The 56,566-nt window shown below is 62.6% G+C and carries 53 protein-coding genes and 1 pseudogene (1 of these 54 cut by a window edge); 31 read left to right on the top strand and 23 right to left on the bottom strand.

Translation table 11 applies throughout. From position 1 onward, the window contains the following. Positions 1-2,018, bottom strand: partial view of a hypothetical protein gene (locus ACLD1X_RS21990; RefSeq protein ID WP_429371245.1) — the 5' portion only. The gene continues 652 nt to the left of window position 1, outside the view; only the first 2,018 of its 2,670 coding nucleotides appear in the window; the start codon lies at positions 2,016-2,018; its stop codon lies off the left edge, out of view. 217 nt (positions 2,019-2,235) lie between these two features. Continuing rightward, complete coding sequence (locus ACLD1X_RS21985) at positions 2,236-3,051, bottom strand: cupin domain-containing protein (protein ID WP_429371243.1); 816 nt, start codon at positions 3,049-3,051, stop codon at positions 2,236-2,238. Between the two features lie 134 nt (positions 3,052-3,185). Here ACLD1X_RS21985 and ACLD1X_RS21980 point away from each other — a divergent pair, with 134 nt between their 5' ends. Together ACLD1X_RS21980 and grxC are read left to right on the top strand one after the other, a co-directional pair. Then, on the top strand, positions 3,186-3,704 hold the full coding sequence (locus ACLD1X_RS21980) for a carboxymuconolactone decarboxylase family protein (protein ID WP_429371241.1): 519 nt from the start codon (positions 3,186-3,188) through the stop codon (positions 3,702-3,704). 26 nt (positions 3,705-3,730) lie between these two features. Further along, positions 3,731-3,982 (top strand): glutaredoxin 3, encoded by a 252-nt coding sequence (gene grxC / locus ACLD1X_RS21975; RefSeq protein WP_429371239.1) that lies wholly within the window; start codon positions 3,731-3,733, stop codon positions 3,980-3,982. 5 nt (positions 3,983-3,987) lie between these two features. On the opposite strand, the gene ACLD1X_RS21970 is transcribed toward grxC, so the two are convergent. Next, positions 3,988-5,076, bottom strand: coding sequence for a polyamine ABC transporter substrate-binding protein (locus tag ACLD1X_RS21970; RefSeq protein ID WP_429371237.1), 1,089 nt, complete (start codon positions 5,074-5,076; stop codon positions 3,988-3,990). A 54-nt stretch (positions 5,077-5,130) separates the two neighbouring features. Beyond that, the gene (locus tag ACLD1X_RS21965) at positions 5,131-6,432 is read right to left on the bottom strand and encodes an NAD(P)/FAD-dependent oxidoreductase (RefSeq protein WP_429371235.1); all 1,302 of its coding nucleotides are present in this window, start codon (positions 6,430-6,432) and stop codon (positions 5,131-5,133) included. 163 nt (positions 6,433-6,595) lie between these two features. Here ACLD1X_RS21965 and ACLD1X_RS21960 point away from each other — a divergent pair, with 163 nt between their 5' ends. Beyond that, entirely contained in the window at positions 6,596-7,483 is an 888-nt protein-coding gene (locus ACLD1X_RS21960; protein WP_429371233.1) for a LysR substrate-binding domain-containing protein, read from the top strand. 97 nt (positions 7,484-7,580) lie between these two features. Here the strand turns inward: ACLD1X_RS21960 and ACLD1X_RS21955 are convergent, their stop codons facing one another. The 3 genes from ACLD1X_RS21955 to ACLD1X_RS21945 are packed head-to-tail and all read right to left on the bottom strand — an operon-like array spanning position 7,581 to position 10,554. Beyond that, positions 7,581-9,089 carry a tripartite tricarboxylate transporter permease gene (locus tag ACLD1X_RS21955; protein WP_429371231.1) on the bottom strand — a complete coding sequence of 503 codons (1,509 nt, stop codon included), beginning with the start codon at positions 9,087-9,089 and terminating at the stop codon, positions 7,581-7,583. Between the two features lie 15 nt (positions 9,090-9,104). Beyond that, a complete protein-coding gene (locus tag ACLD1X_RS21950) occupies positions 9,105-9,587 on the bottom strand; it encodes a tripartite tricarboxylate transporter TctB family protein (protein ID WP_429371229.1) in 483 nt (160 codons plus the stop codon). Between the two features lies 1 nt (position 9,588). Beyond that, positions 9,589-10,554 (bottom strand): Bug family tripartite tricarboxylate transporter substrate binding protein, encoded by a 966-nt coding sequence (locus ACLD1X_RS21945; protein WP_429371227.1) that lies wholly within the window; start codon positions 10,552-10,554, stop codon positions 9,589-9,591. Positions 10,555-10,654: 100 nt separating this feature from the next. Between ACLD1X_RS21945 and ACLD1X_RS21940 the strand changes: the two genes are divergently transcribed. The 5 genes from ACLD1X_RS21940 (at position 10,655) to ACLD1X_RS21920 (ending at position 15,865) form a co-directional block, all read left to right on the top strand. Next, positions 10,655-10,918, top strand: coding sequence for a hypothetical protein (locus ACLD1X_RS21940; protein ID WP_429371225.1), 264 nt, complete (start codon positions 10,655-10,657; stop codon positions 10,916-10,918). A 13-nt stretch (positions 10,919-10,931) separates the two neighbouring features. After that, complete coding sequence (locus ACLD1X_RS21935; RefSeq protein ID WP_429371223.1) at positions 10,932-11,189, top strand: DUF2790 domain-containing protein; 258 nt, start codon at positions 10,932-10,934, stop codon at positions 11,187-11,189. An 84-nt stretch (positions 11,190-11,273) separates the two neighbouring features. After that, the gene (locus ACLD1X_RS21930) at positions 11,274-11,945 is read left to right on the top strand and encodes a heavy metal response regulator transcription factor (RefSeq protein WP_429371221.1); all 672 of its coding nucleotides are present in this window, start codon (positions 11,274-11,276) and stop codon (positions 11,943-11,945) included. After that, on the top strand, positions 11,942-13,372 hold the full coding sequence (locus ACLD1X_RS21925) for a heavy metal sensor histidine kinase (protein ID WP_429371219.1): 1,431 nt from the start codon (positions 11,942-11,944) through the stop codon (positions 13,370-13,372). Before ACLD1X_RS21930 ends, ACLD1X_RS21925 begins: the two co-directional genes overlap by 4 nt. Before the next feature lie 108 nt (positions 13,373-13,480). Next, positions 13,481-15,865, top strand: coding sequence for a DUF3772 domain-containing protein (locus tag ACLD1X_RS21920; protein ID WP_429371217.1), 2,385 nt, complete (start codon positions 13,481-13,483; stop codon positions 15,863-15,865). A 119-nt stretch (positions 15,866-15,984) separates the two neighbouring features. On the opposite strand, the gene ACLD1X_RS21915 is transcribed toward ACLD1X_RS21920, so the two are convergent. Together ACLD1X_RS21915 and ACLD1X_RS21910 are read right to left on the bottom strand one after the other, a co-directional pair. Beyond that, positions 15,985-17,475: an aldehyde dehydrogenase family protein gene (locus tag ACLD1X_RS21915; protein ID WP_429371215.1), complete on the bottom strand. Its 1,491-nt coding sequence runs from the start codon at positions 17,473-17,475 to the stop codon at positions 15,985-15,987. A gap of 48 nt (positions 17,476-17,523) precedes the next feature. Next, positions 17,524-17,913, bottom strand: coding sequence for a c-type cytochrome (locus tag ACLD1X_RS21910; RefSeq protein WP_429371213.1), 390 nt, complete (start codon positions 17,911-17,913; stop codon positions 17,524-17,526). Between the two features lie 281 nt (positions 17,914-18,194). Here ACLD1X_RS21910 and ACLD1X_RS21905 point away from each other — a divergent pair, with 281 nt between their 5' ends. The 6 genes and pseudogenes from ACLD1X_RS21905 to ACLD1X_RS21880 all read left to right on the top strand — a co-directional run bounded on the left by ACLD1X_RS21905 (position 18,195) and on the right by ACLD1X_RS21880 (position 25,681). Next, positions 18,195-19,517 carry a hypothetical protein gene (locus ACLD1X_RS21905; RefSeq protein WP_429371211.1) on the top strand — a complete coding sequence of 441 codons (1,323 nt, stop codon included), beginning with the start codon at positions 18,195-18,197 and terminating at the stop codon, positions 19,515-19,517. Positions 19,518-19,571: 54 nt separating this feature from the next. Continuing rightward, positions 19,572-20,840: pseudogene (locus ACLD1X_RS21900) on the top strand (HAMP domain-containing protein); the annotation flags it as partial. A gap of 93 nt (positions 20,841-20,933) precedes the next feature. Continuing rightward, positions 20,934-21,698 (top strand): methyl-accepting chemotaxis protein, encoded by a 765-nt coding sequence (locus tag ACLD1X_RS21895; protein WP_429371358.1) that lies wholly within the window; start codon positions 20,934-20,936, stop codon positions 21,696-21,698. 370 nt (positions 21,699-22,068) lie between these two features. Continuing rightward, on the top strand, positions 22,069-23,382 hold the full coding sequence (locus tag ACLD1X_RS21890; protein WP_429371209.1) for an amino acid permease: 1,314 nt from the start codon (positions 22,069-22,071) through the stop codon (positions 23,380-23,382). Beyond that, positions 23,375-24,655, top strand: coding sequence for an aspartate aminotransferase family protein (locus tag ACLD1X_RS21885; protein WP_429371207.1), 1,281 nt, complete (start codon positions 23,375-23,377; stop codon positions 24,653-24,655). Before ACLD1X_RS21890 ends, ACLD1X_RS21885 begins: the two co-directional genes overlap by 8 nt. 9 nt (positions 24,656-24,664) lie before the next feature. Next, the gene (locus ACLD1X_RS21880) at positions 24,665-25,681 is read left to right on the top strand and encodes a phosphotransferase enzyme family protein (protein ID WP_429371205.1); all 1,017 of its coding nucleotides are present in this window, start codon (positions 24,665-24,667) and stop codon (positions 25,679-25,681) included. Between the two features lie 317 nt (positions 25,682-25,998). On the opposite strand, the gene ACLD1X_RS21875 is transcribed toward ACLD1X_RS21880, so the two are convergent. Next, on the bottom strand, positions 25,999-26,301 hold the full coding sequence (locus tag ACLD1X_RS21875; protein ID WP_429371203.1) for a DUF6124 family protein: 303 nt from the start codon (positions 26,299-26,301) through the stop codon (positions 25,999-26,001). A gap of 854 nt (positions 26,302-27,155) precedes the next feature. Further along, positions 27,156-27,668 (bottom strand): 4-hydroxyphenylacetate 3-monooxygenase, reductase component, encoded by a 513-nt coding sequence (hpaC, locus tag ACLD1X_RS21870; RefSeq protein WP_008023304.1) that lies wholly within the window; start codon positions 27,666-27,668, stop codon positions 27,156-27,158. A 259-nt stretch (positions 27,669-27,927) separates the two neighbouring features. Here hpaC and ACLD1X_RS21865 point away from each other — a divergent pair, with 259 nt between their 5' ends. Further along, a complete protein-coding gene (locus ACLD1X_RS21865; protein WP_413427132.1) occupies positions 27,928-28,557 on the top strand; it encodes a response regulator transcription factor in 630 nt (209 codons plus the stop codon). Between the two features lie 138 nt (positions 28,558-28,695). Here ACLD1X_RS21865 and feaR read toward each other — a convergent pair whose 3' ends face one another. The 9 genes from feaR to ACLD1X_RS21820 form a co-directional block, all read right to left on the bottom strand. Continuing rightward, positions 28,696-29,616 (bottom strand): transcriptional regulator FeaR, encoded by a 921-nt coding sequence (feaR, locus tag ACLD1X_RS21860; RefSeq protein ID WP_429371200.1) that lies wholly within the window; start codon positions 29,614-29,616, stop codon positions 28,696-28,698. A 152-nt stretch (positions 29,617-29,768) separates the two neighbouring features. Then, complete coding sequence (locus ACLD1X_RS21855; RefSeq protein WP_429371198.1) at positions 29,769-30,719, bottom strand: PDR/VanB family oxidoreductase; 951 nt, start codon at positions 30,717-30,719, stop codon at positions 29,769-29,771. Between the two features lie 173 nt (positions 30,720-30,892). Next, a complete protein-coding gene (locus tag ACLD1X_RS21850; protein ID WP_429371196.1) occupies positions 30,893-31,633 on the bottom strand; it encodes an SDR family NAD(P)-dependent oxidoreductase in 741 nt (246 codons plus the stop codon). 10 nt (positions 31,634-31,643) lie between these two features. After that, positions 31,644-32,144 carry an aromatic-ring-hydroxylating dioxygenase subunit beta gene (locus tag ACLD1X_RS21845; RefSeq protein ID WP_429371194.1) on the bottom strand — a complete coding sequence of 167 codons (501 nt, stop codon included), beginning with the start codon at positions 32,142-32,144 and terminating at the stop codon, positions 31,644-31,646. Beyond that, the gene (locus tag ACLD1X_RS21840) at positions 32,141-33,424 is read right to left on the bottom strand and encodes an aromatic ring-hydroxylating oxygenase subunit alpha (protein ID WP_429371192.1); all 1,284 of its coding nucleotides are present in this window, start codon (positions 33,422-33,424) and stop codon (positions 32,141-32,143) included. The genes ACLD1X_RS21845 and ACLD1X_RS21840 overlap by 4 nt, the downstream gene beginning before the upstream one ends. Before the next feature lie 50 nt (positions 33,425-33,474). Beyond that, entirely contained in the window at positions 33,475-34,596 is a 1,122-nt protein-coding gene (locus ACLD1X_RS21835) for an amidase (RefSeq protein ID WP_429371190.1), read from the bottom strand. Further along, positions 34,593-35,078, bottom strand: a complete 486-nt coding sequence (locus ACLD1X_RS21830) for a nuclear transport factor 2 family protein (protein WP_429371188.1) — start codon at positions 35,076-35,078, stop codon at positions 34,593-34,595. Before ACLD1X_RS21830 ends, ACLD1X_RS21835 begins: the two co-directional genes overlap by 4 nt. A 3-nt stretch (positions 35,079-35,081) precedes the next feature. Beyond that, complete coding sequence (locus ACLD1X_RS21825; protein ID WP_413705119.1) at positions 35,082-35,453, bottom strand: hypothetical protein; 372 nt, start codon at positions 35,451-35,453, stop codon at positions 35,082-35,084. A 31-nt stretch (positions 35,454-35,484) separates the two neighbouring features. Then, positions 35,485-36,648, bottom strand: coding sequence for an acyl-CoA dehydrogenase family protein (locus ACLD1X_RS21820; protein ID WP_429371185.1), 1,164 nt, complete (start codon positions 36,646-36,648; stop codon positions 35,485-35,487). A gap of 339 nt (positions 36,649-36,987) precedes the next feature. Here ACLD1X_RS21820 and ACLD1X_RS21815 point away from each other — a divergent pair, with 339 nt between their 5' ends. The 8 genes from ACLD1X_RS21815 (at position 36,988) to ACLD1X_RS21780 (ending at position 43,417) form a co-directional block, all read left to right on the top strand. Beyond that, positions 36,988-38,460: a PAS domain-containing sensor histidine kinase gene (locus ACLD1X_RS21815; protein ID WP_429371183.1), complete on the top strand. Its 1,473-nt coding sequence runs from the start codon at positions 36,988-36,990 to the stop codon at positions 38,458-38,460. Between the two features lie 208 nt (positions 38,461-38,668). Continuing rightward, positions 38,669-39,817, top strand: coding sequence for an amine dehydrogenase large subunit (locus ACLD1X_RS21810; protein ID WP_429371181.1), 1,149 nt, complete (start codon positions 38,669-38,671; stop codon positions 39,815-39,817). A gap of 11 nt (positions 39,818-39,828) precedes the next feature. Beyond that, entirely contained in the window at positions 39,829-40,368 is a 540-nt protein-coding gene (locus tag ACLD1X_RS21805) for a MauE/DoxX family redox-associated membrane protein (protein ID WP_429371179.1), read from the top strand. Between the two features lie 5 nt (positions 40,369-40,373). After that, complete coding sequence (mauD, locus tag ACLD1X_RS21800; RefSeq protein WP_429371177.1) at positions 40,374-41,000, top strand: methylamine dehydrogenase accessory protein MauD; 627 nt, start codon at positions 40,374-40,376, stop codon at positions 40,998-41,000. A gap of 18 nt (positions 41,001-41,018) precedes the next feature. Beyond that, a complete protein-coding gene (locus ACLD1X_RS21795) occupies positions 41,019-41,540 on the top strand; it encodes a methylamine dehydrogenase light chain (RefSeq protein WP_413427615.1) in 522 nt (173 codons plus the stop codon). 223 nt (positions 41,541-41,763) lie between these two features. Beyond that, a complete protein-coding gene (locus ACLD1X_RS21790; RefSeq protein WP_429371175.1) occupies positions 41,764-42,285 on the top strand; it encodes a cytochrome C in 522 nt (173 codons plus the stop codon). Between the two features lie 118 nt (positions 42,286-42,403). Next, on the top strand, positions 42,404-42,622 hold the full coding sequence (locus ACLD1X_RS21785) for a DUF4287 domain-containing protein (RefSeq protein WP_429371173.1): 219 nt from the start codon (positions 42,404-42,406) through the stop codon (positions 42,620-42,622). A 123-nt stretch (positions 42,623-42,745) separates the two neighbouring features. Beyond that, a complete protein-coding gene (locus tag ACLD1X_RS21780) occupies positions 42,746-43,417 on the top strand; it encodes a class I SAM-dependent methyltransferase (protein WP_429371171.1) in 672 nt (223 codons plus the stop codon). A gap of 574 nt (positions 43,418-43,991) precedes the next feature. On the opposite strand, the gene metE is transcribed toward ACLD1X_RS21780, so the two are convergent. The 3 genes from metE to ACLD1X_RS21765 form a co-directional block, all read right to left on the bottom strand. Further along, the gene (metE, locus tag ACLD1X_RS21775) at positions 43,992-46,280 is read right to left on the bottom strand and encodes a 5-methyltetrahydropteroyltriglutamate--homocysteine S-methyltransferase (RefSeq protein ID WP_429371356.1); all 2,289 of its coding nucleotides are present in this window, start codon (positions 46,278-46,280) and stop codon (positions 43,992-43,994) included. Between the two features lie 141 nt (positions 46,281-46,421). Then, the gene (locus ACLD1X_RS21770; protein ID WP_429371169.1) at positions 46,422-46,793 is read right to left on the bottom strand and encodes a nuclear transport factor 2 family protein; all 372 of its coding nucleotides are present in this window, start codon (positions 46,791-46,793) and stop codon (positions 46,422-46,424) included. 162 nt (positions 46,794-46,955) lie between these two features. Next, positions 46,956-49,184, bottom strand: a complete 2,229-nt coding sequence (locus ACLD1X_RS21765) for a TonB-dependent hemoglobin/transferrin/lactoferrin family receptor (RefSeq protein ID WP_429371167.1) — start codon at positions 49,182-49,184, stop codon at positions 46,956-46,958. Between the two features lie 244 nt (positions 49,185-49,428). Between ACLD1X_RS21765 and ACLD1X_RS21760 the strand changes: the two genes are divergently transcribed. The 8 genes from ACLD1X_RS21760 to ACLD1X_RS21725 all read left to right on the top strand — a co-directional run bounded on the left by ACLD1X_RS21760 (position 49,429) and on the right by ACLD1X_RS21725 (position 56,283). Continuing rightward, the gene (locus tag ACLD1X_RS21760) at positions 49,429-50,136 is read left to right on the top strand and encodes an energy transducer TonB (protein ID WP_429371165.1); all 708 of its coding nucleotides are present in this window, start codon (positions 49,429-49,431) and stop codon (positions 50,134-50,136) included. Between the two features lie 17 nt (positions 50,137-50,153). Beyond that, on the top strand, positions 50,154-51,224 hold the full coding sequence (locus ACLD1X_RS21755) for a hemin-degrading factor (protein WP_429371163.1): 1,071 nt from the start codon (positions 50,154-50,156) through the stop codon (positions 51,222-51,224). Between the two features lie 12 nt (positions 51,225-51,236). Next, positions 51,237-52,121 (top strand): heme/hemin ABC transporter substrate-binding protein, encoded by an 885-nt coding sequence (locus ACLD1X_RS21750; RefSeq protein WP_429371161.1) that lies wholly within the window; start codon positions 51,237-51,239, stop codon positions 52,119-52,121. 50 nt (positions 52,122-52,171) lie between these two features. After that, entirely contained in the window at positions 52,172-53,155 is a 984-nt protein-coding gene (locus tag ACLD1X_RS21745; RefSeq protein ID WP_429371354.1) for a FecCD family ABC transporter permease, read from the top strand. Further along, positions 53,155-53,922 carry a heme ABC transporter ATP-binding protein gene (locus ACLD1X_RS21740; RefSeq protein ID WP_429371157.1) on the top strand — a complete coding sequence of 256 codons (768 nt, stop codon included), beginning with the start codon at positions 53,155-53,157 and terminating at the stop codon, positions 53,920-53,922. Before ACLD1X_RS21745 ends, ACLD1X_RS21740 begins: the two co-directional genes overlap by 1 nt. Positions 53,923-53,974: 52 nt before the next feature. After that, complete coding sequence (locus tag ACLD1X_RS21735; RefSeq protein WP_429371155.1) at positions 53,975-54,862, top strand: ChaN family lipoprotein; 888 nt, start codon at positions 53,975-53,977, stop codon at positions 54,860-54,862. A gap of 304 nt (positions 54,863-55,166) precedes the next feature. Beyond that, complete coding sequence (locus ACLD1X_RS21730; protein WP_429371153.1) at positions 55,167-55,772, top strand: SCO family protein; 606 nt, start codon at positions 55,167-55,169, stop codon at positions 55,770-55,772. Position 55,773: 1 nt separating this feature from the next. After that, positions 55,774-56,283: a copper chaperone PCu(A)C gene (locus tag ACLD1X_RS21725; RefSeq protein WP_429371151.1), complete on the top strand. Its 510-nt coding sequence runs from the start codon at positions 55,774-55,776 to the stop codon at positions 56,281-56,283. Positions 56,284-56,566 lie beyond the last annotated feature (283 nt).

Raw genomic sequence — 56,566 nt, 5'->3', positions numbered from 1 at the left:
TTTGGGCACTCAGTATTAAACCTTGTGGCTAACCCAATCGGATGAAAGTGATACGCACTCCCCCATGAAGGCAACCCCACTTTCTCCGCGACATCCCTCCACCATCCCATCTGCGCAATCCGCTGCTTTTCCGCCAGCCAGTGCAGATGCGGTGTCGAGCCGCTATGGCCGAGCAATTCATCCAGTGCGTCCCAGACCTTGGGCTGGTGAAACCACTCGCTTTCCTTGTACAGGATCATCTGCGAAATCGACTGCGCATGAGCCGGACGCTCAAGGGCCGCTTGCAATTCGGTGGCCGTCATCTTGCCGTCGCGGTTGCGATCGATGATTTCGTACAAGCGGCTTTTCATCGGGCCCTTGTCGTCTTTTTCGGCGATGGGACGATAGCGCTCGCGTTGCGCGTCGCTGAAACCGTCGATGGCGCTGAGAAAGGAGGCCAGCAAATGTTTGGGTCTGCTGTAGTCGATGATGACGCCATAGCCTTCCCAGGCCCACGGACTGACCCAAGGCGTTACGCCTGTCTCTTCACACACCCAGCCATCGAGCAGATTGCTGTCGGCGTCGTGGAGCAAGTTTTCCAGGCGATACCAGGTGCGGGCTTTGCGCGTCGGGGTCGCGGGCACCTGGATTTTTCGGTCTGCCGGCAGATCATCGAGCAACTTCTTCGGGACCAGCAAGTCGGCGGCACTGAGTGGACTGGAAGGACTCGACATCTGCAATTGCGCAGCGGTGGTATTGCCTTCAGGCGGCACCACGGGTGTGCCCTTGGCGAGCTTCAGCCAGGTTTTTTCTTTTTCCGGCAGGCGTTGGGCCCAAGCGCGACTGGCGTCGAGGAACACCTCGATGTCATCGCCCGTGAAGGTTTCCAGGTGCAGCTTCTCTACCGGTTGATTCGTGTCACCCTCTTGATACAGGCCGAGATGGCCGATCAAGTCTCCCGCCTTGATCGCCACGGGCTGCTCCAGCACCACGACCTGATCTTTCGCTAGCGGCTCAATGGCGCCGTCCAGCGAATCAAAACTCACATACTGGTTGATGCGTTCAAGCTTGCGAAACTCGCCCTCGCCACTGACCGTGACCTCCGAATCAACCGCTAAATTGAAAATGACGTTATCCGCAGCAATCACCGGTTCGGCCCGGACATTGACGGTCTTCTTCGACGAACTGATGCGGGTCTGTTTGAGGTCCGGGTTTTGGAGCACCTGGATAGAGAGATAACCCTTGATCGAACCATCGGGGTTGAGCAGTTTGGCCGGTCCCAGGCTGCTCTCCAACTGGCGAAATTGCCCGGTGCCGCTGATGGTCACTTCGGCGCCTCGCGGCAGAAAATCGATTTCCCGGCCATGCCACCGGTTATACACCTTCAGACCACGCTGCTCAGGCTGCCCGGGGAGAGGGTCGTTCGCTGTCTGCTTGACAATAAAGGTCGCACGCTCGGGCCAGAATGTCGGGCGGGCGGTGGTCGAGTCCTGCCGATACTTCGCCCAATCCTGCAAATGCATGTACAGGCTGTAAAAGGTCAGGCTGGGTGGGATGTCCGTGCTGCCTTCGATCTTTGGCGGTTGGAGGCAATGGCGGACCAACACGAAGTTGCGCGAGAAAGGTTTCTCGACCGTTTGTTCATCGGTGAAGTAAGCGGTTTTCGGCGAATCCGTATCGATGCGATAGGCCACCACTTCGCCGTCGGCCAGGCAGTGCACGCTGGATTGATCAAGGGTGCCAGCAGTGCCGCTGTCGAAGTGCACGCCGCCGTGCCACAGGCCGTTGCGTCCGAGTGGATAGTAGCCAGCCACCGCTTTGGCCAGGTGGGTCAGTTGATCCAGCGGATTGCCTTTGGCCTTGAAGGGATGGCACCAGTTTTTCACCGGTTGCAGCGTGGCAGTCTCGGACACCGGAGGCGGGGGTGGGGGGAAGAGGCTGGCCTTGGCCAGCGGCGAGATCGGGAGGCTCGGCCGCTCAAATTGCGGGGGCTTGCGGTTGTCTTGAAATCCAAAAAAACGGGAAAGCAAACTGACCATGTTGAGTGTTGCTCCTTGTCTGGCATGAGCTGACATACGAGGAGGCTTCATTTCCACCCTCGTTCAAGCGCTCGACAGCTTTCTGGAAGCTGATAAGGGTTGAAATAGGATGGTTCCGAAATGCGCGTAGGACGCGTCCGGATGTTGGGCTATCGGATCTGCAGGATCTGTAGGAGCCTTTGTGGCAGCGCGCACCCACAAAAGGGACAGGCGGCGGTCAACTGCCCTTCCATTCCCTGGGGCTCAATCCCGTCTTGCGCCGAAACGCCCGGGCCAGCGCCGAGGGGCTCTCATAACCAACCTCCTCGGCAATCAGCGCAATCGGTCGGCCCTCGCGCAGGCGTTTCTGCGCCAGGCTGATGCGCCAGCTCACCAGGTAATCCACCGGCGTCTGCCCGACCACCCGGCGAAAGTGTTCGGCAAAACTGGCCCGCGACATGTTGGCGGCGACCGAGAGTTCGGCCACGCTCCAGGCCTTGGCCGGGGTTTGATGCATCAGGCTCAGGGGGCGCGCCAGGCGCGCATCGGCGAGGCCGGCCATCATGCCCGGTTGCTGGCCACCGGTACTCAGGATGTGCCGCAGCAACAGGATCACCAGCAGTTCAAACAAGCGATCCATTACCGCTTCACGCCCGCATGTACCGTCAAACGCCTCGTTGAACAGCCACTCCAGGGTCCCGGCCAGCGCCGGGATTTCATTGAGCTTGAGCACCAGGTAATCCGGCAGTGCCGCCGCCAGGGCATTGCCCGCGCCGCCGTCAAAATCCAGGGTTGCGCAGACCAATTGCGTGCCGGACGCTTCTGAGGCGAGCAGGCGATGCCGATAGGGCCGGGGGAAAAAGATCAGGGTCGGCTCGCTCAGTTGCAGGTCCGGTTGATCCCCCAGCCTGAGCCGCAACTCACCCGCCTGAAGCAGGTGCAAATGACCGCCGGCCTGTTGGCCGTCGAAGGCGGCGGTACCGCAAAACGTGCCGCTATGGAACGTGCCGGCATTGACGCCAAAGTGTGTGAGCAACGTGGACAAGCGATCCATGACAAGACTCCCGAGGGCAGTTCTGGACGATCTGTCGCATATCCTCGACGATTTGCACCCAACACGCCAGGTGTTCTCCCTAACATCCGCTCCGTACCCGGCGCATTCCGCGCTTCACACCACGGAGTATCACCATGACCCGCATTGCCCCGATCAACCTGGAACACGCCACCGACGCCACCCGCCCGCTGCTGGAAGGCGTGCAGAAGAAAATCGGCTTTTTGCCCAACGTCTTCAAGGTATTGGCCCACGCCCCGGCGGTGCTGGCCTCGTACCTGCAAAACTCGGCCGCACTGGGCAAGACGTCCCTGAGCGCCACGGAAAAAGAAGCGGTGTTCCTTGCCACCTCCCAGGTCAACGGCTGCGATTACTGCCTGGCGGCCCACACGCTGTTCGCCGGCAAGGCCGGGCTCTCGGGCCAGGACATCCTCAGCGCACGTCAGGGTGAGCTTAACGCCTATGCCACCCTCGCCCGTCAGGTCACCGAAAGCCGTGGGCACCTGACGGTCGAGCAGATTGCCGCCGCCCGTGCCGCCGGCATCGACGACGGCAAGATCATTGAAGTGATCGCCCACGTGGCTTCGCAAACACTGACCAACTACCTGAACAACGCTGCGCTGACCGACATCGACTTCCCGGCCATCGACGCCTGAACGACTTGAATGACGGAGTACCCAACATGAACACCGTGACCCTGTACACCACCGACACCTGCCCGTACTGCCGCAACGCCAAGGCCTTGCTCGCCAGCAAAGGCGCGGTAATGGAAGAGATCAACATCCAGCGCGAGCCCGGAAAGTTCGAAGAAATGCTCAGCCGCAGCAACCGCCGCAGCGTGCCGCAGATTTTCATCGGCGACACGCATATCGGCGGCTTCGACGACCTGGCCAGGCTGGACCGTCAGGGTGGGCTGATGTCGATGCTGGCCTGAACAGGTCAGGTATTGGTTTTCAGCTTGGTCCACAAGCGCGTGCTCAGGCGTGCGATGGCCGCGGGCAAGTCCTCGACGGTGAACAGCTTGTCCATCACGGTTTTCGGCGGATAAATCGCCAGGTCCTGCTTCACCGCCGGGTCGACATAGGCATCCGCCGCGCTGTTGGGGTTGGCGTAATGGATGCTGTTGCTGATGTTGGCGATCACCTTCGGCTGCAGCAGGTAGTTCATGTAGGCGTAGCCGTTGTGCTCATGGGGCGCGCTCTTGGGCATGACCACCATGTCGAGCCACAGCGTGGAACCTTCGTCCGGGATCGAGTAGGCAATATCGATCCCGTTTTTGGCTTCCCTGGCGCTGGCGGCGGCCTGCACGATGTCGCCGTTGAAACCGATCACCGCGCAGACGTTGCCGTTGGCCAGGTCGCTGATGTACTTGGACGCATGGAAATACTGCACGTAAGGCCGGATTTTCAGCAGGGCCTGCTCGGCTTTCTTGTAGTCGGCCGGCTCATGGCTGTGGGGCGGCAAACCCAGGTAATTGAGGGTGATCGGCAGGATCTGCGTCGGGTTGTCGATGATCGCCACCCCACACTCGCTGAGTTTCCTGATGTTGTTCTCGTCGAAGAACAGGCTCCAGGAATGGGTGACGTCGGTGTTGCCGAAGATCGCCTTGATCTTCTCGACGTTGTAACCGATACCCGCCGTGCCCCACATGTAGGGGAAGCCGTACTGGTTACCCGGATCGTTGACCTCGAGTTTCTTCATCAGCGCCGGGTCAAGGTTCTTCCAGTCGGGCAGCTGGCTCTTGTCGAGTTTCTGGATGGCCCCGGCCTTGATCAGGCGCGACAGGAAGTGGTTCGACGGGCTGACCACGTCATAACCGGTGTTGCCGGTCATCAGCTTCGATTCCAGCACTTCGTTGCTGTCGTGGATGTCGTAGGTCGCCTTGATCCCGGTTGCCTGGGTGAAACTGGGCAAGGTGTCGTCGGCGATGTAACCGTTCCAGTTGGAAATGTTGACGGTTTCGTCGGCATAGGACGCGGCGGAAAAGGTCGAGATCAGGGCCACAAGGGAAAGCGTATTGACGCGCATGTTGAATCACCTTCGATGGGAAGTGCTTTTGTTCTTGTCGTGAAACGGGTGTGTTCAGATTTCGCTTCTGGCCCGGACCGCTTCCACACGCATACGCAGCATGGCACCGATATCGAGCAACGGCTTGGGCGGCAGCCAGCCGGGCTGCGCCCGTTGGATGACCGAGTGCAGCAGCGGCGATTCGCGACCCGAGGCCCACTCCGCCAGCAAGCGGCCCCACAGCGTGCCCCGCGCCACGCCGGAGCCATTGCACCCGGCCACGGCGAAAACGCCCTCCTCGACCTTGGCGAAATACGCTTGCCCGGAGCGCGAAGCGCTGAGGTGACCAGTCCAGGTGTATTCGATGTCCTGCTCGCCGAGCATCGGGAACCGCCGCTGCAACCCCAGCACATGGTGCTGGCGACGGGTCGACAATTCGCCCGGGGACAGATCCCGGGAGCGGTATTCCGCGGTATTGCGGATCATCACCCGGCGATCCGGCGTCAGGCGCACCGTGGCGCCCAACGGGCGGGTTGACAGCACGCCCCAGGACGCAGGCGCCCCCATGGCCTGAAACTCTTGATCGCTGAGCGGCCGCGTGAGGCTGGCGCTGAGCTCCATGGCAAAGGTGCCGCTGTCATCGATACCCGCACGAGGCACAAAGGCGTTTAGGCACACCAGTACTTGCCTGGCCTCGACGCAGCCGTTTTGGCTGCGGGCGCGAATCCGGCCGTCGCCCAGGCGCTCAAGGCCGGTGATATCGGTGTTTTCACAAACCGTCACGGTCTGCGGCAAGGCCTCGAGCAAGCCCTTCACGTACTTCGCCGGTTGCAGCAGCGCATTGCCGTTACCGCACCAGATCGCGGCGCGGTAATGCCGGCTGCCGAGTTTCTCGATCAATGCCTGGCCCTGCAGAAAATGCGCGTTGGCGCCAACGGCACGCAGGGTCTGCAGCTTGGCCTCGACGTGGGTCAGCTTGTGTGGATCGCTGACGGCGAAGAAATAGCCCGATTCCCTGAAGTCGCACTCGATACCGTGGCGGGTGATCTGCTTGCGGACTTCGTCGGCGGCGGCGCGGCCGATGGCCGTATCCACCTGATACCCGGCGAACCCGGCGCTACCCACCAGCTCGCCAGCAGCGGGATGCTCGTGGGCCACCACGAAACCGGAGTTGCGCGCCGAAGCCCCCTGCGCAGCCCGCTGGCGATCAACCACCACAATGCGGGCCTTGGGGTGCATTTGCGCGAGCGCGTGCGCCGCACTGAGGCCGGTGATGCCGCCACCGATAACCAGCCAGTCGGCGTGTTGCGTGCCTTTGAGCGGATCGCGCAGCGGAGAACTCCCCGCTTGTGCAATCCAGCCACAGATATTTTCCATGCGTCACCTCTGGTTCTTGTTCTGCCGGCCGCCTCGTTCCAAAACAACATTGCATGCAGGATTCGCATCAGTGGTTTTCGAGAACGGCGGCAATGACTAGAATCTAAAGGCTCAAAACACGGACAACCAACGTTATTAAATCATCGAGGCATTCTGAAAACGCATGGATAAAATTCGCCACGTGCCCTCGTTGCAGGGCTTGCAGGCCTTGGTCGAGGTTGCCGGGTCAGGCAGCTTCACCCAGGCGGCGCAAAAGCTCTGCCTGACCCAAAGCGCCGTGAGCCGACAGATCCAGCAGTTGGAGAGCCACTTCGGTGTGCCGCTGTTTGTCAGGAGCAGCCGCAGCATTCAACTGACCGCGGAGGGCGAGCAGGTACTGGCCAGCGCCCGCAGCATCCTCGAGCAACTGCGGACCCTCGAAGAGCGGCTCGCGCCAAAGGAACGCCCGTTCCGCATCCGCATGCACGTGTCGTTGGCGGTGCGCTGGCTACTGCCCAAGCTGAGCGATTTCTACCGGCATCACCCGGACGTGTCCCTGGCAATCGAGACCGTGGCCACCGAAGTGGTTGAGCCGGCCAGTGACAGTGACGCCTACATTCTCTATTTGCCCGAGCCATCCGCAGCGCCCGATTGCCTGGCCCTGTTCGAGGAAGCCCTGGTGCCGGTGTGCGCGCCGGGCCTGGGCAACCCCGGCCGGCCGATGACGTCGCTGGCAGATTTATCGGGGTTCGCCCTGTTGCACCGTTCTTCCGATCAACAGGACTGGCAGGCCTGGCTGTCGGCCAACGGCGGCCTGTCGTTGCAGGACTATCGGCATATCCCCTTCAACCTCGACGAACTGGCACTCGACGCCGCCGCCCGGGGCCTGGGGGTGGCGATGACCGACATGACCCTGGCGGGTGAGTCGATTCAACGCGGCGAACTGGTGGTTCCGTTCGGTGAGCCATTGAAGACCCGGGGGATCTACTCGCTGTGCCTGCAGCCCTCGGCCGCCGCGCATCCCGCCTGTGGGGCGGTGATGCAATGGTTTACCGCGCAAGCCACCGCATAACCCTGTGGGAGCGGGCTTGCTCGCGAAGAGGCCTTCACATTCAAAATCAATGTCAACTGACACAACGCTTTCGCGAGCAAGCCCGCTCCCACAGGAATCAATCATCCTCATGCAACTTGATGCCGCGTTTATGCAACACATGGGGCACCACCAGCACCAGCAACGTCAGGGCGAGGAAGAACGCCGAGATCGGTTGCGTGAGGAACACCATCCAGTCGCCCTCGCTGATGGACAAGGCGTTACGCAGTTGTTTCTCGGCCATCGGCCCCAGCAGCATGCCGACGATCACCGGGGCGACGGGGAAGTCGAACCGTCGCATCAGCACCCCGCCCCAGCCAATCGCCAACATCAGGATCAGGTCGAAGGATGAGTGGCGCATGCCATACACGCCGATGGTGGCGAAGACGAGGATGCCGGCGTTCAGGTACGGTCGGGGAATTTGCAGCAGCCTGACCCACAGCCCCACCAGCGGCAGGTTCAACACCAGCAGGATCACGTTGCCGATATACAGCGAGGCCACCAGCGTCCAGACCAGGTCGGCGGAAGTTTCGAACAGCATCGGCCCCGGTTGCAGGTTGTAGTTCTGGAACGCGGCCAGCAGGATCGCCGCGGTAGCGGAGGTCGGGATGCCCAGGGTCAGCAACGGCACCAGGGATCCGGTCGCACTGGCATTGTTGGCCGCCTCGGGACCGGCAACCCCTTCGATGGCGCCCACGCCCTTGTTGGCGGAAAACTCCTTGGGGTAGCGGCTGAGCTTGCGCTCGGTGGAGTAGGACAAAAAGGTGGGGATCTCGGCGCCACCGGCCGGAATCGAGCCAAACGGAAAACCGATCAGCGTGCCCCGCAGCCACGCCGGCACCGAGCGTTTCCAGTCCGCGCGGGTCATCCACAACGAAGTCAGGCGGTGCCGTCCTTCGTTGGATTCCCCTTGATAGAGCAGGCTGTACAAGGCCTCGCCAACCGCGAACAACCCGACCGCCACCAGCACCACTTCGATACCGTCCACCAGTTCGGGCACGCCGAGGGTGTAGCGGGCGATGCCCGAGGTTGAGTCCAGACCGATCAGCCCAATGGTCAGCCCGACGCCGAGCGAAGCAAACCCTCGGAGCATGGACGCACCAAGCACCGCCGACACCGTGGTGAACGACAGCACGAGGATCGCGAAGTATTCGGTCGGACCGAAATTCAGGGCCAGCCTGGCGACGATGGGTGCAAACAGCGTCAGCAGAATCGTGGCGATGGTGCCGGCGACGAATGAGCCAATCGCCGCCGTTGCCAGCGCCGGCCCGGCCCGGCCGTTGCGCGCCATCAGGTTGCCTTCCAGGGCCGTGACCATGGACGACGATTCACCGGGGGTGTTGAGCAGGATCGAAGTGGTGGAGCCACCGAACTGTGCGCCGTAATAGATACCGGCGAACATGATCAACGCGCCTGTGGGGTCGACTTTGGCGGTGACCGGCAACAGCAGTGCCACCGTCAGCGCCGGACCGATCCCCGGCAACACGCCGATGGCGGTGCCGAGCAGGCAGCCGATGAACCCCCACATCAGGTTGATCGGCGTCAGCGCCGCTGAAAACCCCATCATCAGGCTTGAAAGAATGTCCACGGTGTCGATCTCCTCTCACAGCCAGACGTTGATCAGCGATGGCAGGGAAACCCCCAGCCCGGCGTTGAACAGCCAGTAGATCGGCAGGGTCAAGGCAATGCCGATGGCCAGGTCCCGCAGCGGATGACGGCTGCCAAAACCCCGCGCCGAACAGGCAAACAGCAACCCGGCGGCCAGCACAAAGCCGATGAGATTGATCAGCGCCGCCACCCCCACCAACCCGCCAGTGACCCAGGCGGCGCCGGATTTGCCGCCAGGGATCACACCGTTGCCGCTGTCCAGTTCGCGAAAACCGCCGGTGAGTGCCTGATAACTCAGCAACAGGCCCACCACACCGAGAAAGCCGGCGACGATATAGGGGTAAACGTAAGCCGGCAGTATCACGAAGCCCATCTCGGCCGGAAAGCGGTTGGCCCCCACGGCCAGCAAGGCGCTCAGGGCGATCAGCCCAAGGCCGATCGCCAATTGCGCAGGAACGATTGCGCGTGATCCGGCCATCTCAAAGCAGCCCGACCTTGACCAGCATCGCCCGCAGACGCACGTGCTCTTCGTCGACGAATTTGCCGAAGTCATCACCGGTCAGCACGCTCTCGGTCCAGGCATTGGTTTTGATGTTCTCTTGCCAGACGTTGCTTTTGCTGGCGGCCAGGACCGCGTCGGTCACTTCCTTACGCTGCTCGGCCGTGAGATTCGCCGCACCGTAGACGCCGCGCCAATTGCCGATGATCACGTCGTAGCCGCTTTCCTTGAGGGTCGGCGCATCGATCCCCGGGACACGCTCGGGCGCACCGATGGCCAGCACCCGGATCTGGCCGGCCTTGATGTATTGACCCAGTTCGGCGTAGCCCCCGGTGAGCACCTTGATCTGGCCACCCAGGGTCTGGGCCACGATTTCACCCCCGCCGCCGGTGGCGATGTAATTGACCTTGTTGACCGGGACATCCAGCTTGCCCGCCAGCTCGGCGATGCCGATGTGGTCGATCGACCCCTTGGAACCCCCGCCAAAGGTCACGCTGGTGGGCTTGTCCTTGAAGTCCTTGATCAGGTCATCGAGGGTCTTGTATGGCGAATCCTTGCGCACGGCAATCACGTTGTATTCGGTAAACAGGCGCGCAATCGGCGTCACATCCTTCAGGCTGATCTGCGGTTTGTTCTGTTCGATGCCCGCGACCATGATCGCGCCGACCACCAGCAATGCGTTCGGGTCACCCTTGGTGCTGTTGGCAAACTGCGCCAGCCCCAGGGTCCCGCCCGCCCCGCCCTTGTTCTCGAAGGTCACCGCCTTGGCCGTATTGGCTTCGAGCATGGCCTTGCCCAGTACCCGGGCGGTCTGGTCGTAACCTCCGCCCACTGAGCCTGGGGCCATGAATTTCACGGTATCCAGTGCGAAGGCTGGCGCGACAAGCATGGCAGCGGTCACACCAGCGGCCATGCAGCGACTCAAACGTTGGATCAAAGCGGACATGGGCATCTCCTGATTGCATTGTTTTTATAGGTGCCGCTTGCCCATCGCGGTGCTCGACGGGCATGGGCCTGCGAACAAGCGTAGGCCATGGATCCGCGGGTTGATCCGTTTTGCTGAAACCACGCGCCAAAGGACTGTAGGAGCGAGCGTGCTCGCGATGGACGTCAACGATAACGCGGGCTGTCTGAATCCCCGCGGTGTCTCGGCGTTTTTCGCGAGCAAGCTCGCTCCTACAGGGTTCGCGGTGTTCCGGGCGGTGTTTCATTACAACTTTGTCATCAAGCTGTTGGTCGGCTGTCCGGATCGCCTCGTTAACCTGAACTCACTGTCAGGCCAACCACCGGCAGCCACCCTGCCCTTGTAGAGAGAGATCCGTCATGAAAATGTTGATCCTTGGTTTTGCCGCCCTGCTCGCCACCGGTTCGGCGTTTGCCGCGACTCAATCCACGTCCCCGGTCATCCACGACAAGGACGGTTTTTATGTGGACGTGGATGTCGCCAAAGTGCTGTCCATGACCGACCTCAATGGCCAGTGCGGCATCGTGCCGGCGCAGTTCAACTACCTCGACCACCAGGGTCGCGAGCACCAGCTGGACTATCAGGCCCTGGGCGTGAATTGCATTGGCGAGAACTGATCGCATGCCTGTATTGACGATCGATTGGGCTACACTTGCGCCATCGGCTTGCCCCTGTAGCCCGACCGAATCAGGCAGACTTTCATGAACATCCTCGTAGTCGAAGACGAACCCAAGGCCGGCAATTACCTGCTCAACGGCCTGCAGGAACTCGGATACACCGTGAGCCTGGCGCGGGACGGCGTCGATGGCCTGCACCTGGCCCTGGAACACGATTTCGATGTGATCGTGCTGGACGTCATGATGCCGAAGATGGACGGCTGGGAAGTCCTGCGCCGCTTGCGCAAGGAAGCCGACACACCGGTGCTGTTCCTCACCGCCCGGGATGACATCGCCGACCGTGTCAAAGGCCTGGAACTGGGCGCCGACGATTACCTGATCAAACCGTTTTCCTTCGCCGAGCTGGTGGCACGCCTGCGCACCCTGACCCGACGCGGCCCTACCCGGGAAGAGGAACACCTGCACGTCGACGACCTGCAGATCGACGTGCTCAAGCGTCGCGTCAGCCGCGCCGGCAATCGCATCACCCTGACCAACAAGGAATTTGCCCTGCTGCACCTGTTCGCCACGCATCAGGGCGAAGTGCTGTCACGCTCGATGATCGCCTCGCGGGTCTGGGACATGAATTTCGACAGCGACACCAATGTCGTCGATGTCGCCGTGCGCCGCCTGCGCCTGAAAATCGATGACGCGTTCCCGCTCAAGTTGATCCACAGCGTGCGCGGCATCGGCTACCGCTTCGATACTCAACCATGAATGCCATGACACCGTTGCAATCCGCCTCGCGTCTGAGCCACTCCCTGACCCTGCGCCTGGCGCTGGTGTTTGCCCTGCTGGCGTTTGTCTCGCTGGGGCTGCTGGGTGTCGCGCTGTACCGCGACCTGGAGCGCGAGTTGGTCCGTCGCGACGACATTGCCCTGATCACCCGCATCGACCAGTTGCGCACCTTCCTCAACGACAGCAACACCCTGGACCTGATCAAGGCCAAGCCGGCGCTGTTCCAGAACATGATGGGCAACCGCGAGGCCCTGCTGACCATCGGCACCCCTGGCCAACCGCCGTTGCTGGTAGTCAACCCGGGCAACCTGCAGATGCCGGTGCTGACCCCGGTGGCGATGGACCATCGGCTGACCCTGGACGACGTGCAGCATTTGCCCAACGTCAATGGCGTGCCGTTTTCCGCCCTGGCGGCGACCATCGACTCGGGTGACCTGGGCAGCCTGCAAGTGGTGACCGGGCGCCTGATGACCGAACGCACCGCCGTGCTCGCCGACTACCGCTTCAATGTGTACCTGTTCGCCAGCGTCGCGGCGATCCTGCTGTCGCTGTCCGGTTATGTGCTGGTGCATCGCGGCCTGTTGCCCGTGCGGCGTCTGGCCCGGCACACCCAGAGCATCGACGTCGGCAACCTCAATGAACGCCTCGACAGCCAGGGCGCGCCAACGGAACTGCTGCCGATGATCGACGCCTTCAACGCCATGCTCGACCGGCTGGACAAAGGCTTCATACAACTGGGCCAGGTATCGACCGACATGGCCCACGAGCTGCGCACGCCGATCAACAACCTGCTGGGCGAAACCCAGGTGGCCCTGCAGCAGAACCGCAGCACAGACGCCTATCAGCAACTGTTGGCCTCGAACGTCGAAGAGCTTGAACGCCTGGCGCGCATGCTCGACAACATGTTGTTCCTGGCCCGTACCGATCCGCGCAGTGCCTTGCGCCAGCGTCAGGAACTGGATGCCGCCGACGAAATGCAACGCATGGCCGATTACTTCGAAGGCCCGGCGACCGACGTTGGCATCTGCATCAATGCCCAGGGCAGCGGTCTGATCTGGGCCGAACCCATGTTGCTGCGCCGCGCCCTGGCCAACCTGTGCGCCAACGCCATCAAGTACGGCGCCCCGCATTCCGAGCTGTGCATCCATGCCAACCCGACGGCCGACGGCATCCAGGTGCAAGTGCGCAACCACGGCCCGACCATCGCACCCCACCATCTGCCACGGCTGTTCGAACGCTTCTACCGGGTCGATGAATCCCGCGAGCGCTCGTCCCAATCCAATGGCCTGGGCCTGTCGATCGTGGCGACGATCATGCAACTGCACAACGGCGCCTGCCATGTCAGCAGTACCGACGGCATCACCTGCTTCGAGCTGTTTTTCCCGGCGCGGCAACAGCATGAGTAACGCCCGGGCGAAAGCCACCCGGGGCACTGGCGACAAAACATCACTCGAGGGTGCGTGTCATGGCCTAACCTCATTGGCTAAGTGACCAACAACCCGTCGAGCACGCCGATGTGCAATGTATTGAAGTCAATGATCTGTGTCGCCTTCGCGCTTCTGGTGGCAAGCCCGGGCTGGCTGTTGGCGGCCCCCATGGCCGACAGCCTTGCCCCTGCCGCCACGCCACCGATCATCAGCATCCCCGACAACGATCTGCTGGGGCTGCAAAGCCAGTTGAACAACCTCAAGCAGCAGGTTTCCCTGGCCAGCAATTACACCCAACTGGAAAGCGCCCAGGATCTGGTGCAAGTACTCATCAAGGATGTTGACAGCCTGTCCGCATCGCTGCTGCCCGGGCAGGCGCAGTTGCAGGCGCAACTCAACGTGCTGGGGCCGGTGCCCCTGGCCGAGAACGCCCAGGTGACGTCGGCCATTACCTCCCAGCGCGACACCCTCGGCGAGCAGAAAAGCAGGATCGATAGCCAGCTCAAAACCCTGGAAGCGCTGAAAAAAAGTGCCGCCGAGCTGATCACCCAGATCGCCAGTATTCGGCGCAGCCTGCTGGAAGCGGAAGTCACCCAGCAAACCACCAGCATCCTGAACCCGGTTTTCTGGGCGCCTTTGTTCAATCTTCCGGCAGAGGACCGTCTGCGTTTCAGTGCGCTCATCGAGCAACTCGGGGCCACGCACCGGGCGGCCTGGCAACCCGGGCAACGCGCGATCACGGCCGCCCTGCTGATGCTCGCCCTGGCCATCTGGACCGTGGGCAGGCGGCTCGCCGGCCGGGGTCTGGCGTGGCTGTGCATTCATCGAATGCCCGAAGGCCGGTTGCGCCGCAGCTCCCTTGCCTTGGCGTCAGTACTGGCGACGGTGCTGACCGCCGGCGCAGCCTTGCAACTGCTGCATTTTGCCGCGACCCGGCAACTGCCCTACACCCCGCTGCTGGCCGATCTGGCGCAGTACCTGGAAAAGCTGGCCTATACCTGCGTGCTGATTACCGGGTTGAGCCGCGCACTGCTGTCGACCAAACATCCCTCATGGCGCCTGCCCGATATTGCCGATCCGGTGGCACTGGCGATGGCGCCGTATCCCAGGTTGCTGGCAAGCCTGCTGCTGGTGCTGGTGACACTGGTGCAGATGAGTAATGTCACCGGCATGAGCGCCGAAGTGGTGTTGCTCGGCCGCGGCATCGTGGCGCTGGTAGCGGCCCTGGTGATCGGTGCGCTGCTGTTGCGCGTCAGCAAGACGCGCCGGGACCTGATCATCGCCGGAGAAGCCCCCGAAGGCGTCAGGACCTCCGCCGGCCTGATTTATGCGTTTACCGGTGTTGTCGTGGTGGTGTCGCTGTTCGCCCTGATGATCGGCTATGTGACGATGGCCCGGTTCATCACCTATGAAATGGTCTGGATATTCATCATCTTCGCCGGTTTCTACCTGCTCACACAGGTTTACCAGGACACCTGCGATTACGTTTTCTCATCCCGGCAACCCACCGGCAAGACCATCAAGCAGCTGCTGGGCATCGGCAATCCGCGCCTGGAGCAGATCTGCACCGTGTTATCCGGGGCGGGCCGCGCCATCCTGATACTGATTGCCGTCATTGCGTTGTTCGTCGGCGGGATCGGCACGACACTCGGGCAACTGGTCACCGGCACGGTGGCCATACTCGGCGGTGAAGGGCTGCGCGCGCTGAACATCGTCCCGGACAACTTGATGCGCGCCGTCCTGACACTGATGATCGGTGTCTATCTGATCCGCACGCTACGCCGCTGGCTGGACAAGGAGTTCCTGCCGAAAACCGAGATGGACCCGGGCATGTGCGCCTCGCTCAGCACCCTGTTTGCCAATCTCGGCTACGCGTCGGTGGTGCTGTTGACGCTGTCGTCGCTGGGAATCAAGTGGACCAACCTGGCCTGGATCGTCAGTGCCCTGTCAGTGGGTATCGGCTTCGGCCTGCAGGAGATCGTGAAGAATTTCATTTCCGGCCTGATCCTGTTGACCGAGCGCCCGGTGAAGGTCGGCGACCTGATCAGCATCAGCGGCGTGGAAGGCGACATTCGCCGGATCAACGTGCGGGCCACGGAAATACAACTCGCCGACCGCTCGATCATGATCGTGCCCAACTCACATCTGATTTCGCAGAACCTGCGCAACGTCACCCTCGGCGGCAGCGCCCAGGGCGTGGTGATACTTGAACTGATGTTCCCGCTGGACATCGACCCTGAGCAAGTACAGAACCTGCTCTACGACACCTTCAACGAACATGAATCCATTCTGGATAAACCGGCGCCATTCTTGCGCTTCAGCCAGCTGAAACCTGAAGGCATCACGCTGACCATCACTGGCTACGTCGCCAGCCCGCGCACGGTCGGTGCGATCAAGAGCGCGCTGCTGTTTGAAATTCTCAAGCGGCTGGGTGCCGCTGGCATTGAACTGGCGAAACCGCCTGCTGCTTGATCACGTAGTCAATTGTAGGAGCGAGCCTGCTCGCGATGGTCGCTAACGATAACGCGAACTAACTGACAAAGCGCATTAGCTTGACGTTTTTCGCGAGCAAGCTCGCTCCCACAGATTGATCAATGTGCGATGCACACCGACTTGAGCTCGGTGTAAGCCTCGATCACCGCACGGCCGAACTCGCGGCCCATGCCCGATTGCTTGACGCCGCCGAACGGCATCGCCGGGTCGAGCAGCACGTGGGCATTGACCCACACGGTGCCGGCCTCGATGCGTGGCACCAGGTTCATGGCCTTGCCCAGGTCGTTGGTCCACAGGCTGGCGGCCAGGCCGTAGCGATTGTCATTGGCCAGTTCGATCACGGCGTCTTCGTCGTCGAACGGCATCACGCCCAGTACCGGGCCGAATACTTCTTCGCGGGCCACGGCCATGCTGTGGTCGATGTCCGCCAGGATGGTCGGCTGCACGAAGAAACCGTCGCCTTGCAGCAACTCACCGCCCGTCACCACCCGCGCACCTTCCTTGCGGGCCAGTTCGATGTGCTTGAGCACGCTTTGCTGTTGCTTGCGCGACACCAGCGGGTTGATCGCCGCGTCGCAGTTCATGCCGGCGCCAATCGGCATCGCCGAGACGGCGGCGGCCAGGGCTTCGACAAACTGGTCATGGATCGAACGGTGCACATAGAAACGCGAGGCCGCTGCGCAGACCTGGCCGTTGTTCAGCAAGCCACCGAGGATCGCGCCTTGCACGGCTTTCTCGATGTCGGCATCGGCGAGCACGATCATCGGGTTCTTGCCGCCCAGCTCCAGGGAGAAGCGCGTCATGTTCTCCATGCACGCTACGCCGACGCTCTTGCCCACGGCGGTGGAACCGGTGAACGACACTTTGCTCACCAGCGGATGCGAGGTCAGCACGCCACCGACCGAGGCGCCGCCACCGGTGACCACGTTGAACACGCCAGCCGGGATGCCCGCTTCCAGCGCCAGTTCGGCCAGGCGCATGGCGGTCAGCGGGGTTTCCATCGCCGGCTTGATGATCACGGTGCAACCGGTGGCCAGCGCCGGCATCAGCTTCCAGGCCGCGATCAGCAGCGGGAAGTTCCACGGCACGATGCCGACCACCACACCGACAGGCTCACGCTTGGTGAACGCGGTGAACTTCGCACCTGGCGGCAACGGGATCGACACGTCGAAGGTCTGGCCTTCGATCTTGGTCGCCCAGCCGGACATGTAGCGCATGAATTCCACGGTGGCGTTCAGGTCCAGCGCGCGGGCCATGTTGATCGACTTGCCCTGGCTCAGGGTTTCCAGCTGGGCCAGTTCTTCGGCGTGCTCTTCGACCAGACGGGTGAAGTTCAGCAGGATGCGCTCACGGTCCGCCGGGCGCAGGCCCGACCACACGCCGGATTTGAAGGCCTTGTGCGACGACTGCACGGCGCGCTCGACGATTTCCAGCGGTGCATCGAGGGTTTCGCACAGGGTTTGCCCGGTGGCCGGGTTGACCACGGCGATGCTGTCGCCCTCGGCAAACACCCACTGGCCATCGATGAAGCAGCCGTGGCGACGTTCGAGGAATGCAGCAACCTGGGGCAGGATTTCAACGTTGCTCATAATTCACCTTTCATTCAGACGATGTGTTCAGGCGCAAATCCGGCCTGATCAGTGTTGTTCTTTAAGGAAGCACGCAACGGCCTGGCGGTCGTCAGCAGAAGCCAGGCCCATGTACGGCATGTAGGTGCCCGGCACGTAGGCCTGGGGCTGGGTGATCAATTGCGTGATGTTCTCGGCTTGCCAGTCGACGTCCTTGTCACGCATGGCCTGGGAGTAGCTGAAGCCCGGCAGCGAGCCGGACTTGCGTCCATACACACCGAACAGGTTCGGTCCCATCATGCCGGTCGTGCCCTTGGTCACCGCGTGGCAGACGCTGCATTCAGTGGCGAACACCTCGGCACCACGTTGGGTATCGGTGGCGCACTCGGCAGCGGACACCGCCTGAACCAGGGTGAAGGACAGCAAACCGACCAGGGACAAACGCAGCGAAGTGAACATAAGAAACCGACCTTGAAAATCCGCGCGCTCGCCGCCAGGCGAACGCCAACACAAATAATGCCGAGGCAGGGAGCTTCGGCAGGTTGGTAGGGATTGTCGGCGGTCGCCGGCCCGCGGGTTTTGCCCTGCGTGCCAGTTGTGTTGGCCGGGCTGCCAAACCGGGCAATCTGGCATGCACAGCCAACTTATTGGCAAACAGGGAAAAGGGCAGGGAAAAGTCGGGCCTTAGTATCTAAAAAGACCGCAAACCTGCGCTCAAGAACAAGAACGGATGCCACACCATGCTCAAGTCCCCCTTGCTTCGTCTCTCGACTCTCGCGCTGATGATCAGTGCCGGCCAGGCCAGCGCCTATGAGCTGTACGCCGATGACGACAGCCATCTGAACGCCACCCTGGAAGCGGCGTTCGGCATTTTCCACAGCCAGGAAAACTACGCCCTGTCCGGCCGCCTTGACGAAGGTTCGTCGTCGTGGCGCGAGGGCTACATCAAATACGGTTTGAGTTTCGACAAGGGCCTGGGCGGTGCGGGCACGGCTTACGGCGCGGGCAACCTGCTCAGCTCCGGCACCTGGGGCGACGGCGATGCCGCCGGCTTCAGCGACGGTTCGGAACGCACCACCAAGTTCGAAGACGCCTACCTCGGCTGGCGTTCCGCGGACCTGTTCGGGGCGCTGGGCAAGGACGGCGTCGACCTGTCCTTCGGGCGTCAGAACATCATTGTCGGTGATGGTTTCCTGATCGATGGCGATGCGCTGAACATCGGCAAAGGCCTGGCCGACGGTGAATTCAACCGTGGCGGCGCCTACTACCTGGCGGCCCGCAAGGCCTTCGACGAAACCGCGGTATTGCGTCTGGGCGGCAAGGAAGGCTGGCGCAGTGACCTGATGTGGCTCAAGTCCGACAACCGCGCCCAGGCCAAGACCGAAATGTACGTCGGCACCCTGGAGCACGTGGCCGAGGCCGGTACGGTCGGCCTGACCTACATCAAGACCACCGACGTCGACGAAGAGTTCGCCTCCCCGGCGCAACTCGAACGCGACGGCATGAAGACCTACAGCGTACGCGCGACAGGCAATGCCGGGGTGAAAGACCTGTTCCTCTCCGGTGAATACGCCAAGCAGGACAAACCCCACGCCTCCGACGAAGACGCCTGGTACCTGGAAGCCGGCTGGACCTTCTCCGACGCTGCCTGGAAACCGAACGTCAGCTACCGCTACAGCCGTTTCTCGGAAGGCTACGACACCTTGTTCTACGGCATGAGCCGTGGTTTTGGCACCTGGTTCCAGGGCGAAGTGGCGGGCAACTACGCCGGCCCGTTCAACACCAACTCGCGCATCCAGACCGTCGGGCTGAAAGTCTCGCCGCTGGAAAACCTGAACCTCGGCGCGCTGTACTTCAACTACGACACCATCGACCGCAACCTGGGCAACACCGATGGCCACGAAGTCGACCTGTATGCCGAATGGCACGTCAACGACCACCTGACCGTGATGCCGCTGGTAGGCATCTACCAACCGGACAAGAGCGCTGACAACGGCGGCACGCAACTGGGTAACAACGACCAGAACGTTTACACCCAACTGCTGTTCGTCACTGGTTTCTAATTTCGGTCACGGGCAACGGCGCTGTCGTTGCCCGTGTGGAAAAAGGTATTTCCAATGCACAAAAAACTCCTGACGATCCAAAGCAAGATCGCCCTCCTCGCCGGCCTCTGCCTGCTGCTGGTCGTCGGCTTGCTGATGGGCTTGTCGCTCTACCAGACCCACAAGAGCAGCCAGCAAGTGGCGCAGGCCAGCGGCGACATGCTCGCCAACGCAGCCAGGGAACACATGCAGGCCCTGGGCAAAGTGCAGGCCATGCAAGTGCAACGCACCTTCATGCAGACCCACGAATACGGCCAGGGGTTATCGCGGTACCTGTTGTACCTGCGACAACTGCAACAAAAGGGCAACCTGACCCGCCAACAACTGCGCCAGGAGCTGACCACCCAGCTTCACCAGGCCTTGATCGACAAGCCCGACCTGCTCGGGCTTTATGTCATTTTTGAACCCGGTGAACTCGATGGCGCCGACGCCGGTTTCGCCAACCAGGCGGAACTTGGCAGCAACGAAACCGGGCGCTTTTCGCTGTATTGGGTGCAGAGCAAACTCGGCGAACTGCAAGCGGTGATCGGCGACGAAAGCCTGCTCGCCAACACCGAGCCGGGGCCGAGCGGCGCACCGTACAACGCCTTCTATACCTGCGCCCGCGACACCCGCCAGGCCTGTGTGCTGGAGCCCTACTTCGATGAAGCCTCCGGCAGCCGCAAACTGGTGACCAGCGTTGCCTTCCCGCTGCTGGAAAACGGCAAGGTCATCGCCGTGGTCGGCCTGGATATCAACCTCGCCGCCCTGCAACAGAACAGCGAAACCAGCGCCCGTGCGCTGTTCGACGGCAACGGCCGGATCAGCATCGTCAGCCCGCGCGGGGTGATCTCCGCCAACAGCCAGGATATCAAGCGCCTGGGCCAACCGATGGACAGCAACGAGGTCATGGACGCCCTGCGCCAGGGCAAACCCGAGGTGTTTGTCGATGCCCGGGAAATCAAGGTGCTTGAGCCGCTGTCGCCGATTGCCGGTGCCGCGCCATGGGGCGTGTTGGTCGGTGTGCCGCAGGACGTGTTGCTGGCACCGGTCACCACCTTGCAAAAAGAACTCGATGCCCAAGGCGTGCAAAGCACCGCGCTTGAACTGCTGCTCGGTGGCGGCTCGGCCCTGCTCGGCCTGCTGCTGATCTGGTACACGGCGCTGCGCATCACCCGGCCGCTGCAAGTGCTGACCCGGGTCATGGAGGATATTTCCCTGGGCGAAGGCGACCTGACCCGGCGCCTGCAAGTGCAATCTCGTGATGAAATCGGGCAACTGGCGACCGCCTTCAACCGCTTTGTCGAGCGTATCCACCATTCGATCCGCGAGGTGTCATCGGCGGCGCTGGGGGTGAACGAAGGCGCGCGGCGGGTACTGGACGCTTCAAACTCGTCGATGAGCAATTTCGACGATCAATCCACCCGCACCAACAGCGTGGCGGCGGCGATCAACCAGCTGGGCGCGGCCGCACAGGAGATCGCCCATAACGCCTCCGATGCCTCGCACCAGGCCTCCAGTGCCCGACAACAGGCCGAGGATGGGCGCCAGGTGGTGCAGCGCACGATCGAAGTGATGAACGAACTGTCCGGCAAGATCAGTGCGTCGTGCGCCAACATCGAAGTGCTCAACGACAAGACCGTGAACATCGGGCAGATCCTCGAAGTGATCAAGGGCATCTCCCAGCAGACCAACCTGCTGGCGCTCAACGCAGCGATCGAAGCGGCGCGGGCCGGTGAAGCGGGCCGTGGTTTCGCGGTCGTCGCTGACGAAGTGCGCAGCCTGGCCGGACGCACCCAGACCTCGGCGCTGGAGATCCAGCAGATGATCGAAGAGCTGCAAGTGGGCGCACGGGAATCGGTCAGCACCATGACCGAGAGCCAGCGCCACAGCGAAGAAAGCGTGACCATCGCCAACCTCGCCGGCTCCCGCCTGGGCAGCGTGACCCAGCGCATCGGCGAAATCGACAACGTCAACCAGTCCGTCGCCGCCGCCACCGAAGAACAGACCGCGGTAGTCGAGGCCCTCAACGTCGATATTACCCGGATCAACACCCTCAACCAGCAAGGCGTGGAGAACTTGCAATCGACATTGCGCGCTTGTACCGAGCTGGAGCAACAGGCGGCGCGATTGAATCAGTTGGTGGGGAGTTTTCGGATCTGAGGATTGTGGTGTCTGATCTACCGCCTTCGCGAGCAGGCTCGCTCCCACATGTGATCCAGGTCGCACACAAATCCTGTGTTCACTGGAGGTCCACTGTGGGAGCGAGCCTGCTCGCGAAGAGGCCGTAACATCCAGCACCATCGTTGATTGACACACCGCCATCGCGGGCAAGCCCGCTCCCACAAGGATCTACGCCAGCCCACATAAATCTGGCACCCACAACCAACGACATGGCATGCGCACAAACATGCCGCGCCGCAACCGGCGCGTAGTATCGAGACCAGCCCCATTCCATGGGCGCAAAGCAACGCTGAACCCCTCCATACCTCACTAAAACAATAAATCGGCCTTCGGGTCGCGGGAGACTTCTGTGCTTAAGAAAAGTGCGCTGGGCTGGCCAAAGATTGCCGGCCTCGGAATTGCGTTGGTGGTGGCCGGGCAGTTTTCCGGCTGGAACTTCGGGCTGGCGGCCGGTGGCTGGCTGAACATGCTGATTGCCACCTTGTTGATGGCCCTGCTCTGCGGTGGCCTGGCCTTGTGCGTGGCAGAGCTGTCCACCGCGCTACCGAGTGCCGGTGGTGTGTTCGTGTATGCGCAAAGTGCCTTCGGGCCGTTCGTGGGTTACCTCGTCGGCGTCGCCTGCGCCCTGGCGCTGACCATCGGCACCGGTGCGGCGGCCACCTTTATCTGCGCCTACACCGAATCGATTTTCGGTCTCGGTGGCTGGCCGGTGAAGATTGCCCTGTTCGCGGTGATCATCGGCATCCACATGCGCGGCGTCGGTGAAGCCATGGGCCTGACGTTCATTGCCGGCGTGATCGCCGTTGTCGCCCTGCTGACGTTTGGCGTGGCCATGGCGCCCCATGTCGAATTGGCCAACTTGCTGAAGCTGCCCGCCAGCGTCGCAACACCGGTCAGCCTTGGTGGCATCTTCGCCTGCGTGCCATTCGCCATCTGGTTGTTCATCACTGTTGAACAAACCGGCTCGGCCGCCGAGGAGGCGCACAACCCTGGTCGCACCATGCCCCGCGGCATCCTGGCGGCCATTGGCACTTTGCTGGTGACCGCGCTGGTGGTGCTGGTGTGCGCACCGGGTGCCGGTGGTGTCGAACTGGTCGGCTCGGCAGGTGATCCGCTGTACGCCGCGATGTCCAGTAACAGCGCCTTCGGTGAAGGTTCATGGCTGGCCAGGGTGATTGGCTGCGGCGCGGTGTTCGGCCTGATCGCTACCTTCTTTTCGCTGGTGTACGCCGCCTCCCGTCAACTGTTCGCCATGGCCCGCGACGGCCTGTTCCCGCAATGGCTGGGCAAGACCGGCAAACGCGGCACGCCGTACCCGGCGCTGTTGCTGATCAGCGCCATCGGCCTGCCGCTGTCCGAAGTCGACCCGGCCACGGTGATGCTGGCGGTCGTGCTGCTGCTCAACGTTTGCTACCTGTTCATTTTCGGCGCGTACCTGCACATCAAGCGCAACCAGCCGGACCTGCCACGGCCGTTCACCCTGGTCGGCGGCAAACTGGTTGCGTCGCTGGGCCTGGCCCTGACGCTGGTGGTGATCGCCGCCTGCTTCCAGCTCGACATGCTGATGCTGATCGCCCTTGCCGTGACCTTCACCCTGAGCATTTTCAATTACCTGCTGCGCAACCGTCGCACCACCGCTATCGAGGTTCCAGACCATGCCTGAAGACACTCTTTTGCAACGCCGTCATCGCGTGCTCGGCAGCGCCTCGCCGCTGTTCTACGACAAACCCCTGCACCTGGTGCGTGGCGAAGGCGTCTGGTTGTTCGACGTCGACGGCCGGCGCTACCTCGACGTCTACAACAACGTGCCCTGCGTCGGGCACTGCAACCCCCACGTGACCGAGGCCATGCACCGCCAGGCCACCACGCTGAACATCCACACCCGCTACCTGGATGAACACGTGGTGCGCTACGCCGAACGCCTGACCGCGACCTTCGCCGCGCCGCTGGACACCGCCATGTTCACCTGCACCGGCAGCGAAGCCAACGAACTGGCGCTGCGCCTGGCGCGGTTCGCCAGTGGCGGCACCGGCATCATCGTCAGTGACTACAACTACCACGGCAACTCGGCATCGCTGGCAGAAGTCACCACCGCCCTGCCCTCGCCTGAGCCCTTCGCCGCCCATGCGCGCGCCGTGCCGATTCCGTGCCTGTACCACGCGCCGGCCGGCACCACCGAGGCACAGCTGGCCGAGGAATATGCAGCGAACATCGCGGCGGCAATTGCCTCGATGCAGGCCCAGGGCATTCGCCCGGCCGCATTGCTGATCGATACCCTGTTCGCCAACGAAGGCCTGCCCCGGGTGCCGGCCAGCTTCGTCAACAAGGCTGCGGCGCTGATCCGTGCTGCTGGCGGATTGTTCATCGCCGACGAAGTGCAATCGGGTTTCGGCCGCACCGGCGATCACCTGTGGGGCCACCAGGCTCACGGCGTGGTGCCGGACATCGTCACCCTCGGCAAACCGATGGGTAACGGCTATCCGCTGGCCGGGTTGATCACCCACAAGGCGCTGGTCGAGTCCTTCGGGCGCCACGCCATGTACTTCAACACCTTCGGCGGTTCGCCGGTGGCGGCCGCGGTCGGCATGGCGGTACTGGACGTGATCGAAGAACAGCAGCTGCTGAAAAACGCACAGAGCGTCGGTGCCTATGTGCAGCAACGCCTGCAAGTGTTGGCCGGCAAGCACTCGATCATCGGCGACGTGCGCGGCAAGGGCCTGTTCTTCGCCATGGAACTGGTGCGCGACCACGCCAGCAAAGAGCCCGCCGGTCTGGAGGCGCGCAAGGTGGTGAACGACATGCGCGAGAACGGCGTGTTGATCAGCAAGATCGGCGCCGGCGACAACATTCTCAAGCTTCGCCCACCGCTGGTGTTCGGCCGCGACCACGCGGACCTGTTCGTCGACACCCTGGACAGCGCGCTCAGCGCGATTTGAGGTCTTGCCATGACTGAATTCCACACCTTACCCCATGACCAGCAAGTGGCCCGTCTGCACGAACTGGCGCGCCATGCCCTGCAACAGTGGGACGGCGAATTCGCCGACATCGAACTGGTGAAGTTTCGCGAGAACGCCGTATTTTCCGCCCACCGCCACGACGGCCAGCGAGTGGCCCTGCGCATCCATCGCAATGGCTATCACTGCGAAGCCGCGCTGCGCTCCGAGCTGCAATGGATGGAAGCGCTGGCCGGCGCCGGCATCACCGTGCCGCAGATCATCCGTGCGCAAGATCAAAGTCACCTGGTCGAAGTCACCCATCAGGCCATCGGCGAGCCGCGCCACATCGACATGCTCGCCTGGCTGCCCGGCGCGACCGCCGGCACCTCGGAGAACGGGGTGCAGGCCGATACCGAAATCGATTTCCTGTTCAGTGAAGCTGGCGCCATTGCCGCGCGCATTCACCTGCATTCGGCGGACTGGCAGCAGCCGGACGAGTTTGTCCGGCATGCCTGGGACGAGGAAGGCCTGATTGGCGCCAACCCGTTCTGGGGGCGATTCTGGGAGCTGGAGCAGCTCAGCGACGAGCAGCGGGTCCTGCTGCAACAGGCCCGGCGCACGGCACGCAAGGACTTGCGCCAGTATGGTCGGCACCTGGGCAATTTCGGCATGATTCACGCCGACCTGGTGCCTGAGAACCTGCTGATCGAAGGGCCGCGTCTACGGTTGATCGACTTCGACGATGCCGGGTTTGGCTGGCACATGTTCGAGTTGGCCACGGCGCTGTACTTCTGCCTGGATGACCCGCGTTACGAGCAGATCAAGGCGGCGCTGCTCGACGGCTACAACGCGGTCAAACCGCTGACCGAGGCGGATCGCCAGAGCCTGGCGCTGTTTCTGATGCTGCGCGGCACCACCTACCTGGGCTGGATTCACACCCGCCAGGGCACACCGACGGCGATTGAAATGGCGCCGATGCTGATTGAACGGGCTTGCTTGTTGGCTCGGGAATATCTACAAGTCTGATACACCGCTTTCGCGAGCAAGCCCGCTCCCACACTGGATCTCCAGCGAACACAAATCCTGTGTGCGACCGTGATCAAAGTGTGGGAGCGGGCTTGCTCGCGAAGAGGCCCTCAAATCCAATATCTATACTGACTGACCCACCGCCTTCGCGGGCAAGCCCGCTCCCACACTTTGATCACGGTCGCACACAGGATTTGTGTTCGCTGGAGATCCAGTGTGGGAGCGGGCTTGCTCGCGAAGAGGCCCTCAAATCCAATATCTATATTGACTGACACACCGCCTTCGCGGGCAAGCCCGCTCCCACAAGGTCAGCGGCGTTAGGCAGATTCCGGTGGATCCAGCCTGTCCAGCACCCTATTCACCGCCAACTCCCCCAACATGATCACTTGCGCGATGCCCAGCAGGGTGTTGCGGTGCGTGCCTTGCAGAAATCCCGCCAGATCGTTGGCCATGACACTCGCCGACGCCAGCGATTCGCAGGCGTGGGCCAGCAGGGTTTCGGTGTCGATTTGCGGGTTGATGGTGAACATCGTGGAGGGTTTGTGCGAGGTGGCCATGATGTGGGCCGTGGGGTTGGGACAGGAATCGGTGTGTGGTGGATCGGGGGTAACCTTGAGCATGATTCGAACTCCAGGAACGTGGAGCCGTCACCGAATCGCTGCTAAACGAAGGGTGGCAGCTGAGCGCAGGTTAGCAGACCGGGGAGTTACGATACCGGCGCGCCCGAGGGCGCCCTGCGCACAGCGGCCATGAAGTGCAGGGATGGGGAATACCTGACTTTATGGACTGCAGATGCGCTTTGTAACACCACGGGCTGCTAAACCCGATCACTGGGAATCAGTGACGCGGACCAAGTTACCGATGGGCCCCCAAGCGCACAAGCCGGCGGATTCTGGCGTAGTTGTAGGCAACGACGCAAGGCGCTGTAGCTTGCAGGAAGTTACTCCTACAACCGTTAAACAAGCACTCCAGATTGACACCGCCATCGCGGGCAGGCTCGCCGAACTCGTTTCCCTGCTCGCGAAAAACGCCGGGACACCGCGGGGATTCAGGCAGCCCGCGTCATCGTTAACGTCCATCGCGAGCAAGCTCGCTCCTACAGATGAGGAGAGCAGGCCGAGCGTTAGCTCGCCTGCCGCTCTTGATCTTGATCCACCCGCCCCCTCGGCAGGCTGAGTGGAGGCGTTTATCCGGGGATTGGCGCGCAGCGCCGTGCGGCGAAGCCGCACACATTGCAGGGAGGTGCAGCGAAGCAAACCGTAGGGCAATGCCCCCGGATGAATGCCGGAGCGAAGGAACCCCGAGCCTAGGCGAGGGGCCGGACGTTCGGGGCGAGCGCTTTTTTGCTTACTTTTTTAAGGCGCTTGTTAAAAAAGTGAGTCGCCGTAAGGGCGAAACCCTAAGTCGCCGTAACCAAAATAATGGATATGTACTCAGTCAGACCGCCTTCGCGAGCAAACTCACTCCCACCTTCTCAGCAATGCGCACCCGCATGCTCAAGCCGATGAAACAACCGGTTGAAATACACCAGGCTATCGCGCGGCTCCCGCACCCCGACCTTTTCCAGCTCGACAAACATCACCGAATGCGACCCCACTTCCTTGCACTCGCTGATCCGCCCTTCCAGCTGCACCAGGGCATCGCGCAGCACCGGCACGTCGGCCGCACCGTCGTCCCACAGGTCCCAGGCGAAACGCTCGGCCATCGGCACCTGGGTCATGCCGGCGAAGTGCCGGGCCAGCTCTTCCTGCTCGCCACACAGCACGTTGACGCACAACCGGCCATTGGTGCGGAACACATCGTGGGTAGCGCTGTTGCGATTGACGCACACCAGCACGGTGGGCGGTGAGTCGGTCACCGAGCACACGGCGCTGGCGGTGATGCCGCAGCGCCCGCCCGGGCCGTTGGTGGTGATGATGTTCACCGCCGCCGGCAGCTGCGCCATGGCGTTGCGAAAGTCGATTTGCTGCTGGCTCAGGTCGGCCATGTCGATGCCCCTTCCTTCAGGAGGACCGCCTCGAAAGCGGCCCGTAGGTGATGGAACAAGACTAAGGCTGAGGGCGCGGCACGACCATTCTGACGATCCCCATGATGAGGTTGGGTTTCCGCTAGTCGACTAGGTGGTTTCTTTATCGCAAGGGCCGGCCACAGTGGGTATTCTGCATACTGGCTCCAGAACGATGAGCCAATGCGTGCCGCGCGTTCGCGTGCGAAAACAATAATTAGAAATTTTCGTGGCAGCCCCGATGGAAACCCGTAAACCGATTGTTTATATCGTTGATGACGACAAGGACCTGCGCACTTCCCTGGCCTGGTTGCTGGAGTCGGTCAGCGTGCAGGCGCAGTGCTTTGCCGGCGCCGAAGAGTTCCTCAGCCAGTACGACCCCAGGCAACCCGCCTGCCTGGTGCTCGACGTGCGCATGCCGGAGACCAGCGGCTTCCAGCTGCAGGAAATCCTCAACCAGCGCGGCAGCACCTTGCCGACCATTTTCGTCTCGGCCCATGGCGATATTCCGATGTCGGTCACGGCGATGAAGAACGGCGCGCTGGATTTCGTCGAGAAGCCCTACAACCCGCAGCAGATGATCGACCGCATCCAGGCCGCGCTGAAGACCGCCGTACACGCCCAGGCCGATCAGCAGCAGCGGCAGAACCTGCAAGGCAAGCTGGCACTGCTGACCAGCCGTGAGCGGGAAGTGTTGATGCTGGTGATCGATGGCAAGGCCAGCAAGGTGATTGCGCGGGAACTGAACATCAGCGTGAAGACCGTTGATGTGCACCGCACCAAGATCAAGGAAAAGATGGGCGTGACCAGTATTGCCATGCTGGTGCGCGAAGTGCTGCATTTGCCGACTGAAGAGCCGGTGCGGCACTGAGATGGGTGCTGGAGGTCTAGCTCTTCAGGGGGCTTGAGGCCGCCTTCGCGAGCAAGCCCGCTCCCACATTGGCTCTGCGTCGTACACAGATCCAATGTGGGAGCGGGCTTGCTCGCGAAGGGGCCAGCAAATACAACATCAGATGTGGCTATAGCGCTTGCGATAAGCACCCGGTGACACGCCGAAGCGCGATTTGAACGCCGACGAGAAGTAGCTCGAATCCGAGAAGCCCCAGGCATAACACAGCGCCGAAAGCTTCAGCTCGACATCGGCGCGACGCAGGTTTTCGGCGCAGAAGTCCAGGCGTCGGTGCTTGATGTATTGCGCCACCACCAGGCCGCGCTTGGAGAACATCCGGTACAGGCCGCGCACGGAAATCCCCACTTCACGGGCAATCAGCTCGGGGCACAACTCTTCGTCGCTCAGGTGCGCGTCGATGAAGGCGATGATCTTGCGAAATTGCCGCTCGTGCGGGTCCGCGCCACTGTCGCGGGCGCTGATGCCCGGCAGCAACAGGCTGGCCAGGGCATCGAGCACGGCTTCGCTCTCCTGCATGTCCAGCCCTTCCTGCTGGCGGGTGCCCTGCACCAGCTTGTTGGCCATCGCCGCCAGGGGGCTGCTGGCCGCGATGCGCGTGGCACAGTTGACGGCATTGAAGTGCGAACCACGCTCGACCACCTGGCGCGGAAGAATCAAGGAAAGCTGGCGGCAATCGTCGTTGTAGATCATGTCGCTCGGACGGCTGGCGTCGATCAGCGCGATGTCGCCACAACCCAGTTGCGCACGGTTGTCGCCCTGCTCCAGTTGCGAGCTGCCGCGCATCTGGAACACCGCGTAGTAGTGGCCGTCGCTGCTGGTGCTGACGTCCTTGCTGGTGCGGTACAAATGCACGTGCGCCATGTCGACCACACTGAGGTTGATCGCACCGCTGCGAAATTCCGCCAGTTCGCCGTAGAAATCGGTATCCAGCGCCCGGGCATCGAAACGCCCACAGGCCTGGTTCACCTGGCTCAACCAACTTTCGAACGCCTCGTTGCGCACCGTCGATGCTGTAATCATGTCCGCAATGCCTCACGTTTTTTGTTGTTATTTTTCGACCGCTTCATCGAGCGGTTCGTCAAAACCGTTGTTTCTGTAGCCATCGCCTCCCTCGATGGCCGCCGGGCGCCCATTCAACAGGCTCCGGCGCATGCTTTCCAGCCTTCCTGGTCTTAAAGGTCCAATACCAGACGAGCGGAAAGCGCCCGTGATACGCAAGCGCAAATCTGCTTGTTGGACGCCTTTTCCTTGTTCGACAGGCAGTTGTCGCGGTGCTCCGGCACGCCGTCCAGGACCTCGACGATGCAGGTGCCGCAAATGCCTTCGCGGCACTCGGTGTCGATATCGCAACCGTGGGCCTGCAGTACGTCGACCAGGCTGGTGTTGGCCGGCACCTGCAGCACCACGCCGGAACTGGCCAGCTCCACTTCGAACGTGCCGGCCGGGGCGCTGTTGGCCGCCGGGTCTGCCGCGAAATGCTCCAGGTGAATGGCATCATCCGGGCGACTGCGCGAAGCCACTTCCACCACTTTGTTCATGAACGGTGCCGGGCCGCAGGTGTACACATGGGCGGCGCCGCCGGCACGCGCCAGGCATTCGCTCAATGCGCCATCCAGATCCGCCGGTTCCACGCCGTAGTGGAATTCCACATGTTCGGCGAAGTTCGTCGCCAATAGCTCGGTAAACGCCGCATATTGCGCCGAACGGGCGAAATAGTGCAGGCGATACGGCTGGCCGCTTTCCGCCAGTCGATAAGCCATGCTCAACAGCGGCGTCACGCCGATACCGGCGGCGAACAGCATGTGTTCGCTGGCGCTTTCATCGAGGCGGAACAGGTTGCGCGGCGCACCCATTTCCAGCTCCATGCCCTCTTCCACTTGCTCATGCAACGCCAGCGAACCACCGCGCGACTGCGCTTCTTTCTTTACCGCCACCAGATACGCACGGCGATCCCGGGGCGGGCTGCACAGCGAATACTGGCGGGTCACCCCGGTCGGCCCGGTCAGGTCGACGTGGGCACCCGGCTCATAGGTGTCGAGCGGCTGGCCGTCACTGCGCACGAGGCGAAAGGAACGGATATCCAGCGCTTCGTCGACGATCCTTTCGATCTTCACCTTCATCATTGCATCACCTGAATATTTTTTTGTTTAACGGTACGGCTTGGGCCGATCCCCTCTGTAGGAGCGAGCTTGCTCGCGATGAACCTGAGGTCGCCACGGGGTGTCAGGTTTCCCGCGTCATCGTTGGCGACCATCGCGAGCAAGCTCGCTCCTACAGGGGGGCATTTTTCTGCTGCTCAGCGCATGAACAGGCCGCCATTGATGTCCCAGCACGCGCCCGTTACGGAGGCGGCGTTGTCGGCGATCAGCAGCAATACGCTGTCAGCGATATACGACGGATCGCCGAGGGTGCCGGCCGGGATCATTTTCAGGATCTGTTCCAGACGCTCGGGCGCAACGGTTTCGCGCACTACCGGCAAGTTCAGCGGACCCGGCGAGATGCTGTTGACCGTCACCCCTTGCGGCGCCAGTTCACGGGCAAAGACCTTGGTCAGGGTCGCCACGCCGCCCTTGGCCGCCGCGTAGTGCGCGCCGGTGGCGGTGCCGCCGTTCTGCCCGGCCAGGGAGGCGATGTTGACGATGCGCCCGAAGCCACGCTCGGCAAAATGCGCACCGAACACCTGGCAAGCCACGAAGGTGCCGCGCAGGTTGATCGCCATCGACTCGTCGAACTCTTCCGGCGTGATGTCCATCAACGCCGCGACTTTCGACACGCCGGCGTTGTTCACCAGAATGTCGGTGCCACCCCAGTGCTCGGCGAGCAGGTCGCGGGCACGCTGGAAGTCGGCCTTGCTGCGTACATCCAGCTCGATGGCGATCGCCGTGGCGCCACTGCCATCCAGCTCGGCGGCCAGATGCTGCACGCCATCGAGGCGCACATCGGCCAGGCCAACGCGATAACCGGCCGCGTGCAGACGCCGGGCGATGCACTCGCCCAGTCCGCGCGAGGCACCCGTTACGAGGGCTACTCGACTCATGATGGTGCCCTCACAGAAGGAAGCCGAGCGCGCTCAGGCTGTCGGTGGAGTTGATCAGGCGCACAACCTTGCGCTCCAGCGACGGCACGCCGTCGGTGAAACGGATACGGTGATTGAGGTCGGCCACGAACGGCGTATGCACGCCGCGCTTGTAGGCGTACAGCAACTGCGCCGAGTTGACCTCGACGATATCGCCGGCCGCTTCCACCAGGCGGAAACGCGAGATCGTGCGGATGGTCTTCGCCGCGTCCACCGCCGACGGCGAGAAGCCGGCGCTCAAGCGTTCGATGCGCAAGGCACGCATGCGCGCATCGTCGTAGGCGTAGTTGAGGGTGGCCTCGAAATCCTCGGTGTCCGGGTCGATCGGCACGATGTACTTGCCGCTTTCGCTCCACAGGGTCGCCCATTCGGCGTAGTTCTTGTGGTCGAGCAGTTCGGCTTCGCGCCAGATGAATTCGATGGCCTGGGCCAGGGGACCGGTAAAACCGTTCAGGGTGTCGTGATTGCTCATTGGCTCATCATCCTTTTCCACATGTCGTAGGCACCGCGCATGCCGCCTTCGTCGGTGGCGTGGCTGACCTTGTCGCCGTTTTCAGCGGTGATTTCGCGGTTCAGGCCGCGGTTGACCAGGATTGGCGCATCGACGCCGGCATACGAGCCGCGCTGCACGCGGTCCCAGGCCTCGGCATCGTCGGGGCTGCCGAAACCGAACGGGCCCTGGAAGTGTTCGTGGATGCGCATACGTTCGCGGTTGGCGATTTCCGGGCCGCCGTCCATGCCCAGGGCCACGTGGCGAATTTCCGTTTCGGTGACCGACACCGGACGCAGCACGCGGAAAAACGACATCGACATGGCCACGTTGGGGAACAGGTTCAGGTTGAACCCGGCGCCGTGCAGCGAACGCACGATGCGACGTACCTGATCGGCCGGCATGGTTTTCGACAGTTCTTCGGTGACGTGGGCGAAACGCTCCTGCAACTGCTCGGTGCCGTCGTCGTGATCGAGGTCGACGTGCTCCGGCACCATCACCATCACGCTGTGGCCGTTGCCCAGCGAGTGGGTCACGGCTTGCTCGTCGGTCATGAACGAAAGCATTTCCGAGGTTTCTTCATCCACCGACGACATGAACGACTTGTGCACGATCGGGAAGTGATAACCGTCGGTGGTGTTTTCCAGCTGGATCTTCCAGTTGCCCTTGAAGCTGAACTTGTGTTCGCCCTGAGTCTTGATCGGGTAACCGGCGCCCTGCTTCATGAACAGGTCCATCCAGTGTTTCGCGCCGCCGAGGAAGTCCTCCAGCGGTTCAATCTCGTCGTTGTAGCTGGCGAAGACCATGCCGGCGTAGCTTTCGACGCGCAGGCTGGTCAGCGGCAGTTCGGATTTTTCCAGGATGCCTTCGTAGCCATCCGGGTACGGCAGCGCCCGCAGCTTGCCGTCCAGGCCATAGGACCAGCTGTGATACGGGCAGGTGAAACCGGTGGCGTTGCCCTTGTGCTTCTCGCACACGGTGGCGCCACGGTGCCGGCAACGGTTTTCCAGGACGTTGATGTTGTTCTTCTTGTCCCGCACGACGATCACCGGGCGACGGCCGATGGTGGCGGTCTTGAAGTCGCCGCTGTTGCGCACTTCGCTTTCGTGGGCAACCCACACCCAGGTGCGGTAGAAAATCTTGTCCAGCTCGGCTTCGAACAGCGCCGGATCGTTGTACAGCGAGACGTCGACGCGGTCGCTCTGGACTAGGTCTTCTGGGCTTTTCGACGTTGCGATCAGCCGGTATTCATGAGTGCTCATGCGGTTCTCCTCATGGCTTATTTTTATGATTTCGTTGTAGAGACCGGCCCTTAACGGGCCATGCTCTGTTGCAGCTGCGCACCGAAGGCGCAGACCACCTCGTCCTGGCCTTTACGGCCGACGATTTGCAGGCCGACTTTCAGCCCGCCGCAATCGATTTCCACCGGCACCGTCAGCGCCGGGTGGCCGCTCAGGTTGAAGGGCCGTACCAGCGGCGTCATGCCGGCCACGGCCTTGCTTGCGCTGCGGGCTTGCACCAGCGTCGGTGGCAGGCTCGGCATCGTCGGCAACAGCAGCACTTCAAATTGTTCCAGCGCGGCATCCACCTGTTGGCTGAAGCGCGTGCGCACCTGTTCGGCTTGCGCCAATTCGGCAGCGCTGGTGCGGCTGGCGGCCAACAGGCGCAGCTCGACGTCCGCACCGATCAGGCCCTGGCCGGTGAGGTGGCCGAACGCGGCCCAGTTTTCAAAGTTGATCACCGTCAAGCCGGCGGCAAACGCTGCTTCGAACTCACTCAACTGCACGCGGCTGCGGCGCCAGCCGGCACGGTCAACGGCAGCGCCGAGGCACGCTTGCAAATGCGCGTCGCAGGCAACGTCGAGAAAGCCGACCGAGGCGTTGCCCGACGGCAAGCCCTGAGCCTGGAAACCAGGGCAAATCACTTGCATCGCAGCGATCAGGTCATTCATGTCGGCCGCGAATGGCCCCACGCAATCGAGGCTGGATTCGGCCGGATGTGCACCCACTCGGCTGACGCGACCATAGGTCGGCTTCAACCCGGCAATGCCGCAGCAGGCGGCTGGTACGCGAACGGAACCACCGGTGTCGGAACCGATGGCGATGTCCGCCAGCCCCGCCGCGACGGCAGCGGCCGAACCGCTGGACGAACCGCCAGGCACCCGGTCCGGCGCCTGCGGGTTGATCGGTGTGCCGGTCCAGTCGTTGATGCCGGTGACGCCAAACGCCAGCTCGTGCATGTTGGTCTTGCCGACGATTTGCCAACCCGCCGCGAGGATCGCATCGACCACCTCGGCGTTGCGCAGGGCTGGCAAGGCACGGGCAAAGGCCCGGCTACCGGACTGGGTAGCGTGACCGGCGATGTCGATGGAATCCTTGATGGCAACGCGTTTGCCGCTGCCACCGAGCAGGAATTCGCTGATGAAGGTACTCATGCGCTCAGCTCCTGCTTTGATAAATGAGAGCTGAACAAGCGTTGCGTGCGGAAATGCGCGATCAGCCAGGTGCCGTCGACACAACGGAAATCGATGTTCAGGCGGGTGCCGAACAACTCGTTGCGGCCATCGGCGTAGGTGGAAATCTGCTGCATGATCCACTGCCCCTGCGCCGACTTGCCGTCGACCACGATCGACTCGCTGGTGAGGTAATGCAGGTTCAACTTGAAGTGATCGGAGGGCGGCAGGTAACCACCGATAAACGTCGCCACCGCCGCACGTCCATGATGCTGACCGAAGGTCTGCGCGGTCTGGGTGCCGAGGCCTTCCCAGATCGCATCCTCGGTGAACAATTGCGCCAACTGGCTCAGATGAATCGGTGCCCGTGGCACATCGCACAGGTCCATGTAGCACGCCATCAAGCGGCGCACGGCACTCTCCCCTTCAAGCGTCGCCAGACGCTGCAGCAAGGCCTCTTCCATGGCTTACACCCTGGCTGCGTCTGGGATGGTCAGCGGACGACCGATGCGCGCTTCGACCTTGGCGTAGCGCCACAGGCTGTATTCGCCGACCGGCGTGGTGCGGAACAGGTTGCAGGCGTCGATCACCGACTGGTGGCAGTCGACGTCGGCCATGATGTACACGGTCCAGGGCGAGGTGGTGGACGGGCCGACCATCAGGCGGTCGTCATCCATGGCGCCGAGCACGGTGATGCCGGGCATCGCGCCGAGGGAGCCCATCATCTGGCTGAAGCCTTTCCAGACGCTCAGGCCTTCGCCAGTGGGCAGGTCGAAAAAGTTCTGGGTGATGCCGATGCAGAAGACGACGCGCAATGGTTCTTGAGTGGTTTGCGACATGGAGCTGGATCCTTGAAAAGTTGAAGAGAAATCAGATGTAGCCCGGGAACGGCGGCACGCCGAGGAACACCGAGCCGGCGCCGTCGTACAGGCCTTCGCTGAGGAAGGCGTGCTGGGTCACCACCATCGAGTCGCGCAGGTAGCGTTGCAGCGGATGGCGCAGGTAAATGGCGGTGGTCCCGGCCAGGCTGTAGGCGCTTTGCACCACCTCTGCTCCGGCCTGGGACACGTGAATCGCGGACAGGCGCAACAGGCTGGTCTGCTCCGGCGTCACCGGGTTGCCGGCGAGGATCGAGTTCCACACCTGTTCGGTGGCGTTGTAGAAGAACCCGCGAGCGGCGGCTAGCTTGGCTTCGGCCTTGGCGATTTCGATGCGCACGTAGGCGCGGTCGGCCATTTTCGGCGCGCCGGTGATGCCACCGCCGCCAGCCATGCGGCTGACTTCATCGAGGGCAGCGCGGGCCAGACCGAGGTTGACCACGGCCAGCACTTGCGCGGCGTAGGCAATCGACGGGTAGCGGAACAGCGGCTCATTGATGGTCGCAGCCCCACCCCTGATGAACGTCCAGTTCTCATCGATGTGCTTGTCGGTGACGCGCAGGTCATGGCTGCCGGTGCCCTTGAGGCCGACCACCTCCCAGTTCTCGACGATCTCGACCTGATCCGGACGGAACACTGCGGTGCGAGGCTTGCCGCCCGCCGCGCCGATGCCGACACCGAGCAAGTCGGCGCCTTTGCAGCCGCTGGCGAATTTCCAGGTGCCGTTGACCTGCCAGCCGCCATCGACCGCTTCGGCGGGCTGCAACGGGAACAATCCGCCAGCGAACACCAGGTCAGGGCTCTCGGCGTAGATTTGCGCCAGGGTTTGCGGCGGCAAGGCCGCGAGATAGACGCCGGCGCTGCCGAAACTGGCGACCCAGCCCGCCGAGCCGTCGGCTTCGGAGATGCGTTCGATCATTTGCAGGAACAGCGCCGGCGCCAGGGCGTCGCCGCCGAAGCATTTCGGCGTGGCGGCACGATAGATGCCCACCTGCTTGAAGCGCTCGATCATGTCCCGAGGCACGTGGGAGCCGGCGTCGAATTCGTCGCGGCGTTGGCGAACCTCATCCAGCACCTGCTGAAATAGCTCGCTCTCGACCATTGGCACGACCGGGCCGGACACAGGGTCTTGTTGCGCGACAGCTGAACGCAGCATGGGCTAGTTCTCCGTTTTGATTATTGTTAGTGGGCTGCGCCGCGACCGACCTCTGCAGGAGCGAGCTTGCTCGCGAAAAACCTCCGGACAACGCGTTCATTCAGACAGGGCGCGTTATCGTTGACGTCCATCGCGAGCAAGCTCGCTCCTACAGTGAAAGGGGCGCTGCCCTTGCATTGGGGTCCAGTGTAAAAACCGCGTCCGGGCACCACTATTGGGGCGTGCAGCCCCCGCGCTAAAGAAAACCCCTAGACCCACGCCGGTTACCTCTGAGCGCATCCCTCTGTGCGAGCAGGTATAAAACGCCATACTGCAAACTCTGCCGCCAGGGGCCGTGCGATGTACTTGCCAAAACCGAACGACTTTCATGCGCTGATCGAAGCCATGCCGCTGTGCATCATTCTTCATGACGCGCACACCAAGGAAATTCTCTGGGCCAACGCCGCTGCCCTGGCGGCGCTGGGCTTTACCCTGGAAGAACTGACGCCGCTCAAGGCCCCGGACATGACCCGCGATGCGCCGAAATACCGGCGTTCCGTGGGTTTGCGCTGGCTCGAAGGTGCCGCACGCACCGGGCAACGGGCCATCGAGTGGTGCTATCGCTCCAAGCAAGGGGTGGAGATTCTGTCCGAGGCGGTGGCGACCCTGGTGCACCTGGACGGTCGCGATGTGTTGATGGTGCAGTTCCGCGACATTTCCAAAGAGGACAAGGTCAAGCGCGACCTCAAGCGCTTCGAGAGCCGGCTCAAGGCCTTCATGCAGGACCTGGCCGAAGGCGTGGCGGTGCTCGGCCCCGAAGGCGATATCGGTTTTATCAGCGACTCCGGCGCGCACCTGCTCGACAGCGAAGTGCAGCAATTGATGGGCAAGAACTTCCTGGTCTGGTGCGACGACGCTTCGCGTCAGCGCCTGTTGCAACGATTCGCCCAGGAGACGCCGGAGCACGCGCCGTTCAGCGTGCACTACAAGGTGCAGCGCCAGGACGGCGAATGGCGCTGGCATGACGCAACCTGCCGCTACATCGAGATAGAAGACGATCTGGTCGGCCATCTGCTGCTGTTTCGCGACGTGACCGAGCAGGTGCAGGCCGAAGAGGCGCGGCGGGTCAGCGAGCAGAAGCTCGAATACCTGGCGCGCTACAACGCCATGGGCGAAATGGCCGTGGCCATCGCCCACGAACTGAGCCAGCCCCTGGCCGCCACCCGCAACTTCATCGAAGGTACGGTGATTCGCCTGGGCAACGCCGGCGACACCGATCAAGGCGTCGCCTGGGGTTTGCAGAACGCGGTGCGGCAAATCGAGCACGCGTCGGTGATCATCAAGAGCGTGCGCGACTATGTGGTCAAGCTGGAGCAGACCGAAGAGCTCATCGACCTTAACGAACTGCTGCGCGAAACCCGCTACTTCATCAGCCTGCGGGCCGATCCGAGCCTGGTGCGCGTGGAAGTCGTCACCGCACCCGAACCGCTGCAGGTCAGCTGCGAGAAGGTCCTGATCGGCCAGGTGATCCTCAACCTGGCCTTCAACGCCATTGAAGAAATGGCCGACCTGCCGACTGAACGCCGGTTGCTGCGCATCCATGCCAGCCGCGACAACGATGTGGCATTGGTGCGCATCGAAGACTGCGGCCGTGGTATCCAGGCCCAGGCACAAGAGAAGCTGTTCGATGGTTTCTTCTCGTCCAAGGTCAGCGGCAACGGCATCGGCCTGGCGCTGTGCAAGAACATCATCGGCCGCCACCGTGGCGATATCTGGGCGCAAAACCTGGAACCGTGCGGCGCGGTGTTCACCTTCTCCCTCCCCCTCGCCTGACATCCCCTCCCTGTGACCCTACACACCCCCTCGCCACAGGGAACCGCAAATCCGGGGTTTTGTTGAGTGTCAGTGACACTGGCACAGACACACAAACACTTGGCAGGCAGGGCAATTCTCCCGATCTCGGGGCACGGCAGAATCAAAGGGTAAAAATCTGCCAAAGCACCCGCGATCCGCGTTACCAACAATTCAGGAAGTTCCCCTTATGCGAACAAACAGGATCTCCGTACAGTCAGCGCTTGGCCTGAGCCTGCTTGTACTCGGTTTGAACAGCGCCCGCGCGGATTTGCCCGCCGGTACGATTGGCCAGACCGTTCTGGCGTTTCCCCCGGAAGCCCACCGAGCGTTCGTGATCGACGTCGAGTTCGACAGCTTCGTGGCGGGCCGCGTGACCGTGGTCGACCCGGACCAGAAGCGCATCCTCGGCATGGTGCCGACCGGTTTTGCCGCGCCGTCGACCCTCAGTCACGACAAGAAAACCATCTACAGTGCGGACATCTGGTACTCGCGCGGCACCCGTGGCACACGCACCGACGTGCTCACTGCCTGGGACAGCTCGACCCTGTCGCCATCCTGGGAAGTGCTGATTCCGAACAAGCGCGCCGAGTCGCTGACCCAGCGTTACTCGCTCAAGCCGAGCGGCGACGACAAGTTCGTCTACGTCTACAACTTCACCCCGTCGACGTCGGTGACCGTGGTCGACACCCAGGCCAAGGCCGTTGCCACGGAAATCGCGATTCCCGGTTGCGTGCTCGACTACCCGATCGGCAACCGCCGCTTCGCCTCGCTGTGCGGCGACGGCAGCCTGCAGGTGGTGACCCTCAACGATCAGGGCCAGGAAACCGCGCGCAGCCGCACGCCGTTCTTTGATCCGAATGCGGAAAAACTGGTGGAGCGCGCCGTCAACGTCGGTGACACCTACTACTTCACTACCACCACCGGCACCGTACGCGGTGTGGATTTCAGCGGCGATGCGCCGAAGATCCTGCCGAGCTGGTCGCTGATCACCGACGAAGAGAAGAAGGCCGGTTGGGCACCGGGCGGCTGGCAGCTGCTGGCGGTCGCGCCGAAGCTGAACCGTTTGTACGTGCTGATGCATGACGCCCACGAACCGTTGAAGTGGGAAGACCCGAGCACCCTGATCTGGGCCTTCGATCTCAAGACTCAGAAGAAAGTCGCCACCCTGGAAGCCCCGGCCCCGATCTGGAGCATGCAGGCCACCGGCGACGACAAGCCGCTGCTGCTTGGCGCCGATGTGGAAGGTGGCCTGCAGATCTTCGACCTGAAGACCAACAAGCTCACCGGCAGCATGCCGAAAGTCGCGAAGACCGCGACTCAGGTCCTGAGCTACTAAGAGGTTCGGCCATGCACACAGATCCGATCTTCATCATTGCCAGCGCCATCGCCATTGCGGTGTTGCTGGCCAGCGCCGCGACCCACAAGTTGCGCGCGCCGGCCCGCTTCGCCCGGCAACTGGCGGACTATCAACTGCTGCCCCAAGCGCTGGTGCGCCCGACGGCACGGCTGGTGCCCGCGCTGGAACTGGCCATTGCCTTCGCCTTGCTGGTGCCGGTCTGCCGTGGTTACGCCGCGCTGAGCGCCGCCAGCCTGTTGGCGCTGTACGCCGCCGCCATCGGTATCAACCTGTGGCGCGGCCGTGCGGACATCGACTGCGGTTGCGCCGGCCCCGACCAGGCACAGCCGCTGCGCCCGGTCCTGCTGCTGCGCAACAGTGCGCTGGTGGCACTGGCGCTGGTGGCCAGCATCGCGCCGCTGGCTCGCGACCTCAACCTGTTCGATGGCTTCGTGACCCTGGCCGCTGCCGCCGTCGCGCTGCTCATCTACGCCGCGGCCGATGGCCTGCTGGCGAACTCCCCTCTTCTGCTCAAATTGATTGGTAGGTAATCGAAATGGAAGGCTTGATAGTTTCCAACGTTCTGCTCTGGGTATTGCTGGTGGCCGTGGCGTTTGTCGTCATGGGCCTGGTTCGTCAGATTGGCGTGCTGCACGGCCGTCTGGCCCCGGCTGGCGCGCTGATGGTCGACAAAGGTGTGTCCGTCAACGAAGCCGCCCCGCAAATCACCGCCGCCGACCGTAACGGTCGCCCGGTGAACTTCGGTTATGCCGGTGAGAAATCGCAACTGCTGTTCTTCCTCTCGCCGACCTGCCCGATCTGCAAATCGCTGTTGCCGGCAATCAAATCCATCGCCAAGGAACAGGCCAATACCCTCGATGTGGTGTTCGTCAGCGATGGCGACATGGACGCCCAGCAAGCGCTGATCCGCGAACACAAACTCGAAGACGCCACCTATGTGGTCGGCCCGGAAGTGGGCATGACCTACCAGATCGGCAAGCTGCCGTACGCCGCGCTGATCGACAAGGCCGGCACCCTGCGCGCCAAGGGCCTGGTCAACTCCCGCGAGCACCTGGACAGCCTGTTCGAAGTCGAGCACCTCAAGCACGCCACGCTGCAGCAGTACCTCAATGCTCAGCCCCACGATCACAACCATGACCACAGCCACGGCCATAGCCACTGATAAGGCAGGGAGACCTTCATGAAACTGCTGGATCTGTTGTTCGAGCGCTCCTCGCGCCGTGTTGCCGACACCACCTCGCGCCGCAAACTGCTGGCACGCATGGGCTCGTTGATCGTTGCCGGTGCCGCTCTGCCCGTACTGCTGCCGCTGGACCGCACCAGCAAGGCGCTGGCCGCCACTGACCCGAAAGCCGGCGACCCTGGCGATCCGAACAGCTGCGACTACTGGCGCTACTGCTCCATCGACGGTTTTCTGTGCAGCTGCTGCGGCGGGTCGGTGACCTCCTGCCCACCGGGTACCGAAGCCTCGCAAGTGACCTGGATCGGCACCTGCCGCAACCCGGCCGATGGCAAGGACTACATCATTTCGTACAACGACTGCTGCGGTAAGCAGAGCTGCGCCCAGTGCGCCTGCACCCGTAACGACAGTGAAGAGCCGGCCTACCGCCCGTTCAACAACAACGATGTGAACTGGTGCCTGGCCGCCAAGTCGCACATCTACCACTGCACCGTTTCGGTGATCCGCGGCGTCGCCGTATAAACGCGCACTTTCCGCCGGTTGCTCGTGCAATCGGCGGCTTTTTTTCTGTGGCTGCTGTTCTTTTTTTACTGCCTTGAATGTGTACCTGTAGGAGCGAGCTCGCTCGCGAAGAACTCAAGGGCGACGCGTTAAACCAGATAGCCCGCGTTATCGTTGACGTCCTTCGCGAGCAAGCTCGCTCCTACACCTACAGGTGCCAAACCGGTCATCAGCGGAGTTTTTTATGCGTAGGTTGATATTGCTCGGTCTTGTCTGTGCCCTGAGCGCCCCGCTCGCTTTCGCCCGGGCCATTCCCGACCCGAACCAGCATCACGCGCCGGGCAATGAATCGCCGCAAACGCCGATTGCCCAGGCCGGGTACGGCGTCGGCGTGAACTACCAGTTGCAATGCGCCGGTTGCCACCTGGGCGACGGCACGGGTTCCGCCGCCAACGACACGCCGCGGATGAAAGGTTTTGTCGGCAACTTCCTGAAAGTCCCCGGTGGCCGCGAGTTCCTCGTGCGGGTGCCGGGCATGTCGCAGTCGGCGTTGAACAACGCGCAACTGGCGGACTTGCTCAACTGGCTGATGCGTAAAGACGGCATGGCGGGCGACAGCCTGCCGGCCGACTATCAGCCGTACACCGCCGAGGAAGTCACGGAACTGCGCGCCAAAACCATGCTCAACCTGCCCGGCACCCGCAGCGAACTGATCAAGGCCATGCGTGCCCAGGGCATCGCGATCGATGACGGGATGAATTATTGACACAGGGGGTATCCCGGACAAGCCTTCGACCGCCCGGATGATGGACTCTTCGACGGCTTATAAGTAACGTAACCGATGCTGCTTTCAAACCCGGAAAACCGAAAAGGGAGTTTGCATCGTGACCGAAGAGACAAAAACCAAAGGACCGGCTTCGTACTTCCCGTCAATCGAAAAGAAGTATGGACAGCCGATCACCCATTGGCTGGATCTGCTCAAGTCCGTCAGCGACAAGAAACACATGGAAATGGTGACCTGGCTCAAAACCGAACATGGCATGGGCCATGGTCATGCCAACGCGTTGGTTGCCTATCATTTGGCAGCCACCAAAAGCGGCTAGCCCGTCCGGCGTTCGCTGCGCGGCCGGTGGAGCCAGCTCCACCGGCAAATCATCTGTACTGGAAATGGCTGATTGGCGGCTTTGCCCTATCCTTTCTTCCAAACCATAGCGCCGGACAATGCCATGCCCGCCCCCGAATCCACCCTCCTCGACAGCTGGCACCACAACGCCCAGGCCTGGATCGACGCGATCCGCACGGGCAGCATCGAAAGCCGCCTCAAGGTCACCGACCAGGCCATCCTGCTGGCAGTACAGGGACGTCAGCCCGAGCGTGTGCTCGACCTGGGTTGTGGCGAAGGCTGGTTGTTGCGTGCATTGACTGAACGGGGCATCGATGCGGTCGGCGTGGATGGCGATGCGACGCTGGTGGAGGCGGCGCGAGCGGCGGGCGCGGCATCGGTACAGGTGGCGAGTTATGAAGCGCTGGCAGAGGCGCAAGTCGACATCGGCCGCGACTACAACCTGATCTGCGCCAACTTTGCCCTGCTGCATCAGGACATCATCCCCCTGCTCGCCGCCATGAACAGCCTGCTCGCCCCTGGCGGTGCGCTGGTGATCCAGACGCTGCACCCGTGGACAGCGGCGGCCGGCGACTATCAGGATGGCTGGCGGGAAGAGACCTTTGCCGGGTTCAAGGGGCAGTGGCAACCCATGCCCTGGTATTTCCGCACCTTGTCCAGTTGGCTCAATGCACTGGACATGGCGGGATTTGCGCTGGCCAGCTTGCAGGAACCACAGCACCCGCAAAGCCCCGTGCCACAGTCGTTGCTGCTGGTGGCCGAGCCTCGGCTGTAGGAGCGGGCTTGCCCGCGAAGACGTCTGCACAGCCAGCATCATCAGCGATTGATCTACCGCTTTCGCGGGCAAGTCGGATCGCCGCACCGCCGCTCCCACAAGGGTTGTTTGCCGGCCTCGATGTTTGTGGTCGACATCGATCACTGGGGGAGCGGGCTTGCCCGCGAAGGCGTCGGCACATTCAACATTGATGTTGCCTGACACGCCGCTTTCGCGGGCAAGTCGGATCGCCGCACCGCCGCTCCCACAAGGGTTGTTTGCCGGCCTCGATATTTGTGGTCGACATCGATCACTGTGGGAGCGGGCTTGCCCGCGAAGGCGTCGGCACATTCAACATTGATGTTGCCTGACACTCCGCTTTCGCGGGCAAGTCGGATCGCCGCACCGCCGCTCCTACAAGGGTTGTTTGCCGGCCTCGATGTTTGTGGTCGACATCGATCACTGGGGGAGCGGGCTTGCCCGCGAAGACGTCGGCACATTCAACATTGATGTTGCCTGACACGCCGCTTTCGCGGGCAAGTCGGATCGCCGCACCGCCGCTCCCACAGGTTTCAGTGGCGTACACACAAACGCGTCAGGCCCATTCTTTACGCAGCTGACGCGCCGCATTGACCATGTGCACCAGCGCCGCTTCGGTTTCCGCCCAGCCACGAGTCTTCAGGCCGCAGTCCGGGTTGACCCACAGGCGGTCGGCGGGAATGCGCTTGGCGGCCTTGCGCAGCAGGTCGGCCATTTCCAAGGAATCCGGTACCCGTGGCGAGTGGATGTCGTACACGCCCGGGCCGATTTCGTTGGGGTAGGCGAAGGCTTCGAACGCATCCAGCAGCTCCATGTCCGAGCGCGAGGTTTCGATGGTGATTACGTCGGCATCCATGGCGGCGATGGACTCGATCACGTCGTTGAATTCGCTGTAGCACATGTGGGTGTGGATCTGGGTTTCGTCACGCACACCGGATGCGCACAGGCGGAATACTTCGGTGGCCCAGTCCAGGTAGTGCTGCCACTGCGCCTGGCGCAACGGCAGGCCTTCACGGAACGCGGCTTCATCGATCTGCACGATCTTGATGCCGGCCGCTTCCAGATCCACCACCTCATCGCGAATGGCCAGGGCCAGTTGCCGGGCCTGCACTTCGCGGCTCACGTCTTCGCGCGGGAACGACCACATCAGCATGGTCACGGGGCCGGTCAGCATGCCCTTCATCACCTTGTCGGTGAGGCCTTGGGCGTAGCGGATCCATTCCACGGTCATGGCCTTCGGACGGCTCAGGTCGCCGAAGATCACCGCCGGTTTCACGCAGCGCGAACCGTAGCTCTGGACCCAGCCGAAGCGGGTGAACACGTAGCCGTCGAGTTGCTCGGCAAAGTATTCGACCATGTCGTTGCGCTCGGCCTCACCGTGCACCAGCACGTCCAGGCCCAAGTGTTCCTGCACTTGCACGGCATGACGGATCTCGCTGTGCATCGCTTCGGTGTATTGGGCCTCGGTCAGCTTGTCTTGTTTGAACGACTGGCGAGCCAGACGGATCGACGCGGTTTGCGGGAACGAACCGATGGTGGTGGTCGGGAACAGTGGCAGGTTCAGGCCGGCGCGCTGCTTCTCGATACGCCGGGCAAACGGCGAGTGCCGCTGGCTGTCCCGGGCGGTGATGGCGGCAACGCGCACCTGCACGGCGGGCTTGTGAATGCGCGGCGATGCCGCACGGCTGGCCTGCACGGCACGGTTTTGAGTGAGAGCTTCAAGCACCTTCGGCGCTTCCGGCTGGTTGACTGCCTGAGCCAGCAGCGCGACCTCTTCACACTTCTGCACGGCAAACGCCAGCCAGCTTTTCAGCTCGCTATCGAGCTGGTCTTCACGCCCCAGGTCGACCGGGCTGTGCAGCAACGAGCAGGATGGCGCGACCCACAGGCGATCGCCCAGGCGCTCGTTGGCGTGCTGCAAGGTGGCCAACGCGTTTTCCAGGTCGCAGCGCCAGACGTTGCGGCCGTTGACCACGCCCAGCGACAGCACTTTGTAGGCTGGCAGGCGATCGAGGATGGTCGGGAACTGCTCGGGGGCACGCACCAGATCGATGTGCAGGCCATCCACCGGCAGATTGGCGGCCAGGCCCAGGTTCTCTTCCAGACCACCGAAGTAAGTGGCGACCAGTTTCTTCAGCGGGTCGCGCTGAATCAGGTTGTAGGCTCGCTCAAAGGCGTTTTTCCACGCTTGCGGCAGGTCGAGAACCAGGATCGGCTCGTCGATTTGCACCCATTCAACGCCTTGTGCCGCCAGGCGCTGGAAGATCTGGCCGTACAGCGGCAGCAGGCGATCGAGCAGTTCGAGCTTGTCGAACTCGGCCCCCTTGGCCTTGCCCAGCCACAGGTAAGTCAGCGGACCGAGGATGACCGGCTTGACGTTGTGGCCCAGTGCGCGGGCTTCTTCGACTTCCTCGAACAGTTGCTCCCAACCGAGCTGAAACTGCTGATCGACGCTGAATTCGGGGACGAGGTAGTGATAATTGGTGTCGAACCACTTGGTCATTTCCTCGGCGTGCGCGCCGCCGCAGCAGCTGTCGCTGACGCCGCGCGCCATGCCGAACAGGGTTTGCAGGCTGGCCTTGCCGTCGTGCGGACGAAAACGCTCCGGGACCACACCGAACATCAGCGAGTGGGTCAGGACCTGGTCGTACCAGGCGAAGTCGCCGACCGGCAACAGCTCGATCCCGGCCTTTTTCTGCAAGTCCCAGTGGGTCCGGCGCAGGTCGCGGCCAACGGCACGCAGGCCGGTTTCGTCCAGCTCGCCCTTCCAGAACGCCTCTTGGGCTTTCTTCAGTTCGCGGTCGCGGCCAATGCGCGGAAATCCAAGGGAATGGGCCAATGCCATGACGAAAAACTCCATGTGGTTGATGGCGTTATTGTCGGCATTCGGGCCTTGGTGAGACAAACTCATTTAAATCGTGATGATCACGAGATTATTTCATGGAGACGGGCGTAAGCCTTTGCGTCGAATGTGTCGCAACCAGTGCTACTCGTCGTAGTAGTAGAGCTTGTTGATGATCACCCAGCGACCGTCCACCTTCAGCAACGACAGGTAATCGGTAAAGCGTATCCCGGCGAAATCATCGATGACCTTGACCGCGGCGGCATCGCCGGTGACATCAAGGTTGATCACCTGCCAAAACGGTTGCGTACCGGCACGCGCCGGGATTTCGGCCTTTATGGCAACGACAAACTCATCCAGGGAAGCCCACTCAAGCTCCTTCTGGAAGTGACCGATGATGCAACAGTCGGGATGAAAGGCCTGTCGCAGCAACGCTTCATTGGCAAAGACCATGCCTTCCACGTATTGGCGCACCACCTGGTTGATCTGCTCGGTATCTATCGATTGAGTGATCATGATTGAACCTCTGGCTTTCATGTCTGTGCACCGCAGGTGCAGGTTGACCGACAGGCTCCCCCAAGGCTGATCAAACAGAAAGTCTAGGCAGCGCCGGTGCCTTTGCCCGGTTTTACGACCGGAGGCACGGCGCAACCGTACACTCATCAATCCGTGATGCGATCAGATTTCCCAGATCAGGTTGACCGCCGCATAACGCCCTGGCTGAGTCAGACGATCAAGACCGGCCGCGTTCTCGTCACGGCCTTGCACGTCCCCCCAGTTCCAGTACTTCTTGTCGGTGACGTTGAACAGACCGCCATTGACCGACACTTGTCGGGTCACCTGCCACCAGGCCGTCAGGTCGAGGGTGCCGTAGCCCGGTGTCTCGAACTGACGGTTGATCAGCAGATCGGCATCGCCGCTGTGGTCGACGCGATCCTTGGCCTGGACCAGGGTCCACATGACCTGGCCGCCGTACACGCCGCTCGGTGCATCGTAGGCCAGGCCCATGACGGCCTTGAGCGGGTCGACACTGTTGAGCGCCTCGCCGGTGTCTTCGTTCTTGCCACGGGCATAGGCAATCGAGCCCAGCGCACGGGTGCCGGCCGGCATGAAGGCATCCAGCTTGACGTCACCCTTGGCTTCGGCACCACGAATGGTGACCTTGCTCACGTTGCGCGACTGGAAGGTCAGCGGGATGTCGCTGGTCGGATCGACAAAGCTGACCGTGTCGATGAAGTCCTTGTACTTGTTGTAGAACAGCGCAATGCCAAAGCTGCCCAGGTCGTAGCGACCACGCAGACCGGTCTCGAAGCTGTCGCTGGTTTCCGCCTTGAGGTTCGGGTTGCCGATTTGCCTGTAGCCAAACTGCGGGTTGCTGAACTCACCGAACATGTTGACCGGGTTGGGTGCACGGAAACCGGCGGCGTATTGGCCGTACAGGCTTTCGTGTTCGGTCAGCTGATAGGTCACGCCGAATTTCGGCGAGATGTGATCGTCGGTGATGCGCGACGGATCGGTTTCCGACGGCAGGCCATTCAAGAACGCCTGAGTGACATGCGGTGTCTGGCGGTAGTAGTCGTAGCGCAGCCCCGGCAACAGGGTCCAGCGGCCGATCTCGATGCTGTCCTGCACGAACAGGCCCAGGGATTCGCTGGTCGGATCCGGGAAGTCGCTGACCGGGAAATTCTCCGTGGCCGGCACGGTGGCGCCGGTGTCCAGGCGCACTTCCTTACCGGTACGCAGGTTGCTCGATTCGATGCGTTTGACTTCGCCACCGTAGATCAAATGGTGCCGGGTATCGGCAATCGCCAATTCCTTGTCGAGCTGGGCATTCAGGCTCCACAGGCGCTCGTCGTACGACGATTCACGGGTACGCACGCGGTTGACCCGCGACGTGGTCTGGCGCTGCTGGAAGGTATCCTGGTCGTTGCTGCTTTCCTGGTAGTTCAACTGCCATTGCAGCTTGTCGGCCATTGCGCTGTCCAGGCTCAGGGTGTGCGCCAGGCTGTAGCGGGTACGGTCGATGCTGTCCTTGGCAGTGGAACCGAGAATCGCCGGGCTGGTGACGGTGGCGCGGGTGACGATATCGCTCAGCAGGTTGCTGTCGGCGTCGTCCTGATAACGCTCGTAAGTGAATTGCAGGCGGTCGCCTTCACCGTAGTCCCAGCCCAGTTTGGCCAACAGGTTTTCGGTGGTGTAGTCGAGCGGGTTGGCTTCTTCGCGATTGGCGCCGACACCACCGACGCTGCCGGCGGTATCCGTGGACTGACCGTCACGTCGTCCCAGGTGCAACAGGCCATCGACCGCGCCGGTGCGGCCGGCGAACGTGGCGCTGCGCTGCCAGCTGTCATCGCTGCCGTCATAACCGGTCTTGAAGCGTGCGTAGGTGTCGTCGCCGTCTTCGAGGTAGTCGGCAGCGTCCTTGGTCAGGTAGCTGACCGCCCCACCAATGGCGTCGCTGCCGTACAGCGAAGACGCCGGGCCACGGATGATTTCCACCTGCTTGATGGTGTCGAGGTCGACGTAGTTGCTGCGCACGTCCTGGAACGGACTGAAGAAATTGCTTTGCGGCACGCGCACGCCGTCGACCTGGGTCAGGACCCGGTTGCCGTCGATGCCGCGGATGTTCGCCCCGGACAGACCAAAACGGCTACCGGTGCCGCTCACCGAAACGCCCGGCTCGTAACGCACCAGATCCTTGAGGTTCTTGTCGTTCTGCTGATCGATTTCGCGCTCGCTGTGCACCGACACGGTACTCGGCACTTGCAGCAGGGTCTGCTCGGTGCGAGTGGCGGTCACGCTGACGGTATCGAACTGGGTAACCGGTTCTGCGGCAAAGGCCAGCGAAGGTGAGAGCAGCAGCAAGGACAACCAGGGACGCATGGCGAATGGCGGGCGAATCGACATCTAACTTTTACTCCTGGGTCTGACAGCGGTCACTTGCATGCAGGGTGCTGAAGGGGGTCTGCACGGGCGACAGAGCCGTCGGGCGTGTGTTTGAATTTTTTTGTTAACAAAGCGTCTGGCCTTCTCTCTGGAAGGGATGCTCACTGAAAAACGCTTGTCGGCAGCGGCGGCGAAGATAACCAGCTTGACTTGTAAATGCAAATTATTACCATATGCATTCAGCTTAAAAACAAGACGAGCGTGCATGAAGCACTTCTGGGGTTGTCTCGGGTTATCGATTGCGCTGCATTTGAGCGCCGGATGGCTCGTTCGCGAGATTCAGGCCGCACCCGAGCCGCTGGCCTTTCAGCCGCCGATGGCGATTCAACTGGTCACCCTGGCGCCGATTGCGGTGCCTGCGCCTGCCCCGCCGCAGCCCTCCCCGGCGCCAGCAACACCTGCGAAGGAACCGTCGACAGCGAAGGCTGAACCCGCACCGGTCAAGCCACTACCCGTCAGCACCCGGTCGTCCATCGTCAAGGCACCGGGCAAGCCGCAACCGGCTGCCAAACCCCGGACCGAACCACGCCGCGCCGAGCCGCTGGAGTTGCCGACTACCCTGGCAAAAATTCCACCGGCACCGGCACCTGCAGCGACTGCCGCCCCGGCACCCATGCTCACCCCGGTGGTCAGCCTGCGCCCGTCCTTCGTCACCCCGCCTCCAGCGCCTCGCTACCCCAGCACAGCCCGCCGCCGCAACCAGCAAGGCGTGGTGCGGGTCGAGGTGCGCCTGGATGAGCGCGGCCAGCAACTCAAGCTCACGCTGGTGCGTTCTTCCGGGGTGGAAAGCCTTGATCAGGCAGCACTCGAAGCCGTCACCCGCTGGCGGTTTCGCCCCGAAATCGTCGACGGCCGGGCCGTGCCCAGCCGCGTAGAGATACCAATAGAATTCGCCCTCACGGCGAACCGATGATCCTGAAGGAGCCTCACATGACCGCAAATACTTCCGCGCTACCCGTTGCACCGGCCCTGTACCGGACCTGGCAACAACTGCGCGCCGAACAACCCGGCCTGCGTGCCCGCGATGCCGCCGCCAGGCTCGGCGTAAGCGAAGCCGAACTGACCGCCAGCCGCCTGGGCACCGACGCCGTGCGCTTGCGCCCGGAGTGGAAGGAACTGCTGCCGGCACTGGGTGAACTGGGCACCATCATGGCGCTGACCCGCAACGAACATTGCGTGCACGAGCGCAAAGGCGTGTACAGCGAAGTGACGGTGATGGGCAGCGGCCAGATGGGCATGGTGCTGTCGCCGGACATCGACCTGCGCCTGTTCCTCAGCGGCTGGGCCAGCGTGTTTGCCGTCGACGAAGCCACCGCGCGCGGGCCGCAGCGCAGCCTCCAGGTGTTCGACCGCCAGGGCCTGGCCGTGCACAAGGTCTACCTGACCGCCACCAGCTTCGATACCGCCTGGGCGCCGCTGGTCGAACGTTTCCGTGCCGAAGATCAGAGCGCCGAACTGGACCTGCAACCGCTTCCGGCAGCCAAGGCTCCACGCGCCGACAGCGAGGTGGACGTCGACACCCTGCGCAGCGAGTGGTCGCAGCTCAAGGACACCCACGACTTTTTCATGTTGCTCAAGCGTAACGACGTGGCCCGCACCCAGGCCCTGCGCCTGGCCGGTCATGAATGGGCCGAACCCCTGGCCACCGTCGAGCTGGCCCATGTCATCGAAGAGGCCGGCAAACGCGAAGTGCCGATCATGGTGTTCGTCGGCAACAAGCACTGCATCCAGATTCATTCCGGCCCCGTCAGCAACCTGCGCTGGATGGACACCTGGTTCAACGTGCTCGACCCGATGTTCAACCTGCACCTGAAAACCACGGGCGTGACCGAACTGTGGCGTGTGCGCAAGCCGAGCGTCGATGGCATCATCACCAGCTACGAAGGTTTCGATGCCGAAGGCGAGCTGGTCATCCAGCTGTTCGGCGTGCGCAAGCCGGGCATCCCTGAGCGTGACGACTGGCGTGCCCTGGCTGAAACCGCCACCCCTCTGATCGGCTAAGGAATAGTCCCGATGCGTATGAAAACACTGCTGGCCTGTGCCAGCGTGCTCGTCAGCCAGATGGCCGTCGCCGATGCCCTGCCCCAGCGCTGGGTCAGTGCCGGCGGCGCGTTCAGCGAATGGGTGGTCGCCCTGGGCGGTGAAAACAAACTGGTGGGTGTCGACAGCACCAGCCAGTACCCGCAGTCGCTGCAGCGCCTGCCGGGCGTCGGCTACCAGCGTGCGCTGGCGGCCGAAGGCATTCTGGCCCTCAAGCCGGACATCCTGCTGGGCAGCGATGAAATGGGACCGCCGCCGGTGCTGTCCCAACTCAAGGCCGCCGGCGTGCGCATTGAGTTGCTTTCGGCCAAGGCTGATGTGCCGGCCCTGCAACACAACCTGAGCGAACTCGGCCAACTGTTGGGCAAGGAGGCCGAGGCACAGGCGTTGATGGGTGATTATCTCAAGCGTCTGCAAACCCAGGCCGATCGGGTGAAGCTGGCGCAGCAACAGCAGCCGGCTCCCCGGGTGTTGATGCTGCTCAGCCACTCCGGTGGCAACCTGCAGGTGGCGGGCAAGGACACCCTGGCGGCCTGGATGATCCAACAGGCCGGCGGCAAAAGCCTGGGCGATCACAACGGCTACAAACCCATCTCCAACGAAGCCATGCTGAGCCTGGACCCGCAGGTGATCATCTTCGCCGGTGGTCGTCTGGAGGGTGATGCGGCACGTAAAGCCCTGCTGCAACAGAACCCGGTCCTGGCGCAAACCCAGGCCGGCCGTAATGGCCGGGTTGTGGTGATCGACCCGACGTTGCTGGTCGGTGGCCTTGGCCCGCGAGTGCCGGACGCCTTGACGCGTCTTTCCACGGCGTTCTACCCGGATGTCAAAGTGCAGACCGTCGAGATCAGCCAATGACGGCCATTTTCCGGCCGCGCCCGACCTTGATCTTTTTGCTGCTGTTGCTGGTGCTGGTGTTCTGGTTGTCCCTGGCCCTGGGGCCGGTCAGCCTGCCGCTGAGCGATACCTTGCTGGCCGGGATGCGCCTGCTCGGGTTGCCACTTGATGGTGGCGACACGCAGCAGGCGCAGTTGATCCTCGGACAGATTCGCCTGCCGCGCAGCCTGCTCGGCATCGCCGTGGGTTCGGTACTGGCGCTGTCCGGCGTGGCGATGCAGGGGCTGTTCCGCAACCCCTTGGCCGATCCGGGCCTGGTCGGCGTTTCCGGTGGCGCGGCGCTCGGTGCCGCCCTGGCCATCGTCGGCGGCAGCCTGCTCGGTGGCGTGCCACCGGCCATCGAGCCTTATCTGCTGTCGGTCAGCGCCTTCGCCGGTGGCCTGATCGTCACGGCGGTGGTGTATCGCTTCGGCCGCCGCAACGGGCAAACCGACGTGGCTACCATGCTGTTGGCGGGTGTGGCGATGACGGCCATGGCCGGTGCCGGCGTGGGGCTGTTCACTTACCTGGCCGATGACGCGACCTTGCGCACCCTGACGTTCTGGAACCTGGGCAGCCTCAACGGTGCCAGCTACCCGCGCCTGTGGCCGTTGCTGATCGTCACCGTGGGCGTGGCGTTGTGGTTGCCGCGGCGGGCGGCGGCGCTCAATGCGATGCTGCTGGGGGAGTCGGAGGCCCGTCACCTGGGCTTCGACATCGAGCGGATCAAGCTTGAGCTGGTGCTGTGCACAGCGCTCGGTGTCGGTGCGGCGGTCGCGGCGGCCGGCCTGATCGGTTTCATCGGCCTGGTGGTGCCGCATCTGATGCGCCTGCTGGTCGGCCCGGATCACCGGGTGTTGCTGCCCGCCTCGTTGCTGGCTGGTGCGAGCCTGCTGTTGCTGGCCGACCTGGCCGCGCGCCTGCTGTTGGCGCCGGCTGAGTTGCCCATCGGCATCGTGACGGCATTGATCGGGGCTCCATTCTTCCTTTATCTGCTGGTACGAGGGCGTTCCTGATGCTGCGGGCAAACAACTTGCTGGTCCGCCGTGGCAACCGCACGGTACTGGCCAACATCGATATCCAATTGCGCCCCGGTGAAGTGCTCGGCGTGCTGGGCCCCAATGGCGCCGGCAAAAGCACCCTGCTCGCCGCTTTATGCGGTGAACTGGCGGCCAGCGAAGGCAAGGTCAGCCTCGACGAGCGCCAGCTCGCCGACTGGCCGGGTCAGGAACGGGCCAGACGCCTGGCGGTACTGCCGCAGAGTTCGAGCCTGAACTTTGCGTTCTCGGTCAATGAAGTCGTCGGCATGGGTCGCCTGCCGCACGCCAGTGGCCGCGTGCGCGATGCCGAAATCGTCGCCGAGGCGCTCAAGGCGGCCGATGCGCTTCACTTGGCCGGACGCAGCTATCTGGCCTTGTCCGGCGGTGAACGCCAGCGCGTGCATCTGGCGCGGGTGCTCGCGCAACTGTGGCCGGGGGCCGAAGGGCAAACGCTGTTGCTCGATGAACCGACCTCGATGCTCGATCCGCTGCACCAGCACACCATATTGCAAGCCGTGCGCGACTTCGCCGAGCGCGGGGCCGCCGTACTGGTGATCCTGCACGACCTCAACCTGGCCGCACGTTACTGCGATCAACTACTGTTGTTGCAACAAGGCCTGCCCCACGCCTACGGGCCACCGGCAGACGTTTTGACGGCCGAGGCACTGGCGGCGGTGTATGGGTTGCAAGTGCTGATCCACCAGCATCCGGAACGCGGCCACCCTTTGATCATCGCGCGCTGATACCACCCCCTCCTCTGCCATCGAGGGGGCACCTGTCCAATAAGGAAATCCGATGCGCTTTCTGTTGCTCTGTGCATTCAGCCTGTTGGCTGCCTGCCAAACCACCCATCAGGTCACACCGCCCCCGGCGCCCATCGCCCCGCAAGGCCGTGACCACGCTGACCTCGGGGTCATCCGCGAACTGGCGACCGGTCGCACCTTGACGCCCGGGGAACTGGTCGAACGCCTGGCCGTTGCGCCACGCGTTCTGGTCGGCGAACAACACGACAACCCGGACCATCACGCCCTGCAATTGTGGCTGCTGCGCGAGCTGGCGGCACAACGCCCCCAAGGCAGCCTGCTGATGGAAATGCTCAACCCCGGTCAACAGGCCAGGGTCGATGCCGCGCAAGCCGCGACCCGTGCCGGCCAGCCACCGGCCGATGCGTTCAAGTCGCTGGCCTGGCAGGCCAATTGGGACTGGAGTGTTTATGGCGCCCTCGTCACCTACGCGCTGCGACAACCCTATCCGCTGCTGGCAGCGAATCTGGACCGCGCGCAGATCATGCAGATCTACCAACAGCGCCCGGTACTGACCGGTGAAGCGTCCACCACCCGACAGGTGCAGGCGACCTTGCTGGACGACATCCGCCAATCCCATTGCGGCCTGTTGCCCGAAGCGCAGATGCCGGCCATGCTCGCCGTGCAGCAACAGCGTGACCGGCGCATGGCCGAACGCCTGATGGCCGCGCCGACACCGGCGTTGCTGCTGGCCGGTGCTTTCCACGTACGCAAGGATCTGGGGGTGCCACTGCACCTGAAAGACCTCGGTGCCGGTGAAGGGAATGCTGTGCTGATCCTGGCCGAAGCGGGCAAGACCGTGACCGGTGAGAACGCGGATTATGTCTGGTACACCGCCGCGCAACCGGAACAGGATCACTGCGCGCAGCTGCGTCGCTAAACCTGTGGCGAGGGGGCTTGCCCCCGTTCGGCCGCGAAGCGGTCGCAAAACAGATGCATGCGGTTTACCTGACGAACAGCATTGCCTGTATTTGGGACTACTTCGTAGTCCAACGGGGGCAAGCCCCCTCGCCACAAGAGCACTTTCGTCCTGACGACGCGACACTATGTCACGCCCCTGCATCGGTCCAATGGTCGTATCCCCCCCTCCGGCACCGGCACAGTTTGTTAACATCCCCGGGATTTTTTCGTCTGTACAGTCATCACGCTGTCATTTCAGCCTGTTCAACAGGATGCTTTCCTTCATGAGTACTTTGTATAACCGCCGAACCGTCCTGCAAGGCATGGGCCTGTTGAGCCTGGGCCTGCTCGCCGGTTGCGACGACAGCAGCAAGCTGTCGTTCAAGTACGGAAAAGACCTCAGCGACAAGATCATGGGGCGTAACTTCAAACTCAAGAACGCCGAGGGCGAAACCCGGATGCTGGGCAGCTATCGCGGCCTGATGCCGATGGTGTTCTTCGGTTTCACCCAGTGCCCGGCCGTGTGCCCCACCACCCTGGCGCGCGCGGCGCAGGCCAAGAAGTTGATGGGTCGCGACGGCGAAAGGCTGCAGGTGATCTTCATCACCCTGGACCCCGAGCGCGACACGCCAGAGATGCTCGACAAGTACGTCAAGGCTTTCGACCCGAGTTTCGAAGCGCTGTACGGCACCCTGGAAGAAACCGCCGCTACCGCCAAGGAGTTCGGCGTGTTCTTTGAAAAAGTCCCGAGCGGCGATACCTATACCCTCTCCCATACCGCAACCAGTTATGTCTTCGACTCCCGAGGCACTCTGCGCCTGGGACTGTCCACGTCCCTGACGGCCCAAGAGTGCGCAGAAGACCTGCTCACCGTGATGGAGGTTTGCTGAAATGAGTGCCCCGCAGGCTAAAAACCGTTTCGCGCAACGTTGCAAGCGACTGGCGCTGGGCTTGTCCCTGGTCGGCCTGGCCTTTCATGTGTCGGCACAAACCCGCGTCGAAGACGCCTGGGTCCGCGCCACCGTAGCCGGCCAGCCGTCGAGCGGCGCCTTCATGACCGTCACCGCCAGCGGCGACAGCAAGTTGCTGAGCGTGCAAACGCCAGTTGCCAAACTTGTGCAGATTCATGAAATGAGCATGAAAGACGACGTGATGAAGATGCAGCAGGTTCAGTCTGTCGCACTGCCAGCCGGTGAAGCGGTGAGCTTCGATCCCCACGGCTACCACATCATGCTCATGAACCTGACGGCCCAGATCAAGGAAGGCGACAAGGTGCCGCTGACCCTGACCGTGGAAGACGCCAAGGGCGAGAAAGAGACGATTGAGGTTGAAGCCGTTGCCAAGGCGATCGGCACCATGGATCACGGCACGATGACGCATGATCACAGCAAGATGAATTGATTGCTCCGTCAGCTAAAACGCTGAGCCTGTGGGGGCGGTTTTGTGTCTGGTGATGTTTTTTGTGTACATATCCGGGTTTGCGGTAACGGCGGCTTATGGTTCCGCCCTTACGGCGGGTTACTTGGAAAAGCGGAGCGCCGCCCGGCCCCAAGTAACCAAGGGCTCTTGCCCCTGACGTTCGGTGCCTCGCCAAGGCTCGGCATTCCCTCGCTCCGGTCCTGCTCGGCCTCTCGAGGGGGCGGACACCGCAAAAGCAAAAGCGAGGCGGCCTGACAGCCGACCT

It is taken from the genome of Pseudomonas sp. 18173 (assembly GCF_050432945.1).
Taxonomy (GTDB): Bacteria; Pseudomonadota; Gammaproteobacteria; order Pseudomonadales; family Pseudomonadaceae; genus Aquipseudomonas.
The sequence above is the reverse complement of the archived record's forward strand: the minus strand, read 5'-3'. Positions and strand labels throughout refer to the sequence as shown.

Bases quoted from the DNA above. Each gene is read 5' to 3' on its own strand.
- ACLD1X_RS21820 (WP_429371185.1), bottom strand. From the start codon at position 36,648: ATGCTGCGTTCAGCTGTCGCGCAACAAGACCCTGTGTCCGGCCCGGTC.
- ACLD1X_RS21920 (WP_429371217.1), top strand. From the start codon at position 13,481: ATGTGCAATGTATTGAAGTCAATGATCTGTGTCGCCTTCGCGCTTCTG.
- ACLD1X_RS21865 (WP_413427132.1), top strand. From the start codon at position 27,928: ATGGAAACCCGTAAACCGATTGTTTATATCGTTGATGACGACAAGGAC.
- ACLD1X_RS21930 (WP_429371221.1), top strand. From the start codon at position 11,274: ATGAACATCCTCGTAGTCGAAGACGAACCCAAGGCCGGCAATTACCTG.
- ACLD1X_RS21840 (WP_429371192.1), bottom strand. From the start codon at position 33,424: ATGAGCACTCATGAATACCGGCTGATCGCAACGTCGAAAAGCCCAGAA.
- ACLD1X_RS21755 (WP_429371163.1), top strand. From the start codon at position 50,154: ATGACCGCAAATACTTCCGCGCTACCCGTTGCACCGGCCCTGTACCGG.
- ACLD1X_RS21960 (WP_429371233.1), top strand. From the start codon at position 6,596: ATGGATAAAATTCGCCACGTGCCCTCGTTGCAGGGCTTGCAGGCCTTG.
- ACLD1X_RS21885 (WP_429371207.1), top strand. From the start codon at position 23,375: ATGCCTGAAGACACTCTTTTGCAACGCCGTCATCGCGTGCTCGGCAGC.
- grxC (WP_429371239.1), top strand. From the start codon at position 3,731: ATGAACACCGTGACCCTGTACACCACCGACACCTGCCCGTACTGCCGC.
- ACLD1X_RS21795 (WP_413427615.1), top strand. From the start codon at position 41,019: ATGAAACTGCTGGATCTGTTGTTCGAGCGCTCCTCGCGCCGTGTTGCC.
- ACLD1X_RS21770 (WP_429371169.1), bottom strand. From the start codon at position 46,793: ATGATCACTCAATCGATAGATACCGAGCAGATCAACCAGGTGGTGCGC.
- ACLD1X_RS21855 (WP_429371198.1), bottom strand. From the start codon at position 30,719: ATGATGAAGGTGAAGATCGAAAGGATCGTCGACGAAGCGCTGGATATC.
- ACLD1X_RS21945 (WP_429371227.1), bottom strand. From the start codon at position 10,554: ATGTCCGCTTTGATCCAACGTTTGAGTCGCTGCATGGCCGCTGGTGTG.
- ACLD1X_RS21875 (WP_429371203.1), bottom strand. From the start codon at position 26,301: ATGCTCAAGGTTACCCCCGATCCACCACACACCGATTCCTGTCCCAAC.
- ACLD1X_RS21850 (WP_429371196.1), bottom strand. From the start codon at position 31,633: ATGAGTCGAGTAGCCCTCGTAACGGGTGCCTCGCGCGGACTGGGCGAG.
- ACLD1X_RS21950 (WP_429371229.1), bottom strand. From the start codon at position 9,587: ATGGCCGGATCACGCGCAATCGTTCCTGCGCAATTGGCGATCGGCCTT.
- ACLD1X_RS21895 (WP_429371358.1), top strand. From the start codon at position 20,934: ATGAGCAATTTCGACGATCAATCCACCCGCACCAACAGCGTGGCGGCG.
- ACLD1X_RS21750 (WP_429371161.1), top strand. From the start codon at position 51,237: ATGCGTATGAAAACACTGCTGGCCTGTGCCAGCGTGCTCGTCAGCCAG.
- ACLD1X_RS21830 (WP_429371188.1), bottom strand. From the start codon at position 35,078: ATGGAAGAGGCCTTGCTGCAGCGTCTGGCGACGCTTGAAGGGGAGAGT.
- ACLD1X_RS21780 (WP_429371171.1), top strand. From the start codon at position 42,746: ATGCCCGCCCCCGAATCCACCCTCCTCGACAGCTGGCACCACAACGCC.
- ACLD1X_RS21965 (WP_429371235.1), bottom strand. From the start codon at position 6,432: ATGGAAAATATCTGTGGCTGGATTGCACAAGCGGGGAGTTCTCCGCTG.
- ACLD1X_RS21735 (WP_429371155.1), top strand. From the start codon at position 53,975: ATGCGCTTTCTGTTGCTCTGTGCATTCAGCCTGTTGGCTGCCTGCCAA.
- ACLD1X_RS21985 (WP_429371243.1), bottom strand. From the start codon at position 3,051: ATGGATCGCTTGTCCACGTTGCTCACACACTTTGGCGTCAATGCCGGC.
- ACLD1X_RS21980 (WP_429371241.1), top strand. From the start codon at position 3,186: ATGACCCGCATTGCCCCGATCAACCTGGAACACGCCACCGACGCCACC.
- mauD (WP_429371177.1), top strand. From the start codon at position 40,374: ATGGAAGGCTTGATAGTTTCCAACGTTCTGCTCTGGGTATTGCTGGTG.
- ACLD1X_RS21935 (WP_429371223.1), top strand. From the start codon at position 10,932: ATGAAAATGTTGATCCTTGGTTTTGCCGCCCTGCTCGCCACCGGTTCG.
- ACLD1X_RS21815 (WP_429371183.1), top strand. From the start codon at position 36,988: ATGTACTTGCCAAAACCGAACGACTTTCATGCGCTGATCGAAGCCATG.
- ACLD1X_RS21740 (WP_429371157.1), top strand. From the start codon at position 53,155: ATGCTGCGGGCAAACAACTTGCTGGTCCGCCGTGGCAACCGCACGGTA.
- ACLD1X_RS21790 (WP_429371175.1), top strand. From the start codon at position 41,764: ATGCGTAGGTTGATATTGCTCGGTCTTGTCTGTGCCCTGAGCGCCCCG.
- ACLD1X_RS21910 (WP_429371213.1), bottom strand. From the start codon at position 17,913: ATGTTCACTTCGCTGCGTTTGTCCCTGGTCGGTTTGCTGTCCTTCACC.
- ACLD1X_RS21765 (WP_429371167.1), bottom strand. From the start codon at position 49,184: ATGTCGATTCGCCCGCCATTCGCCATGCGTCCCTGGTTGTCCTTGCTG.
- hpaC (WP_008023304.1), bottom strand. From the start codon at position 27,668: ATGGCCGACCTGAGCCAGCAGCAAATCGACTTTCGCAACGCCATGGCG.
- ACLD1X_RS21970 (WP_429371237.1), bottom strand. From the start codon at position 5,076: ATGCGCGTCAATACGCTTTCCCTTGTGGCCCTGATCTCGACCTTTTCC.
- ACLD1X_RS21915 (WP_429371215.1), bottom strand. From the start codon at position 17,475: ATGAGCAACGTTGAAATCCTGCCCCAGGTTGCTGCATTCCTCGAACGT.
- ACLD1X_RS21905 (WP_429371211.1), top strand. From the start codon at position 18,195: ATGCTCAAGTCCCCCTTGCTTCGTCTCTCGACTCTCGCGCTGATGATC.
- ACLD1X_RS21835 (WP_429371190.1), bottom strand. From the start codon at position 34,596: ATGAGTACCTTCATCAGCGAATTCCTGCTCGGTGGCAGCGGCAAACGC.
- ACLD1X_RS21925 (WP_429371219.1), top strand. From the start codon at position 11,942: ATGAATGCCATGACACCGTTGCAATCCGCCTCGCGTCTGAGCCACTCC.
- ACLD1X_RS21730 (WP_429371153.1), top strand. From the start codon at position 55,167: ATGAGTACTTTGTATAACCGCCGAACCGTCCTGCAAGGCATGGGCCTG.
- ACLD1X_RS21760 (WP_429371165.1), top strand. From the start codon at position 49,429: ATGAAGCACTTCTGGGGTTGTCTCGGGTTATCGATTGCGCTGCATTTG.
- ACLD1X_RS21880 (WP_429371205.1), top strand. From the start codon at position 24,665: ATGACTGAATTCCACACCTTACCCCATGACCAGCAAGTGGCCCGTCTG.
- feaR (WP_429371200.1), bottom strand. From the start codon at position 29,616: ATGATTACAGCATCGACGGTGCGCAACGAGGCGTTCGAAAGTTGGTTG.
- metE (WP_429371356.1), bottom strand. From the start codon at position 46,280: ATGGCATTGGCCCATTCCCTTGGATTTCCGCGCATTGGCCGCGACCGC.
- ACLD1X_RS21845 (WP_429371194.1), bottom strand. From the start codon at position 32,144: ATGAGCAATCACGACACCCTGAACGGTTTTACCGGTCCCCTGGCCCAG.
- ACLD1X_RS21810 (WP_429371181.1), top strand. From the start codon at position 38,669: ATGCGAACAAACAGGATCTCCGTACAGTCAGCGCTTGGCCTGAGCCTG.
- ACLD1X_RS21805 (WP_429371179.1), top strand. From the start codon at position 39,829: ATGCACACAGATCCGATCTTCATCATTGCCAGCGCCATCGCCATTGCG.
- ACLD1X_RS21825 (WP_413705119.1), bottom strand. From the start codon at position 35,453: ATGTCGCAAACCACTCAAGAACCATTGCGCGTCGTCTTCTGCATCGGC.
- ACLD1X_RS21725 (WP_429371151.1), top strand. From the start codon at position 55,774: ATGAGTGCCCCGCAGGCTAAAAACCGTTTCGCGCAACGTTGCAAGCGA.